Annotated in this window: 47 protein-coding genes (1 of these 47 running past the window's edge); 19 read left to right on the top strand and 28 right to left on the bottom strand. The window is 44.9% G+C overall.

The window, feature by feature from the left end:
- Together QUB26_RS03980 and hpxZ are read left to right on the top strand one after the other, a co-directional pair.
- A protein-coding gene (locus tag QUB26_RS03980) for a peptidylprolyl isomerase (RefSeq protein ID WP_333024554.1) crosses the window boundary here: on the top strand, window positions 1–227 show its 3' portion. The gene continues 193 nt to the left of window position 1, outside the view; the window shows 227 of its 420 coding nt (coding positions 194–420); its start codon lies beyond the left edge, outside the window; the stop codon is at window positions 225–227.
- A 245-nt stretch (window positions 228–472) separates the two neighbouring features.
- On the top strand, window positions 473–859 hold the full coding sequence (gene hpxZ / locus QUB26_RS03975) for an oxalurate catabolism protein HpxZ (RefSeq protein ID WP_333238906.1): 387 nt from the start codon (window positions 473–475) through the stop codon (window positions 857–859).
- Window positions 860–1,137: 278 nt separating this feature from the next.
- Here hpxZ and QUB26_RS03970 read toward each other — a convergent pair whose 3' ends face one another.
- The 6 genes from QUB26_RS03970 to QUB26_RS03945 form a co-directional block, all read right to left on the bottom strand.
- Window positions 1,138–2,262, bottom strand: coding sequence for a THUMP domain-containing protein (locus QUB26_RS03970; protein WP_333238904.1), 1,125 nt, complete (start codon window positions 2,260–2,262; stop codon window positions 1,138–1,140).
- 296 nt (window positions 2,263–2,558) lie between these two features.
- Window positions 2,559–3,905 carry a TldD/PmbA family protein gene (locus tag QUB26_RS03965; protein WP_333238902.1) on the bottom strand — a complete coding sequence of 449 codons (1,347 nt, stop codon included), beginning with the start codon at window positions 3,903–3,905 and terminating at the stop codon, window positions 2,559–2,561.
- Window positions 3,906–3,964: 59 nt separating this feature from the next.
- Window positions 3,965–4,216: a DUF4926 domain-containing protein gene (locus QUB26_RS03960; protein WP_333144873.1), complete on the bottom strand. Its 252-nt coding sequence runs from the start codon at window positions 4,214–4,216 to the stop codon at window positions 3,965–3,967.
- A gap of 181 nt (window positions 4,217–4,397) precedes the next feature.
- The gene (locus QUB26_RS03955; protein ID WP_333238900.1) at window positions 4,398–5,885 is read right to left on the bottom strand and encodes a TldD/PmbA family protein; all 1,488 of its coding nucleotides are present in this window, start codon (window positions 5,883–5,885) and stop codon (window positions 4,398–4,400) included.
- Between the two features lie 285 nt (window positions 5,886–6,170).
- Complete coding sequence (locus QUB26_RS03950) at window positions 6,171–7,475, bottom strand: aspartate aminotransferase family protein (RefSeq protein WP_333316868.1); 1,305 nt, start codon at window positions 7,473–7,475, stop codon at window positions 6,171–6,173.
- Between the two features lie 223 nt (window positions 7,476–7,698).
- Complete coding sequence (locus QUB26_RS03945; protein ID WP_333316866.1) at window positions 7,699–8,736, bottom strand: adenosine deaminase; 1,038 nt, start codon at window positions 8,734–8,736, stop codon at window positions 7,699–7,701.
- Between the two features lie 400 nt (window positions 8,737–9,136).
- Between QUB26_RS03945 and QUB26_RS03940 the strand changes: the two genes are divergently transcribed.
- From QUB26_RS03940 to QUB26_RS03905, 8 genes are all read left to right on the top strand, one after another.
- Complete coding sequence (locus QUB26_RS03940; protein WP_333316864.1) at window positions 9,137–10,477, top strand: adenylosuccinate synthase; 1,341 nt, start codon at window positions 9,137–9,139, stop codon at window positions 10,475–10,477.
- 69 nt (window positions 10,478–10,546) lie between these two features.
- A complete protein-coding gene (locus tag QUB26_RS03935) occupies window positions 10,547–11,443 on the top strand; it encodes an ATP-binding protein (protein WP_333316862.1) in 897 nt (298 codons plus the stop codon).
- The gene (locus QUB26_RS03930) at window positions 11,436–11,660 is read left to right on the top strand and encodes a hypothetical protein (RefSeq protein WP_333316860.1); all 225 of its coding nucleotides are present in this window, start codon (window positions 11,436–11,438) and stop codon (window positions 11,658–11,660) included. The genes QUB26_RS03935 and QUB26_RS03930 overlap by 8 nt, the downstream gene beginning before the upstream one ends.
- An 8-nt stretch (window positions 11,661–11,668) precedes the next feature.
- Window positions 11,669–11,875: a hypothetical protein gene (locus QUB26_RS03925; RefSeq protein WP_333316859.1), complete on the top strand. Its 207-nt coding sequence runs from the start codon at window positions 11,669–11,671 to the stop codon at window positions 11,873–11,875.
- On the top strand, window positions 11,875–12,240 hold the full coding sequence (locus tag QUB26_RS03920; protein ID WP_333316857.1) for a hypothetical protein: 366 nt from the start codon (window positions 11,875–11,877) through the stop codon (window positions 12,238–12,240). The genes QUB26_RS03925 and QUB26_RS03920 overlap by 1 nt, the downstream gene beginning before the upstream one ends.
- A 64-nt stretch (window positions 12,241–12,304) precedes the next feature.
- A complete protein-coding gene (locus tag QUB26_RS03915) occupies window positions 12,305–12,913 on the top strand; it encodes a 50S ribosomal protein L25/general stress protein Ctc (RefSeq protein ID WP_333316856.1) in 609 nt (202 codons plus the stop codon).
- 575 nt (window positions 12,914–13,488) lie between these two features.
- Window positions 13,489–16,203 (top strand): tetratricopeptide repeat protein, encoded by a 2,715-nt coding sequence (locus tag QUB26_RS03910; protein ID WP_333316854.1) that lies wholly within the window; start codon window positions 13,489–13,491, stop codon window positions 16,201–16,203.
- 95 nt (window positions 16,204–16,298) lie between these two features.
- Window positions 16,299–17,297, top strand: coding sequence for a DUF1698 domain-containing protein (locus QUB26_RS03905; protein WP_333316852.1), 999 nt, complete (start codon window positions 16,299–16,301; stop codon window positions 17,295–17,297).
- A 63-nt stretch (window positions 17,298–17,360) separates the two neighbouring features.
- Here QUB26_RS03905 and QUB26_RS03900 read toward each other — a convergent pair whose 3' ends face one another.
- The 4 genes from QUB26_RS03900 to QUB26_RS03885 all read right to left on the bottom strand — a co-directional run bounded on the left by QUB26_RS03900 (window position 17,361) and on the right by QUB26_RS03885 (window position 21,873).
- Complete coding sequence (locus QUB26_RS03900) at window positions 17,361–18,512, bottom strand: glycosyltransferase family 4 protein (RefSeq protein ID WP_333316850.1); 1,152 nt, start codon at window positions 18,510–18,512, stop codon at window positions 17,361–17,363.
- A 91-nt stretch (window positions 18,513–18,603) separates the two neighbouring features.
- Window positions 18,604–19,857: a glycosyltransferase gene (locus QUB26_RS03895; RefSeq protein WP_333316848.1), complete on the bottom strand. Its 1,254-nt coding sequence runs from the start codon at window positions 19,855–19,857 to the stop codon at window positions 18,604–18,606.
- Window positions 19,858–19,924: 67 nt separating this feature from the next.
- A complete protein-coding gene (locus QUB26_RS03890; RefSeq protein WP_333316846.1) occupies window positions 19,925–21,181 on the bottom strand; it encodes a glycosyltransferase family 4 protein in 1,257 nt (418 codons plus the stop codon).
- 56 nt (window positions 21,182–21,237) lie between these two features.
- On the bottom strand, window positions 21,238–21,873 hold the full coding sequence (locus tag QUB26_RS03885) for a class I SAM-dependent methyltransferase (protein WP_333316844.1): 636 nt from the start codon (window positions 21,871–21,873) through the stop codon (window positions 21,238–21,240).
- 365 nt (window positions 21,874–22,238) lie between these two features.
- Between QUB26_RS03885 and QUB26_RS03880 the strand changes: the two genes are divergently transcribed.
- Entirely contained in the window at window positions 22,239–28,298 is a 6,060-nt protein-coding gene (locus tag QUB26_RS03880) for an FkbM family methyltransferase (RefSeq protein WP_333316842.1), read from the top strand.
- Window positions 28,299–28,341: 43 nt separating this feature from the next.
- On the opposite strand, the gene QUB26_RS03875 is transcribed toward QUB26_RS03880, so the two are convergent.
- The 10 genes from QUB26_RS03875 to nadD form a co-directional block, all read right to left on the bottom strand.
- Window positions 28,342–29,106: a CmcI family methyltransferase gene (locus QUB26_RS03875; protein WP_333316840.1), complete on the bottom strand. Its 765-nt coding sequence runs from the start codon at window positions 29,104–29,106 to the stop codon at window positions 28,342–28,344.
- Window positions 29,107–29,109: 3 nt separating this feature from the next.
- Window positions 29,110–30,270, bottom strand: coding sequence for a methyltransferase domain-containing protein (locus QUB26_RS03870; protein WP_333316838.1), 1,161 nt, complete (start codon window positions 30,268–30,270; stop codon window positions 29,110–29,112).
- A gap of 75 nt (window positions 30,271–30,345) precedes the next feature.
- A complete protein-coding gene (locus tag QUB26_RS03865) occupies window positions 30,346–31,272 on the bottom strand; it encodes an NAD(P)-dependent oxidoreductase (protein WP_333316836.1) in 927 nt (308 codons plus the stop codon).
- Window positions 31,269–31,802, bottom strand: coding sequence for a dTDP-4-dehydrorhamnose 3,5-epimerase (gene rfbC, locus QUB26_RS03860; RefSeq protein WP_333316834.1), 534 nt, complete (start codon window positions 31,800–31,802; stop codon window positions 31,269–31,271). The genes QUB26_RS03865 and rfbC overlap by 4 nt, the downstream gene beginning before the upstream one ends.
- The gene (locus QUB26_RS03855) at window positions 31,799–33,034 is read right to left on the bottom strand and encodes a class I SAM-dependent methyltransferase (RefSeq protein WP_333316832.1); all 1,236 of its coding nucleotides are present in this window, start codon (window positions 33,032–33,034) and stop codon (window positions 31,799–31,801) included. Before QUB26_RS03855 ends, rfbC begins: the two co-directional genes overlap by 4 nt.
- Window positions 33,035–33,101: 67 nt before the next feature.
- Entirely contained in the window at window positions 33,102–34,100 is a 999-nt protein-coding gene (locus tag QUB26_RS03850) for a GDP-mannose 4,6-dehydratase (RefSeq protein WP_333316830.1), read from the bottom strand.
- On the bottom strand, window positions 34,097–34,873 hold the full coding sequence (gene rfbF / locus QUB26_RS03845; protein WP_333316828.1) for a glucose-1-phosphate cytidylyltransferase: 777 nt from the start codon (window positions 34,871–34,873) through the stop codon (window positions 34,097–34,099). The genes QUB26_RS03850 and rfbF overlap by 4 nt, the downstream gene beginning before the upstream one ends.
- An 89-nt stretch (window positions 34,874–34,962) precedes the next feature.
- Window positions 34,963–35,922: a GDP-mannose 4,6-dehydratase gene (locus QUB26_RS03840; protein WP_333316913.1), complete on the bottom strand. Its 960-nt coding sequence runs from the start codon at window positions 35,920–35,922 to the stop codon at window positions 34,963–34,965.
- Between the two features lie 430 nt (window positions 35,923–36,352).
- Window positions 36,353–37,372 (bottom strand): type I glyceraldehyde-3-phosphate dehydrogenase, encoded by a 1,020-nt coding sequence (locus QUB26_RS03835; protein WP_333212976.1) that lies wholly within the window; start codon window positions 37,370–37,372, stop codon window positions 36,353–36,355.
- A 559-nt stretch (window positions 37,373–37,931) separates the two neighbouring features.
- The gene (gene nadD, locus QUB26_RS03830) at window positions 37,932–38,648 is read right to left on the bottom strand and encodes a nicotinate (nicotinamide) nucleotide adenylyltransferase (RefSeq protein ID WP_333316826.1); all 717 of its coding nucleotides are present in this window, start codon (window positions 38,646–38,648) and stop codon (window positions 37,932–37,934) included.
- A 629-nt stretch (window positions 38,649–39,277) separates the two neighbouring features.
- Between nadD and murC the strand changes: the two genes are divergently transcribed.
- The 4 genes from murC (at window position 39,278) to QUB26_RS03810 (ending at window position 43,363) form a co-directional block, all read left to right on the top strand.
- Window positions 39,278–40,834 carry a UDP-N-acetylmuramate--L-alanine ligase gene (gene murC / locus QUB26_RS03825; protein ID WP_333316824.1) on the top strand — a complete coding sequence of 519 codons (1,557 nt, stop codon included), beginning with the start codon at window positions 39,278–39,280 and terminating at the stop codon, window positions 40,832–40,834.
- 150 nt (window positions 40,835–40,984) lie between these two features.
- Window positions 40,985–41,941: a UDP-N-acetylmuramate dehydrogenase gene (gene murB / locus QUB26_RS03820; RefSeq protein ID WP_333316822.1), complete on the top strand. Its 957-nt coding sequence runs from the start codon at window positions 40,985–40,987 to the stop codon at window positions 41,939–41,941.
- 412 nt (window positions 41,942–42,353) lie between these two features.
- Window positions 42,354–42,704, top strand: coding sequence for a YbaB/EbfC family nucleoid-associated protein (locus QUB26_RS03815; RefSeq protein WP_015178392.1), 351 nt, complete (start codon window positions 42,354–42,356; stop codon window positions 42,702–42,704).
- 167 nt (window positions 42,705–42,871) lie between these two features.
- Window positions 42,872–43,363 (top strand): low molecular weight protein-tyrosine-phosphatase, encoded by a 492-nt coding sequence (locus QUB26_RS03810; protein WP_333057146.1) that lies wholly within the window; start codon window positions 42,872–42,874, stop codon window positions 43,361–43,363.
- Between the two features lie 10 nt (window positions 43,364–43,373).
- Here the strand turns inward: QUB26_RS03810 and QUB26_RS03805 are convergent, their stop codons facing one another.
- On the bottom strand, window positions 43,374–44,114 hold the full coding sequence (locus QUB26_RS03805; RefSeq protein WP_333316820.1) for a response regulator transcription factor: 741 nt from the start codon (window positions 44,112–44,114) through the stop codon (window positions 43,374–43,376).
- Between the two features lie 63 nt (window positions 44,115–44,177).
- Window positions 44,178–45,770, bottom strand: a complete 1,593-nt coding sequence (locus QUB26_RS03800) for a glucose-6-phosphate isomerase (RefSeq protein WP_333316818.1) — start codon at window positions 45,768–45,770, stop codon at window positions 44,178–44,180.
- A gap of 463 nt (window positions 45,771–46,233) precedes the next feature.
- Between QUB26_RS03800 and dusB the strand changes: the two genes are divergently transcribed.
- Window positions 46,234–47,244, top strand: coding sequence for a tRNA dihydrouridine synthase DusB (gene dusB, locus QUB26_RS03795; protein WP_242724764.1), 1,011 nt, complete (start codon window positions 46,234–46,236; stop codon window positions 47,242–47,244).
- Between the two features lie 235 nt (window positions 47,245–47,479).
- Entirely contained in the window at window positions 47,480–48,400 is a 921-nt protein-coding gene (argF, locus tag QUB26_RS03790) for an ornithine carbamoyltransferase (RefSeq protein WP_333052921.1), read from the top strand.
- 275 nt (window positions 48,401–48,675) lie between these two features.
- Here argF and QUB26_RS03785 read toward each other — a convergent pair whose 3' ends face one another.
- The 5 genes from QUB26_RS03785 to QUB26_RS03765 all read right to left on the bottom strand — a co-directional run bounded on the left by QUB26_RS03785 (window position 48,676) and on the right by QUB26_RS03765 (window position 53,460).
- On the bottom strand, window positions 48,676–49,257 hold the full coding sequence (locus tag QUB26_RS03785; protein WP_333239793.1) for a Uma2 family endonuclease: 582 nt from the start codon (window positions 49,255–49,257) through the stop codon (window positions 48,676–48,678).
- A 185-nt stretch (window positions 49,258–49,442) separates the two neighbouring features.
- A complete protein-coding gene (locus QUB26_RS03780; protein WP_333316816.1) occupies window positions 49,443–50,942 on the bottom strand; it encodes a family 10 glycosylhydrolase in 1,500 nt (499 codons plus the stop codon).
- Window positions 50,943–51,163: 221 nt separating this feature from the next.
- Entirely contained in the window at window positions 51,164–51,313 is a 150-nt protein-coding gene (locus QUB26_RS03775; protein WP_445299586.1) for an alpha-E domain-containing protein, read from the bottom strand.
- Between the two features lie 4 nt (window positions 51,314–51,317).
- Window positions 51,318–52,100, bottom strand: coding sequence for a hypothetical protein (locus tag QUB26_RS03770; RefSeq protein WP_333316814.1), 783 nt, complete (start codon window positions 52,098–52,100; stop codon window positions 51,318–51,320).
- Window positions 52,093–53,460, bottom strand: coding sequence for an AAA family ATPase (locus QUB26_RS03765; RefSeq protein ID WP_333052917.1), 1,368 nt, complete (start codon window positions 53,458–53,460; stop codon window positions 52,093–52,095). The genes QUB26_RS03770 and QUB26_RS03765 overlap by 8 nt, the downstream gene beginning before the upstream one ends.
- A 222-nt stretch (window positions 53,461–53,682) precedes the next feature.
- On the opposite strand from QUB26_RS03765, the gene QUB26_RS03760 reads away from it, so the two are divergent.
- Together QUB26_RS03760 and QUB26_RS03755 are read left to right on the top strand one after the other, a co-directional pair.
- A complete protein-coding gene (locus QUB26_RS03760) occupies window positions 53,683–55,692 on the top strand; it encodes an Eco57I restriction-modification methylase domain-containing protein (protein ID WP_333316812.1) in 2,010 nt (669 codons plus the stop codon).
- Window positions 55,693–56,008: 316 nt separating this feature from the next.
- Window positions 56,009–57,373, top strand: a complete 1,365-nt coding sequence (locus QUB26_RS03755; protein ID WP_333316810.1) for an MFS transporter — start codon at window positions 56,009–56,011, stop codon at window positions 57,371–57,373.
- Between the two features lie 92 nt (window positions 57,374–57,465).
- Here QUB26_RS03755 and QUB26_RS03750 read toward each other — a convergent pair.
- On the bottom strand, window positions 57,466–57,671 hold a 206-nt coding region (locus QUB26_RS03750), incomplete at its 5' end, for a hypothetical protein (protein ID WP_333293015.1).

Raw genomic sequence — 57,671 nt, 5'->3', positions numbered from 1 at the left:
CCGGCTACAAAATCAAGTGCGAAATCAACTCCAACAAACATTTGGCAGGAACTTTATCGATGGCTCACGCAGGCCGCGATACGGGTGGCAGCCAATTCTTTATTTGCCATTCTCCCCAGTCTCATCTAGATGGAGTTCACACAACTTTTGGCAAAACTGAGGATATGTCTGTCGTCAATGCTATCCGCCAAGGTGACAAGATTATCTCGCTGAAAATTGAGCATTAATTTCCAGTAATTAGTTGTGTTTGCAATAAGGACTTTATTCCTTAGTGCAAACACAACTTGTGAAAGTTAAGAGTTTTAAAATCTACAATTTATGACCAATAATTTCTTGATGGTACAAGCCCCCGGATTTATCTGTGGAATCAATCCAAAATCCAAAATCCTTGCATCCTCAAGCCCCCGGATTTATCCGTGGTGTCAATCTAAAATCTAAAATCTAAAATCTAAAATCTAAAATCTAAAATCGAATGACTGTTATCAATGATTCTGCTGTGGTGGCTGAGTTAACTGAACTATATTTAAAATACGAAAAAGCTCTTTGTACGAATGATATTGAAACTCTCGATAATTTGTTCTGGGATGCGCCGGAAGTCGTGCGGTTTGGGGTGACGGAGAACCTGTACGGGAGCGATGAGGTGAGGGCTTTTCGCAAAGGGCGATCGCCTGTAAATGTCGATCGAGAAATGTTCAACCTCAAAGTCGTGACTTTCGATGCAGACACGGCGGCTGTGACGCTGGAATTTCGCCGTGTAATGGATGGAGTGGTGCGACTGGGGCGGCAGAGTCAGATGTGGCGGAAGTTTCCTCAAGGGTGGAAGATTGTTTCCGCTCACGTTTCTTTGTTGCCGGTGTAGATGTTATGTCATTTCCGTTGAATTTCCCGTAATGAAATTCTGTCGATCGGGCTGGGCGGGTTTATAGATATTATGGATGTGAATTACAGATTGTTTGTGAAACCCGCCACTACAACTATTGTGGTTAATTTACCTGACAGGATATTCCAGGTAAGAAAACAATATATTCAAATGTAAAATTACTATTTTAATTTGATTATTGTTGAGCCATGTAATTCGGCATATATTCTTTTTTTCCTTTACTATTAGTACCTCTTCTTTTTGGTCACTCCCCTTCCCTAATACAGCTCATATTTGAGCAAAGTACACGGAATCGATCCATTAAAAACCGGAATACGCCGCGATGTCCTGAGTCCCACCTTTTTACCCAACTCTTTATTTCCTGTCAAAATAAACGCATTCCAACCTTTAAAACGATTCTTGAAAATATCCCCCAACATCTTGTACAAATCTCCTAATTCGCTAGCATCTCCCAGGCGCTCTCCGTAGGGAGGATTGCAAATCAGAACGCCTCTGTCTGCGGGTGCTTCCAACTGAGATAATTCGGTTTGAGCAAACTGAATCTTACCGGAAATACCGGCTTGCTGCGCGTTCGTGCGAGCTTGAGTTAACATATCGGAATCGCGATCGCACCCTGCAATCACCTCTTTCAGTTCCGGTAACTCACTATTTTCAGCTTCGGCCCACAATTTATCCCACAAAGGTTCGTCAAAATCGCGCCAACTCATAAATCCAAACTTTTCTCTAAACAATCCCGGTGCAATATTCAAGCCCTTTAAAGTCGCTTCCAAAGGCAAAGTTCCAGAACCGCACATCGGGTCTAAAAACGGCAAATCTGGCGTCCATTCTGCCATCTCCAACAAAGCCGCCGCTAGGGTTTCTTTGAGGGGAGCAAGCCCCATCGCCGGTCGATATCCCCGGCGGTGCAAACTGCCGCCAGAACTGTCTAAACTTAAAATAGCTCTATCTTGATGAATGTGAAGGTTAATTTGCAAATCGGGATGCTCTACATCGACATTAGAACGCTTGTTAAATTGAAGGCGCTGTTGGTCGGCGATCGCATTTTTGACCTGCAAAGCTGTAAAGTGAGTGTGGTTCAACTTTTCGTTGCCGCCGGTGCAGTTTACTGCTAAAGTATTTTCGGGATATAAGTATTCGTCCCAGGGGATTTTCTGCACTTCGCGGTAGAGCATATCCGAGTTGTAACACCGGAATTCGGCGATCGGCATTAGCACTCGAAAAATTGTTCTAGACCAAAGATTGACGCGGTACAATAAAGCGCGATCGCCCGCAAAGTAAACCCCAGTAAAATCTGGCTGGACATCCTGGGCCCCCAAACGTTCTAATTCTTGGGCGGCAATACTTTCTAAACCGCGCGCAACTGTAGCAAAATATTGATTCATTGAGAATTGGTAATTGGGAATTGGTTTTTATCGATCGCCCTAAATTATATCAAATCCGGTACCATCGGAATTGTAAAATCGAGTCAACAGTCAACAATCACGGAAGTTGCAACCGAAATTGCTCTAATTCATCTGCGTTAATCTGTGTTTATCTGCCCTCATCTGCGGTTTAAAAAAGAGAATGTATTAACCGCAGATGACAATGGATGGACGCGGATTTACGCAGATAAAGAGAAGAGAGATATGAATAATTCAGACTCCTCCGGGTGGGTTTCCGCACACCTCACCGCTGCAACTCACAAACTGTCAGTAATACTCGTGAAATTAAAAGCTTTCACGCGCACTCCGGGCACGACACTACCGCCGTAACGCTTCACCGCACTAACTGCATCCACATCGCGCAACATATCAGGTAAAACTTGATTGAAACGCAGGTTTTTAATCGGGTAAGCAATTTTGCCATCCTCAATCCAAAAAGTACCGTCGCGAGTCATTCCCGTTACTTCCAATGTTTTCGGATTGACGTAGCGCACGTACCAAGCTCGACTGACAAAAATTCCTCGCTCGGTTTGAGCAATTAAATCTGCTAAACTTTGGTCGGAACCTGTCATTACGATCGGGTAATAAGCACCTTTTGCCTCTTTGCCTTTTTGTGCGGCCCAGTAGCGGGAATAAGACAAACTTTGAGGCACGCCATCTTTGATGATTTCCAAATAGTTATTGCTCAATCCGTCGCCGAAAAAAGTATTCGATCGCAGCAAAGGATGAGCCGGATCGCGCTGCACTTGCACTAACGGGCTAAAAAGTTGTTCTCCCGCGCGGTTTCCCGCTGGTTTTCCCTCTGCATCGGCGATCGACATAAACGATCGCCCCTCATCCGCCGCCCTCGCATCCAGCCCCCAAATCACCCACGGTAGCAAGCCCGCAAAAGCAGCGCCGTCAAAGATTACCGGATAAACGCCCGGAGTGATGGGGCGCGGGTTGCGGGATGCGATCGCCCGATCGAGCACTTGTTCTGCTAATTGGGCGATCGGCAATTCGTTGATACTCCAAGCAGTGCTCTGAGCCCAACTAGAACCGTCTTCAATGCGAGCAGTAAAGCTGAAATCCGCCTCTGTAGACTGGTTACAGGCGCGGAGTCCGGTTGACGAGGCGATCGCGTACAGCGACGCCTCAGTGCTCAAAGTGCCCGAACCATGAGCGCCCCCCTGGGAGGATCTGGCGCACGCTTGCTGCACCATTTCGGCCCGCGCTAGAGGCGATACAGTTGCCGTTGCTGCGTCGAATGCGGGCGATCGCAAATCGTAGGTTTGAGGCGGCAGCAGCGGCATCCATTCGGGGTCTGCCGGCGCAATTCTGGCCAATTCTTCCGATCGCTTGACTGCGGAGGCGATCGCATCTTCATCAAATTCTGTAACAGCAGCAGAGGCGCTTTTGTTACCGAAATAGCTAGTAATGCTCAGGCTAAATACAGTTTTGCTGATATTTTGGCTGATTTGATTTTCCGAGAATCTCGAAAGAGATTCCTCGCCAGTAGAGAGACTTACAAATACTTCCTCTGCTTTGGATAGTTTGACTGCTTTTTCTAGTAAAGATAAGGCTTGGTCTTCACTTAAATTTGCGGGCGATGTTGTTACGAGCATAAGCTAAAGTCGCGAAAGATTTGTTGTATTTAAAAATAGGTTTAGCCGCAATAATACGGTTAACTCGCCTGTACTAAAGAGCGTACTGCTAACACTTCATCTGCTCGCAGAGGTTCCACATCTGAAGGAGAAACAGCCACAACTAAAATCGATTCTCCTAAAGCATTAAATATTTCTAGAACGCAGCCATCATCTTCGCCTTCCCTTGGATGAGGTACGCGATCGACTAGCATGGCTACATCACCTTTTTTTAGCTGATATAGCGGCATATCCCGACACAATGCTACACGCTGGTAAAGTTCAAGTTTCACGTCGAGACTCCTTTTTGGGTTTGAGAGTAAGCTGTCGGGCATCTAAGTTGTCAGTCCGGGACGCAATTGTCATAATTAGTAAGGTGCGTCGCTGCGATATTTTAGATTTTTTTGAGGATTTTTGATGGCGACGCACCCTACAGCTCCTTTATAATTCTCACTTTAAAAACCTACAATCTCATTAAGAATTTCCCCCTATTTGAATATCCCTCACTCGCACCGGCACACAAGCATGAGTCATCTGAGCAACCTGCATCGGCTCGCCCTTTCCGCACATATTAGTACCGCACTGAACCAGCTCCGAAGCTGGCCCGATCGCATCTATTTGATTCCAGAAATCAGTAGTCATCGCCTGATAAGTTACATCCTTCAACATACCGACAACTTTACCTTTTTCCACCTTCCAAAAAGCATCGCCGCCGAATTGAAAATTGCGCCGCTGCTGGTCAATCGAATAACTACCTATACCGTCGATTAAAATCCCGTCTTCCGTATCCGCAATCATCTCTGCCAAAGTAGCAGTATGGCTGCCGCCATCCGGGCCCGGCTCCAATCCCAAATTGGGAATTCTCACCATCGGCACGCTCGACCAACTGTCAGCGTAAGCAGAACCGTTGCTGCTACCCCGTCCGAGGCGATAAGCCGTCTCTCTGTCAGTGAGATAATCAACTAAAATTCCATCTTTGACAACGTACCAATCTTGTGATTTTACGCCCTCATCATCGTAACCCATTGTACCGCGGCCACCCGGTTGAGTGCGATCGCACTTAAAATTCACCCAAGGTGCAGCGTATTGCAGTTTATTTAACTTATCAGTAGTAGCAAAGCTAGTGCCAGCAAAATTAGATTCGTAACCGTAAACCCGGTCTAATTCAGTTGGATGTCCTACCGATTCGTGGATTGTCAAAAACAAATTTGTCGGCTTAAGAATCAGGGATTTGCAAATACCAGCAGGGATTTTGGGAGCGCGCACTTTCTCAATAGCTTCGGCGGCAACTCTTTCGACTTGACTCAACAAATCATCGGGATTAATATGTTCGTAACCGATATTCAGCGGCGGGCGATCGTAACTGCGACTTTGGGCATCGCCGCCCGCAATTGCCGTACAGTCAAAACCCGGATAGCTGCGGTAGATTGTTTGTTCGATTAGCGAGCCTTCTGTGGAAGCAAAAACCTTGTCTTCGCGGCTGGACTGCAAAAAAGAAGAAGCTTTTTTGATGCCTTGTGCGCCGTGTGCTAGCAGTTGCTCGTTGATAGTTAGCAGCAGTTCAGCTTTCTCACCAACGGGTACAGAAAAAGGGTCAATGGCGATGGGAGTAATGTAGGTATCAACATATTTTTCGACAGGCACTAACCGCACCGGTTCCTTCTGAGTTAAGCGACTGCCTTTAGCGATTTCTACAGCCAAAGCGACTATTCTGGCAACCTCTGCCGGTGTTTTGCTGTGACTGGCGGCAAACCCCCAAGCGCCGTCTAGAAGGACTCGCACGCCAAAACCGGAACTTACATTATCTGACAGTTGACTTAAAGATCGATCGCGCGCGTAAAGATTCTGCCTTCGGTAACTGCAAAAACGCACATCACCGTACTCGCAACCTGTTTTCCGAATCAAATCTACAGCCAAATTTGCTAACTCGTTAGCAGAGATTTTTGCAGTTAATTGCACCATAGTTATTCGTCATTCGTCGTTAGTTGTCAATTATTATAGCGCTTTTCAATTTTTTGAACCCTTTTCAATAAGCTTTCTCTGGGCGGGCAGGATGCCCACCCCCTACTCCCCACAATAAATTCACTCTTTGTGGAACAGGCATCTTGCCTGTTCTTAAAAATAGTACAAAGAGTGAGTTTAATCGCGGGCAGGATACCCAACCCCTACTCCCCACAATAAATTCACTCTTTGTGGAACAGGCATCTTGCCTGTTAAGAGAGAATGGTGCAAAATCTCCTTTTAATCCTACTCCATCTCCAGCAAAACCCCAGTTAAAATTTCCACAATGCGATCGATATGTTCCTTCTCAATAATCAGCGGTGGCGACAAAGCAATAATATCACCCGTAGTCCGAATCAGCAACCCTTTTTCATAGCACTGCAAGAAACAATCAAACGCCCGTTTCCCCGGCTTCCCAGCAATAGATTCCAACTCAATACCTGCCACCAGCCCCAGATTACGGACATCAATTACGTGCCGCACCCCCTTCAAAGAATGCACCGCATCTTCCCAGTAACCGGCCATCTTATCGGCCCGTTCAAATAACCTTTCTTCCTCATAAATATCCAGCGTCGCCAAAGCAGCCGCACAAGCCACAGGATGACCCGAATAAGTATAACCGTGAAAAAGCTCGATCGCATTTTCAGGAGCATTCATAAAAGCATCATAAATGCCTTGTTTCACAAACACCGCCCCCATCGGCACCGTACCGTTAGTTATCCCTTTTGCCGCCGTCACAATATCGGGAACCACCCCAAAATATTCCGTAGCAAAACTAGAGCCGAGGCGCCCGAATCCGGTAATTACCTCATCAAAAATCAGCAGAATTCCGTATTTGTCACAAATCGCCCGCAGCCTCTCCAAATAACCTTTCGGGGGAATCAAAACACCTGTAGAACCAGCCACCGGTTCCACAATTACCGCTGCAATATTCGACGCATCGTGCAAAGCGACAATCCCCTCCAATTCATCCGCCAAATGCGCTCCCCATTCCGGTTGTTTGCGGCTGAAAGCATTGTGTTCGAGATTGTGAGTGTGAGGCAAATGATCGACTCCCGTCAGCAAACTGCCAAAAAACTTGCGGTTTGTACCGATACCGCCGACAGAAATTCCCCCAAAACCAACGCCGTGATAGCCGCGTTCCCTACCGATTAATCGTTGGCGAGTTCCTTCACCTTTCACCCGGTGATAAGCAATCGCAATTTTCAAAGCAGTCTCCACAGATTCCGAACCCGAATTAGTAAAGAAAACGCGATCGAAATTGCCCGGAATCATCTTTACCAAACGTTCCGCTAATTCAAAAGCACCCGGATGTCCCATCTGAAAAGCCGGGGAGTAATCCAAACGCAAAACCTGCTGTTTAACTGCTTCGGCAATTGTCTCGCGGGCGTGCCCTGCATTCACGCACCACAGCCCCGCAGTACCATCTAAAATTGAGCGGTTATCATCGCTTGTAAAGTGCATATCTTTTGCCGAAACCAATATTCGCGGATTCGCTTTAAACTGTCGGTTGGCAGTGAAGGGCATCCAGTAAGCGTCCATATTTGTCATGTTTTTTTATCCTTTTATTGATGCTTCTGCTTCCCAAATATAACTCAATACGGTTCCGATCAAACGGCGGTTGAAACCGCGTCTATACAAACAAAACCCGCCTCCGCGGGTTGAAGATCGGAGGGCGGTTGAAATTACCTTATTTTCTTCAGTCCGCGGAGGCGGACTTCCTTTGTGTAGACACGGTTTCAACCGCCGTCTCATCTTAATTCACGATCGCATCTTAATTCACGATCGCACCGACAGACTCATGCTGCAACAAACCGGTCAGCATTTTCACAGGCCGCTCCCCGTAGGGCCAGGCGAAAGCATGGCGGAAAGCAGCTTCTTGACACGCTTGCAATTGCCGAAAATCAATGATATCCAAAGTTAACAAATTCTCGTACTCGAAAGGCAATCGCACGTTGTGCAATCCCGCGTTGTCGGTGCAAATGGCAATATCGACACCAGCTTCAAAACATCGATCGAACACAACCTTCAATTCGCGCATATCTTGCAACGTCCCCGTTTTGAGATAGGTAGTCGGGCAAACTTCCAAGCATTGACCCCTGCGCGCGACTTCTGGCAGCAGTTCGGGATATTTTAACGGAATTTGAATCCCGTGGCCGATACGCATCAGATAGGGCAAAAGTTCGGGATAACAGCCAGAGGTTGTTTCGTAGAGGTGGCCGGTAGTTTTGATGCCGATCGACCTCGCATACTGGTACAATCCGACAAACTCCTCCAAACGCTCGCCAATACAATCATCGCCGCCAGCTATATCGATCGCACAAACATATTCTCCCATCCCGGCCGCCAAATCTACGATCGCCCGATTCACCTCATAGGGTAAACGCGAGTGCATACACAAAATTTGGCTAGTAACAATCGGACAATCGCTAATTTGACTTGCCTTGCCCACAACCTGTACAATTTCTGCCATCAAATCAATGCGTTCTGACTGATCCAAATGTTCTGGAGTCCGCAAATAAGGCGTATAGCGCAACTCCAAATAAGCCATATTTTCAAAGACGTAAGCGCCCCGCATCAACCGATAGATGAAATAAGGCAACGTCTCAACAGTTTGAACGCTTTCTACCAGCGTGTGCAGTTCCAAATACTCATTGAGAGTATTGCGCGGACGAGTGTAAAACTCCTCAAACTCCGAGTATTTCGGAAATCGATTAACCATCTCAGCATTGTGGCGATCGAAATACCGCCACAGCACCCTAGGAACGACAGAACCACCCAGATGGCGGTGCAACTCAGCGTGTAAAGTCATGCGATTTTAGATTTTAGATTTTAGATTTTAGATTGAAAGAATTGAAGGATTGAAGAATTGAAGGATTGAAGAATTGAAGGATTGAAGAATTTGTAATTTAGTCCTATACGCATCAGTGGTCAGAAACCGGGTTTTCCCAAATACTAGCCAACAACCTCCAGCCGGTAAACTCTTCCACATTTAAGCTGCACATGGGATTCCCCTAAAAACTCGTCAAATCCTCACCCATTCTTCCCCTCTCCTACTCTCCCTTCCCAAGTCCCCCGATAGGGCTGGAAGTTGGTTTTTGAGAGCAATACAGCCTCAAGTCTCTCAATTGTAACAAAAATTTATTTGACATTTAGGGCGCATTCGTACATAATCGGAGATTGTGTCAACCTGAACAGAACGCGAGAAACCCTTGGCTAACGTAGTTGTAATCGGCGCCCAGTGGGGCGATGAAGGAAAAGGCAAAATTACCGATTTGCTCAGCAAATCCGCAGATATCGTTGTCCGCTACCAAGGGGGCGTCAACGCGGGTCACACCGTGGTAGTTAACGGTCAGACTTTCAAGCTGCACTTAATTCCGTCCGGGATTCTCTACCCTGATAAAGAGTGTATTATCGGCTGCGGCACGGTCATCGACCCCAAAGTTTTAATTGCAGAGTTAGATCAGCTAGAGGCACTGAATATTTCAACAACCTCGCTGATGATTTCGGAGACGGCTCACGTCACGATGCCCTATCATCGATTAATTGATGTAGCATCGGAAACCCAGCGGGGAAATTATAAAATTGGGACGACGGGACGCGGCATTGGCCCTACTTACGCCGACAAGTCGGAACGCACTGGCATTCGGATGCTCGATTTAATGGACTTGGACGGGTTGCAAGAACAATTGGAATGGACGATTAATTGTAAAAATGTCCTTCTCGAAAAACTCTACAATTTGCCGCCTTTAAATCCGCAAGACGTAATTGATGAATATCGAGTTTATGCGGAACGTTTGCGGCCGCACGTAGTAGATAGTTCCCTGAAGATTTATGAGGGAATTCACAAGCGGAAAAATATTCTGTTTGAAGGCGCGCAAGGCACTTTATTAGACTTAGACCACGGTACTTATCCTTACGTTACTTCGAGCAATCCAATCGCTGGTGGGGCTTGTGTGGGAACCGGAGTCGGCCCGACAGCGATCGATCGCGTAATTGGCGTAGCAAAAGCTTATACAACCCGCGTCGGAGAAGGCCCATTCCCTACTGAAATGGTAGATGGCATTGGCGCAATTTTGGGCGAGAGAGGTGCAGAATTCGGCACGACAACCGGCCGCAAACGCCGCTGCGGTTGGTTCGATGCGGTAATCGGCCGCTACGCAGTCCGCATCAACGGTCTTGACTGTCTGGCAATTACCAAACTAGATGTTTTGGATGAATTAGAAGAAATAAAAGTTTGCGTTGCTTACGAAATTGACGGCGAAAAATGTGTTGATTTCCCGAAAAGTTCCCGAATCTTTGCTCGGTGCACACCTATTTACGAAACCCTTCCCGGTTGGAAGCAGTCTACGGAAGAGTGCCGGAATTTGGAAGATTTGCCGCCGCAAGCATTGGATTATCTAAAGTTTTTGGCAGACTTGATGGAAGTGCCGATCGCGATCGTTTCTCTCGGTGCGAGCCGCGACCAAACTATCATTGTAGAAGACCCCATTCACGGCCCGAAACGCGCTTTGCTCTCTGCTGACGGTACGCCTGTAGTAGCACAATCGTGAGACTTTAAGCTAAAATGTAATGATGAGAAAGCTTAATCAGTACAGTTTGAAACTTTTGGCGGTGTCGGCATGACCAATTTAGTTAAAGGCGACAGCGGATTAGTACAACTGACCCACGGCGATATCAAACGCATTATTGCCCACCAAAAGTTGTTCGGATTAGATGAATTGCAGAAATATTTGTTTCGTTTCTGCAAGACGATTCTAACGGCTGATGACTCTCTGCTCAAGCAGTTTAGCATTTACAATCTCGTACCGTCTGTTCTGCTCTACGGGCCGCCTAATACTGGTAAAACTACACTCTGTTACTTACTTTTCGACCAAATCAAGCAAGAAGTTACTAATGAAATCAACTTCTATACTGTTGACGTTGGGAGAATGCTCGACCCCGCTTTAGGGCAGTCTTCACGAAATCTAGAGCAAATATTTCAAGATTTGCGTAAAATTTCTTCAGAGGGTTCATCAGTGTTTCTATTATTGGATGAACTAGATGCTTTTTGCATGAGTCGCAGTCGCGCACAGGAACACGATGCTGTTCGCAGAGCTATGACAACTTTAATGCTACAACTTGACAATCTTCAACCGTCAATAAGTCAGCGTTTTTTAGTATTTGGCATTACTAATGTGCCTAATCTAGTGGATACAGCAGTAGTGCGTAGATTTTCTTTAAAACAAACTGTCGATCCCAGTTTATCGCGGGATGAATTCAAATCCTATCTTGACTATTTGAATAAGCCAATTAAACATAATACTAAACAAGAAGATTTGCCAAAGTTGTACGGCATCTACCAGCGCCGCGCCTTTACGGCAGGCGATATCAAAGCTTTGTATAAAGTGTTACTAATTGATGTAATATGCGGCGCTCAAGATATCTCAATATCTGAGAGGCTTGTGGAGCTTTTTGAACAGGGATTTTCGACGCGCCAACACTTAGATAAAACATACAAGGAGTTATTAGATGCCTAAGAAAGACTTTGAAACTGATGAAGATAGGATGATTTATAATCTCGTAGTCCATAGAGATATGATTAAGTGGGTAATCGAACAAATGGCTAAAGAAGGTATTCCCTGCGAAAGAACAAAAGGAAACAGTTCAAAAGGTGATATTTTGATAATTAAGCCTGAAGACGCTTCACGAGTAAAAGACATAATTCGGCAGATTCAAAGTAAATATAATGGTTAGAGAGTCCCATGCCACACATTGAAATTAAGACAAAAAAGAATATTTATCCAGGTGAAGCTCAGAAAATTATCGACAAACAAACTGTTGTTGGAGTTATTACTACAGGAACCATTTCTCCTGATGCAAAAAAGCGGTTTGACGAAGCAGGGATAGCTTGGGCTGAGAAGGTCCCAGAAACTGAATTTAGGGAATCTGAAGCTAAGGAGGAAGGATAATGTTAGACATCGGCTTTATTTCAAAGGATGGTAGTTTAACCAACAGTGTAGAACTGACGGAAGATTTTTACTTGTGGTTGGCAAAGTCAGAGTTTTCCAAAATCGGCAAATCAGTAAGAAGAAAAATACAGATAGATGGGGAAGAGGATATGTTATCTGTCGTGCCGTTAAGTAAAGGTAATAGTAAGAAGTTAAAAGAATTTTTTGGCGATGAGATTGTCCGCGAAAGCGCTGCTGTCATCACTAAACTAGGAGATAGCCCTTCCAAAGAAGAGTATCAAGCAGGAACCTACCGTTTGAGGAAATTGCACGAACTGCTGAAGTGCGTGGAAAATGAAAATTATCAATACCTTCAGCGAATTTAATTGAGCGCGATCACAATATCACAATTCTGGTAAAATGTAAAAACAATCAACAGAAAGTCAGAAAATGGAACTCGCAGTAGAATGTCAAAAGCGGGCAGAAGGCAGCAAACCTAACGCCCTCCGCCGCTCTGGATTGATTCCCGCCGTCCTCTACGGTCACAAAGGATCTGAATCCATTTCCCTTACCATCAAAGCCAAAACAGTTGAACACCTGCTCAAAAAGCACGTAGTCAACAATGCCCTAATTGACCTCAGCATTCCCGACCTCTCTTGGAGCGGAAAAACCTTGCTGCGGGAAGTTCAAGTTCATCCTTGGAAGGGCTATCCTTACCACCTGAGCTTTTTCTCCGTGGCAACTCAAGACAGCCTGGAAGTTGGAGTGTCGCTGAATTTTGTCGGCGAAGCTGTCGGCGTCAAATTAGAAGGCGGCATCTTGGATACCGTGCTGACGCAACTAGCAGTTAAGTGCAAACCTGACAGCATTCCTGAATCCATAGAAGTAGATATTTCTAATTTAAAGGTTGGGGATGCGCTGCACATTCACGAATTAGTTTTGCCTGCAGGAGTGGAAGCTCTCGGGGAACCCGATCAGGTGGTTGTTAGCGTGCTGGGAATTCAAGCAGGTTCTGAAGCCGAAGACGCAGAAGAAGACGCAGAGGCAGCAGCAGAGTGATTAGTAATTGCTAATAGTTGTTAACTAATTAATTGTTGAAAAAAAAGGGCGATCGCTTTCTCCCAAAAGGGCGATCGTTTTTTGTTAAAAAGGGTCTTCTCCTTTTGGTTCGATCGCACATCTTGCACCATTGTCAATTAGCCTTTTATGAACAGGCTTTTCGGCCTGTTCCACAAAGAGTGAATGACTTTCTTGTGGGGAGTAGGGGTTGGGCTTCTAGCCCGCCGCTAAAAAGCCTATAGAAAAGGGTGCAATCTCCCTGGCCCCGTCCACAAGCAAGCATCCCACAAGCAAGCACCCGCAGTGTTTACTTTCCTTTACAACACGGGCGATCGACTCTTTAGCTACAAGAGTCCCAACGAGCGCGCAAATGGGCCAGAAACCGTACTGATTCTTAGATATTTAGCCGTAAAATCAAAAAATTAGCCGAGAATCCCGGTTCCTCGCCAGCACCGGGAGTCAAAAAAATTAAGAATTGGGGGAACAAGTCCGGTACTGTTAGTGTCAAACGCGAGTATAATTGTGAAACGTTTTGACTACCCTATTTAATTCCTGCCTCTGGAGCCGCCGCCCATATGCCATCAACAGTGAATACAGAATCAACAGCGGTTCAATTTAACCAACAGGGAGAAATATACTTATCCCAAGGAAAAATAGAAGAAGCTATCGCATCCTGCGAGCAAGCTTTGAAGATTCACCCCAATTTTGCACCAGCTTACAAGACTTTGGGCAACGCGCTGCAAGCTCAAGGCAGGATGGAAGAGGCGCGGCACTGGTACGCTAAAGCGATTGAAATAGAACCGAATTTTGCGGAAGTATATGCGAATTTGGGCAGCCTGGGCGCGCTGCAGCAAAAATGGCAGGAGGCGATCGGATTTTATCAAAAGGCGATCGCGATTAAGCCGAATTTCGCGGGAGTGTACCGGAATTTAGCAAAAGTATTTGGACAAATTAACAAACCGGAAGAAGCCCAGCAGTGCTGGTATCAAGCATTTAGTTTGGAACCGGAAAAAGTAGCGCCGGGGGAACACTTGAATATGGGCGACGCTTTTTTTCGGCAGGAAAAATTCCCCGAAGCGATCGCCTGTTACGATCGCGCCATAAAATTAAATCCTAATGTGGCGACAGCTTACCAAAATTTGGGCGAAGCGCTCAAAAAACAAGGCAAGTTAGAGGAAGCGACAGCATATTATCGCAAAGCTATTGAACTGAACGCAGCTAATGCGAGAAATGGCAGCGAGGGAGAGCAAACTTTGGCGGGTGCAACTGCGACAAACGGTGCAGTTAAGCAGCAGCCCGCAGCTACCCCAGTGCAGCAGGCAGTTAAGCCGCCAGTGCAGCAGGCAGTTAAGCCGCCAGTGCAGCAGGCAGTTAATTCTACAATTAATATAGAAGATCCAGAAGCATACAAAATACTGGCAGAAGGCTATTTTGCTCAGGGCAAATTGGAACAGGCGATCGCAGCTTGTAAGAAGGCACTGCAAATTAAGCCGGAAGCGCCTCTATACAAAATGCTGGGCAACGCCCTACAAGCTGGTGGCAAAATTGATGAAGCTAAAAGTTGCTATGTCAAAGCAATAGAAATTAACCCAAATTTTGCCGAAGCTTATGCTAATTACGGCAGCATTTGCGCGCAGCAAGAACAGTGGCAGCAAGCGGTTTCTGCTTACGAAAAGGCGATCGCCCTGAAACCTGATTTTGCCGGTGCTTTCCGCAATTTTGCGAAACTGTTGACGCAGTTAGGCAAGCCGGAGGCGGCTGCTGAGGCTTGGTATCGAGCATTTGCGATCGACCCAAAGTCGGGCACCGCTGAGGAACACGAGAATTTAGCCAAAACTTTGATCGAGCAAGGTAAGGTAGATAAGGGAATTGAGTGTTACCGGCGCGCGGTTGAGTTGAACCCAAATGCTGGCGCAGCTTATCACGAATTGGGCGAAATTCTTAAGGGTCAAGAACAGTGGGAAGCGGCGGTAGATGCTTACAGCAATGCTATTAGAAACAATCCTGATCTTTCTTGGTCGCACAACAATTTAGCTGAGTCGCTGGTTAAGTTGGAACGGTGGGAGGAATCTGTAAATGCTTACCGCAAGGCGATCGAATTAAATCCAGATTTTAGCTGGTCTCACAACAATTTAGCAGATGTGTTGCTGAAGTTGGAACGGTGGGAAGAAGCTGTAGAGTCTTACCGGAAAGCAACAGAGTTAAATCCTGATTTCAGTTGGTCGCACAACTATTTAGCAGACGCGCTGATTAAGCTGGGAAGGTGGGATGAGGCAATTTCGGCTTACCAAAGGTCGCTCGAACTCAATCCCGACCATTTTTGGGCGCACAACAATCTAGCTGAAGCGCTGGTGAATTTGGAACGCTGGGATGAGGCGGTTGTTGCGTATCGGCGCGCTAACGAAATCAATCCGAATTTCTTCTGGTCTGAGAGCAAGTTGGGCGACGTGTTGCTAGAAATGGAAAGGTGGGAGGAAGCGATCGATGTTTACCGGCGCGCGGCCGAGTTGAATCCCGATTTTCCGTGGACTTATTACAACATGGCAACGGCTTTTGAGAAGCTGGAACGGTGGGATGAGTCGATCGCCGCTTACCGTCGCGCTGCGGAGATTCAGGCGGATTTGCCGTGGCTTTCGCAAAAGTTGGCTGATGCTTTGAGGATGCGATCGCAGTGGGATTTGAAGGAGGCGATGCGTTTGTACCGGCGGGCGATTCAGGAGAATCGTGATGACGTGCAGTTGTATCACAAGGCGCTGGAGATTGCGCCGAATGATGCTGACCTTTATGTTGAGTTGGCTGATGCTTTGGTGCGGCACAGTTGGCCGGATGGGGCGATCGTCTTTTATCAGATGGCGTTGCAAGTAAATCCCGAATGCGGTGAGGCGCACTTGCAGTTGGGGTTGCTTTTCGCGCAAAAGAATGATATGGAGCGGGCGATCGCTTGTTACCGCCACGCTATTGAGGTTCAACCAAATGAGTATAAACCTTACCAATTGTTAGGCGATGCTTTGAGTGCAAAAGGTCAGCGGGAGGAAGCGATGAACTGTTACCGCCGCGCGATCGAGTTAAAACCTGACGATCCGTATATCCACAACAATTTAGGGGATATGTTGCGCCATCAAGGAGATGTCGAAGGAGCGATCGCTTGTTACCGCCGCGCCATAGAACTTAAGCCTGATTTCTCTTGGTTCCACTATAATTTGGGTGAAGTTTTGACTAAGAAAGGGCAAATTGATGAAGCGAGTTCTTGTTACCGTCACGCCTTAGAGTTAGAACCCAAGATTTTCTAATTTTCCGTGCAATTGAGCCTGTATTTGGTAATTTAATACAGGCTAATAGAACCTACTTGCCTTAAAATAATATGAACAAGATTAGAGGAACTACCATGAACCCTGAAGCAACTAAACGCTTGGAAGAATCCATCCAAAAGACTTTATCCACTCATGCGAAAAACGACAAAAGTTATCTCTGGATGGCCTATTGGGTAATCTTTGAGCGCGAAGCTGATCCTGATGGATTAGAAGGTTGGTTAAATGAACTAAAGTTAGGTTTGAGCCGAGCCACTGTTATAAAAAAGATGTTTGAGGCCCATGAATTTCAGCAGCGCCTTCCAGAGGAAGAGAGGGGCAGCGAATTAATGACAAGCTTCACAATGCCCAATAGGGAAATGGTGAAAGAATTTCTTCCCCCTGTAGATGATTTTCAAGTAGTTCCCCTGAGTATAGATGAATTGAAAGAACAAGTAGCAAGTAAACATTGGTTTCATCAGATCGATCTGGGGAACGGAATAATAACACCTGGACAGGATGATAGCGCGGAGAAACTACTTAGGATAAAAATGCCTGAAAAGCTAGATGGAATGACTGTGCTTGACATAGGTACTTGGAATGGTTTTTTCTCATTTGAAGCAGAGCGTCGGGGTGCTAGTCGCGTTCTCGCAACGGATTCCTATGCGTGGCATAGCTGGGATGGGAAATCGGGATTCGATCTAGCACGGAGAGCTCTCAATTCAAAAGTACAAGCTCTGGAAATAGATATACTCGATATTTCTCCAGATAAAATTGGGACTTTTGACTTAGTTCTGTGCCTGGGCGTACTTTACCATATGCGTCACCCCCTACTCTCTTTAGAGAAAGTTTTTAGCGTCACTGGAAATCAACTGATATTGGAAACAACGGTTGAACTCTTTTCAGAAGACAGACCGGCTATGGTGTTTTATCCCGGTACAGAATTTGCTAACGATCCAACTAATTGGTGTGGGGCAAATCCAGCAGCCGTGATAGCCATGCTGAAAGTTGCCGGATTTAGCAAAGTCGAATTAGTGAGCTTAGTAGATTTCCCTATTCCGCAAACGGGGCGAGCAACTTTTCATGCCTGGAGATAGTTTCACTTTAGGAAAGAAACTCTTAAAAACCATGTTTCCTTCCTAAGTGCGAGGGTGCGGAACTTAAAATTTTGCTCTATCTAATTCTTGTTGAGCAAGCAGTGCTGCTTGCTTCCAAGCTTGAGCTTGCGATTCAAACAACTTTTTCTCTTCTATTGTCCTCATAATATATTCCAGGCGATGTCTAATTTTTTGACCAATAACCTCTGGATTGAATAAAGACCTAATCTCCTTAGCTGCTCTCGCTCCTACTTGCTGTGCTTGCGGGTAATTTTCAAAAACATACTGCATGAGCGAAGCTGTATGATCGATATCCGGCTCAGCCCAGATACTACCTTTTGGGTAAAGTCCATAAGCTTCAGTCGTTGCCACTAAATCGTATTTCACCAAAAAACTATTGCCGACATTCATAAAATCGGTATTGGATGAATAAGCCGTAGCTATGACTGGCTTGCCGTAATACATTGCTTCCGCCATAGTCAAACCAAAACCCTCAGCCCTATGTAGCGATACATAGCAGTTACAATTATCTACTAAGCCATGAACCTCTTCCTTGCTCAAATGCCCTTCGATAAGTTGAATAGAGGACCAGTCTTCTGTCATTGCTTTTAATTGATCGTACTGATTTTGATAATAATGATGAGGTCGAAACTTAATAATCAGTAAAACATCTTCATTAGACTTCCCAAAAGCTTTTTTAAACGCCTCAATAGTAGCAAAAGGATTTTTTCGCTCAAAACCGCTACCCATGTCGAACATGAACAGAAAAATAAATTTGTCTTTGGGTAATCCTAAAGCTTCTCGGTCCAACTCATTGGGCGGTAAATCAATGCTAGGCGGTAATTTGACAACGGGAAGAGGCGAGACATCGGAAATCGTTTCAGCAGTGTAATTACTGTAAGTCCACACCTCATCAAATCGATTAAAAGCTCCCATAAAAATATCAGGAAATACCGGAAGTTCCCAAATCCAAAAACCAATATTGTAGCGATTATTAAAATATTCCGCATCGATAGAATTCAACAAGGATTCGTGCGGGTTGGTATGGACGATATTAATGGGATAAGAAGGCTCGCTGGAAAAATTGGTGTATGTAGAATCTAAGTTGCGTTGCGAATCTTCTTTCAGATCCTTGATTGTAAAAGGAATATTAGCTGCTTCTATCGCTCTGATAGTCCCTCGCACACCCCCGCCCAAACCAAACTCGCCACTCACATGACCGATAATATTAACTCCAAACTTAAAATTTGTGTTATTGAACATGATTGAACTCCTAATAACAAAGATCTACAGTACATTAAACTTTTTAAGTCTTAGCAAGCCTGTGGTGTTGCGCTAGTTCAGATTGAATTTGCTGTGTTGTCTGCTGCCAAACTTGGGTTTGGGAGTGTGCCAAAGCCGTCTCTTGCTGCATCTGATGGATGCGAGTGGACCAGTTTGTAGATTGGTTCATCCTGTTTCTAATGATTTCCAACCGATTTTTGATTTTGATGCCTTGAAGTTGAGGACTCAGTAAAGACTTGATTTCTTGAGCTGCTCTTCCTCCTACTTGTTGTGCTTCCTGGGGATTCTCAAAAACATACTGCATTAAGGATGCTGCATGATCGATATGGGGATCTGCCCAGTAATTACCTTTAAAGTAAGGCCCATAATCTTCTGTCAGCGTCACTATGTCATATTTTACTGGAAAACTATTGCCGACATTCATAAATTCCATATTGGATGAGTAGCCAGTGGCGATTACGGGTTTGCCGTAGTACATCGCTTCCGCCATTGTCAAACCAAACCCTTCGGCCCGGTGCAGGGAAACATAGCAGTCGCAATTGGCAACTAAAGCATGAAGTTCTTCTCTCTTTAAATGCCCATCTATAAAATGAACTGGCCAGCCTGCTGCTTGCGCTTTGAGTTGGTCTCGCTCTTTGGGGAAAAAGCTGCCATTAGAAAACTTGAGTACCAGTAAGACATCTTCATTCGATTGAGCAAAAGCTCGCTTAAATGCCTCCAAAGTAGCAAAGGGATTTTTGCGACCTATGGTACTGTGGAAGTCAAACATGAACAAAAAGATAAATTTGTCTTGGGGTAATCCTAATGCTTCTCTATCAAATGACGGTTCGGGAAATTCAAGGCTGGACATCATCTTAATCACAGGGACGGGGGATACGGGCGCGATAGCTTCAGCGCAGTAATTGCTATAAGTCCATATCTCGTCAAATAAAGAAAAAGCGTACAGCCACCCAGGAGGAAATATCGGCAGTTCCCAAGCCCAGAAGCCAATATTGTATCGACCTTTAAAGCATTCGCGATCGACCATGTTGAAAACAACGGGTTCTGGCAGAGTGTGAATCAGGTTAATGGGATAGGGATTTTGCTCGGAAAAACTTGTGTAGCTGTTATCTAAATTTCGATGCCAATCTACCTTAATATCCTTGAGTGCATAGGGAACGCCAGCAGCTTCGATCGCTCTGAGAGTGGCCCTCGAACCTTCTCCCAGACCATATTCACCGCTCAGGTGCCCGATAAAATTGATGCCGAAATTAGAATCTATTGTTTGATTTAACATTGTTCGTTTTTTACTTAAGAAATATCTCGAATAAATGCTTGAAAATTCAGCGCTATTATCGTTGAAATTAAGAGTATTTTGCTAACTCTTTCTGTACCTGTAATGCTGTCTGCCTCCAAGCTTGGGCTTGACGAGCCAATAAATCTCTTTCTGTCTGAAGTTCATGGAACCGATTTGACAACTGGGTATGATTTAGATGTGCCCTGATAAATTCAAGGCGATTTTTTATTTTTATACCTACAGCTTGAGGGTTTAATAAAGCTCTGATTTCCTTGGCTGCTATTTTTCCTGTTTTCTGAGCTTCCTGATAATTCTCAAATACAGACTGCATGAGAGACGCAGCATGATCGATATCTGGTTCCGCCCACACACTGCCTTTGGGGTAAGCCCCATAATCTTCTGTTGTTGTCACCAGCTCGTATTTTACCGGAAAACTATTGCCAACATTCATAAATTCCATATTAGATGAATACGCTGTGGCGATTACTGGTTTGCCATAGTACATAGCTTCAGACATTGTTAAACCGAAGCCCTCAGCCCTATGCAAAGACACATAACAGTCACAACTATTAACCAAAGCATGAATCTCTTCTTTTTGCAAATGTCCGTCTATAAACTGAAGAGATGACCAACCCTCAGCCAAATCCATTAGTTCCTGTCGCCGTTGCGGAAAAAGATGAGCATTGGCAAACTTGAGAACGAGTAAAACATCTGGATTAGATTTACCAAAAGCTCGTTTAAATGCCTCGACGGTGGCAAAGGGATTTTTCCGTTCAAAGGAACTGCCAAAGTCAAACATGAATAGAAAAATAAATTTATCTTTGGGTAAGTTGAGGTTCTCTCTTGTTAATAATGGTTGCGGGAAGGCAATGCTAACAGGAATTTTCAGCACAGGAACCTGGGAGACAGTCGCAAATGCTTCTGCACAAAAGTTACTGGTAGTCCAGATTTCATCAAATAAATCAAAGGCCCACTGCCATTCAGAGGGAAATACGGGCAGTTCCCATAGCCAGACACCTATATTGTATTTGCCTTTGAAATATTCAGAACCAATGCCGGGAAAGTACCCGGCTAAAATCTGCTCAACCCAATTGGGGTTGGTTTGGATAATGTTGATTGGATATGGATTGTCGTCGGAAAATTTTTTGTAGCTGGTATCGGAGTTGGGTAGCCAATCTATTTTTAGATCCTTAACTGCAAAGGGAATTCTGGCTGCTTCTAGGGCTCTGAGATTTCCTCTAGCCGCTTCCGCTAGCCCAAAATCTCCGGTTATATGACCGGCTAAATTTACACCCAAAGAATTATTTAGTTGATGATTTAACATTCGTCTTGGTTTTGGCTGAGTAGAAATGTCTGAATATGATTGAAAAACGATTTAATCTATGAAGCCTTTTGAATGAGCAGCCCCAAGGATGTTGTGACATATTGTTCCAACTGAAGCTTTAAGTGTATCCCCGACCAGGGCGGTACATCTATGTGACGATCGAATGGCCCGCTTCCAGTGTTGTAGTTGAGGACTATTTCGTGTCCTTGGCTTGTCAAATCTGCTGCGAGTCTGTCGATGTCCTGCCGTCGAAACAGTACAGTCTGTTGGTGATCGATCGTCGCGTCATTAGACAAAACGTTGAATTCGGTGGTGTGTACTGCTATTCCCCCCGGACGCAGGCACTTAAGGCTGTTTTTGACGAATTGCAGCCCGAGTTCGATCGAGCCGAGGTGCTCGAAAGCGCAAGACGAATAGACAAAATCGAAGCCGACCAAATCCGCATCTATCTTGTTCATATCTGCCACGCGGTAACTCACCTTGGATGCGAAGCGTTCGGGGGGGCAGATGCCGCGATCGTTAAGCGCCTCAAGCGTTGCTGCATATTCACCGCTACTGGCCCATCCTTGCTTTGTCGCTTCGTCTATATCTAGGTCTGTGGCGACTATATCGCAGCCGCGAGCGGCCATTACTGCTACTAACGGTTCCTTGCCAACGCCGAAACCCAGTCCGCGCCTACCCGGTGACATCATGCCCGTCTCGGACAGACACTGGAGGATGTAGGCGTACTCCCACAGTTTTCGATGGAAGATGGGCTCGTGTGGAAGACGAGTTTGCTCACACCAATAGTAGAATGCATCCGATCGACACTGGGCCTCGGTGGCCATTTGCGAGACTGGATTGGTTAAGTTTGGCTCACTGTTGATGACTGTTGGCAGGCGCTTGCGACCCGCATTATGGGACTTCAAATTAGATATGGGAATCACAGTTTAGTATTTAGCGCCCTGCGACGTGCTGGTACAGCTACTCATTGTACAATGGAGCGAGTGTTGCCGGGTGGAACGCTGTTGAGTTTAAACTCTCTTCTTGATAAACTAACAAAAAAAGTAATCGATTTATGAGCGCAGAGTCGGCTGTAACTGAATTAGAGAAAGGCGATCAACTTCTAAAGTCAGGGAATCTGGAGGAGGCGATCGCCGCCTACCACCGTGCCATTGAGCAAAATCCTGACCACTCTTGGTCTCACCACAATTTAGGGGAAGCTCTGACAAAACTCGGTCAATATGAGGAGGCGATCGCCTCTTACCGTCGCGCCATAGAACTCAACCCAGATTTCTCTTGGTCTTATCATCACTTAGGGGATGCTTTAGATCGACAGGAACAGTGGGAGGAAGCGGTTGTTGCTTTCCGCAGGGCCATTGAACTCAATGCCGAACATTTCGGGACTTACTGTGGGTTAGGGCATAGTTTAGCAAAACTGGGTCAGCTAGATGAGGCGATCGTCGCTTATCGCCGTGCCAGCGAGCTTAACCCAGAGACCGATTGGATTCAGTATAAGCTGGGGGAATTGCTGCAACAGCGAACTCAGTTGGATTTGGAAGGGGCGATCTCTTCTTATCGCCGCGCCTTACAGCTAAATCCAAATGACGTGGAAGCTTGTCGCAATCTCCTAGAGCTTCAACCTCATAACAGCGATAACTTAGAAGAGAGTCAAGCTGTCCGAATTAATCCCCAACAGTTAACATTAATTTCAGGACAGCTTCTTCAAACCGACAGTAGCTGGCAGTTAGTCAGTAGAGAAGGAAACCAGGGGCAAGTGTCTTATGGTCCTTATATTACTTTACCCGATGGCTTATATCGAGTTATAATTGACTGTGAATTCCCCCATTTAACTTCAGAACAAAAACGAGAAAATTCTGAAATTATTGGATTCAAACTTGATGTAGCGATGGATAAAAGCTTGGTGGTGTATCAGGAAAATATTTATACCAACCAGCAGAAACCAGAGTTTTTTATAGACCTCGTAAATGTTAAAGATTTAGAAGTTCGCTTTTGGGCGATGGGTAAATTATTTGCTGTGAATTTCATAGAATTTACTTTAGTTTATCAGCCGGGGAAAGATCCCAAGGCGGTTGACTATTATTTAAAACTAGGCAATAGTATTAAAAAAACTAATATTGTCAGGGCAATATATTCCTTCCAGCAGGCTTTAAAAATCACAAAAGAAAGTGTTACAGCCTCAAAAAACCAAGAAAACCTTGAAATCTGTCTGCAACCTGTGGTAAGGCAACCCCGTATATATGACTGTTTTCCTTTTTTTAATGAAATAGATATTTTGAAAATTAGAATAGAGGAATTAAAGGATGTAGTAGATAAATTTATTTTGGTTGAAGCGACGAAAACTCATAGTGGACAACCAAAGCCTTTATACTATAAAGAGTTTATCCATGAGTTTGCTGAGTATCAAGATAAAATTATCCACTACATTGTGGATGATATGCCAGAAGTCCAAAACAACGATCGATGGCCTCTTGAAAATTACCAGAGGGACTGCATTGGCTTGGCTTTGATAGAACTTGAATGTCAAGACGAAGATATTATTTTAGTGAGTGATGCTGACGAGATCCCCAGAAAAGATAAAATTAATGAGGCAATACAATTGCTCTCAAATAACGATTTTGTAATTTTTACCCATTATTTATATGCCCACAACTTAGAGAATTTACAAAGCGAGTGGTGGTGTGGAACAGTCGCTTGTAAATATAAAAATTTAAAGCAAAGAACGGCTACCCAAGTCAGACGTTCAGATGCCGGCAATTGGGCTAGCGACAGCAAGGCTGGGTACATTAATGAGTCTCGCAATTTTGCATACCCCTACATAGCTAAAGGTGGTTGGTCATTTACCTGGTTTGGAACTCCCCTATCAAATAGTTACAAACTACAAAGTTTTGCTCATGCCGAAGTAGACGATTCTGATGCAAGGGGATTAGAAAAATTGAAGTATGATATTTGTAGACCTACGGGGGAGATGGAATCATCAGGTGAGTTTTATTTCGATGTCAGAGACATAGAGGGGAAAGACGTGCCTGAATTTTTAAGAAACAACATCCTCAAGTATCGGCATTTTCTTCAGCCTAGACAGACAGCACTGATGGCTAAAATAGGGGGAGATTTACAACAAGTTGATTATCAAGTCAATATTTTTAAGAATGAAACCATAAAAGTAAAAGATCAACTAGACAAAGTAATTCAAAATCTGCTAAAAGTTTGTGAAAGTTTGGCAGAAAGGGGTAATCTGGAAGAGCCGATCGCACAATGGCGACAGCTAGTAGAGCTTGCTCCAGAATTCTCCAGCAAGAAATGTTTTTTAAGCAACTTAGAGGCGCTGGAAAAATTCAGAATTAACCCAGAAGATTATACTTTAATTTCAGGACAGCTTGTTCAAACACATACTGGTCAACAGCTAGTTAGCCCGACAGGGAATTACGGGCAAATTTGCTATGGGCCTTATATCACCTTGCCGCCGGGTTTATATCGAGTTAAGTTATACCTGGAAAACTCAGACGATGGCGAGAACCAAAAAGGTAGCAATTCTGAAAACGTTTGGTTTAAGTTTGATGTGGCAGTGAATAAAGCTCTGGTAATCTACGAAGAGAAGATTTACAATCGTCATCAAACCGAACATGAATTTTTTATAGATGTTAACGTTCAAAATTTAGAAATTCGTTTCTGGGCTACAGGTGTATTCTTTGCCGTAAATTTTATAGAAATGGATTTAATTTATCAAACAGATTTACATAAAGATATTGAAGCTTATCAACCAAAACCAGCAATCAGAAAAGTCGAAAAAGTCGAAGTTAAAGATGCTGACACTAACTATGGTCAATTTATTTATGCTGAGTGGAATCACCCCTTAGAACTAAGTCGAAATTGGGCAACATATTCTTTATATCAACTCAAAACAGAAAGATGGGGTCAATATATCCTACCAGGAACGATTGCCATAGACATTGGCGCTCACTCTGGGGATACTACATTACCAATGGCTCTTCTTACTGGTTCCACTGGGATGGTTCTGGCTTTTGAACCAAATCCTTACGTTTATGAAATCCTCAAATTCAACCAGTACCTTAACAGAAATTCCCTAAACATAGAAGTTGTAGATCTAGCCATTATGGAACAAGAGGGTACATACGAATTTACCTATAGTGATTCGCAGTGTTGTAATGGTGGCTATTATGACTTAGAGGAGTGGAAGGCCATCAATCCTAATGTTAATGTGATTCCTGTTAAGGGGGTTAATTTAGCGGAGTTCTTACAGGCTAGGTTTGGTCAAGAGTATGACAGCATACTAAAGAGACTGAGTTTTATTAAAATCGATTGTGAAGGTTATGACAAGGAAGTTATTAAAACTCTCAAGCCGATTATTGATATTGCCAAACCAGCTTTGTTTGTAGAATGGTTTATAAATTTTAATCAAGAACAAAGTGATGATTTATTCCAGAGTATTCACGCTCTCGGCTATTCTTGTTATCATCCAATAACTTTAGAGTTGCACGAAGGAGATGTTAATAAAAAAATCCCCGATCTCTTATGTCTGCCAAATCAGTTATTGGAAACACAAAGCCCAAGCAACTTTAACTTTAATGAGTGGCGGCGGTTATCTGACTTGGGAGAGGAGTCTCCCCACGATTTTTTTTTAAGTAGCTTAAAAGGAATCAGTTCTTTCTGCATTACTCCCGAGCAGTTAACTCTGATTTCCGGTCAACTAATAGATGGGTCTCAAGGTAAGCAGCTAGTCAGTAATGCGGGGAATCAGGGGCAGATTTCTTATGGCCCTTACATTAGTGTGCCGGACGGGTTGTATCGAGTTAAAATCGCATCTGATTATCCCGACTCAAGTTTAAATCCAGTTGAAAACAGTCAAGCTGTCTGGTTCAAGTTTGATGTGGCTATAGATCATGCTTATGTTGTGTACGAAGCAGAAGTTAAGGGCGGTCAAAAACAATTCGAGTTTTTCATAGATTTCCTAGAAGTCAAGGATCTAGAAATTCGGTTTTGGGCTAAGGGCGTACCCTTTGCAGTAAACTTCATAGAACTTACCTTAATCTATCAACCTAGCGAAGATCGAGCTGCAGCCGACTACTATTTTGAGCTAGGAAAAGCATTTCATAGAAAACGACAACAGTTTAGATTGCTAGCCGCATGGCAGAAAGCGTTAGAATTAAGTCCCGAAGGTTATTTAGAAAAGCTACCCTGGATTTTGCAAAAAGCATCAGAGATTCCACCAAGTCCGATGGGGTATTTCAATTTTGGAATGTTTCTAGCACGACAAAACCAACTAGAGCCAGCTCTAATCTGTTATCAAAAAGCTTTAGAAATAATAAATAGCCCTCCGTCTGGTACTTACTCAGAACTAGGAATCCTCCTGCTCCAAAAAGGTTGTTTGTCTGAAGTTATTGAGTGTTTATGCCAGGTTTTAAATTGTACTCCAAGCTGCATTAAATACTTTCAAAATTTTAGTATTTTGTTATTGGAAAAAGGCTCGATCAAGGAATCAGTGGCTTTTCTTAAATATATACAGCCACTAAAAAAACAGGCGAAAATTTACGAAGATATCTGGAAGGGATTAAATCAATTAGAATCCCTTAACGAGAATAATCCTGATTTCCAAGATCGAATCGATCCTGAAGCTGTGGCTGACTACTGGAGAAAAACTTGTCAGTACAAAGTAATAGACCTAGATGCCTTGACGGATGCAGACAGGCAATACCTAGAAAATATAGGACTGTCCTTAGAGTGTATAGAATTCAACAAACAAGATAGTTTTGCCTTGGAGCAAGCATTGATCGAGAGTTTTAGCGATGCTCCAACAGACCTGTGCGGTCAAAACCTCCTACATCCTTGGTCTTATCAGCAAAGTTTAGTAGAAACAGGTTATGTTTATTCGGTGTGTCCTTTCAGTGGTAAAGTTTTGAGGTCAAACCAATCATTTGTCATTAATCTCACAGAACACGGCAAACAGAGGGGACACGATCTGCAAGGTTTTATTTATCGCTTTGTGGGAGAGGAATTGTATTACTTAGTTACTGGAGGTCAACATGGTGGAAAGTATTTTATTTATTTACCAAAGTTTGATTTAATTATTAACTTCGATCGCAGCCTCAGTCAATTTTCTATTCCTGTAGAAAGTATCAATAAACTTAAAAGTTACATGGTAAGTTATTGGCAGCAAGTTCTACAATATATATCAACAGAAGCTAAACAAGTAGTCGATGTTATCGGTTTAGGCTTCAATATAGGACATTATTTGTGGCAAGACTTAGCAGGTATTCATGTTCTCGTAGAGAATGAAATCCAGCATAAACTCGATCGAATCCTGATCGGCCCTGGGGATTACTTCAGTTCTCGGCAAGTTTTCCCCGAAATTCCTGCTGACAAGTTCGTTGAAGTTGCAGATGTTCGGGATGTTTTTAAAACGGTATTGGATAATAATTATGTTGCTTTCAGGGCAAATGGTATATCGATCGACGATCGATTAGCAAAGAGAGTATCCGATGCTTCCCTCAAAAGATGTTCTCAAGATTTTTTGACACAAGTGAAACAAGCTAAGACACATTTTCCACTTCTAAGCTTCCAAATTCGTGCCGGTAGTAGGATCTGGCGAGGTCAAGCAGAAGGAATAGCAAATATCATCAAAAGCTTGTATTTGGATTTTCCTACTTTGGGAGTCTTGTTTGATGGCTGGTCTCTTATGGGAACCGAAGATGCGGACAGTCCGAGTTGGTCGATGATTGAAATCGAAAAAGCCATAATGGCAGAAATACTTCTTCTTATCCCTCCTACTATCAATACATACAGTGCGATCGGTGCTACAACTTACGAAACCGTTGTTTGGAATCAAGCGATAGATTTAAGTATCATCACAATCGGAGCCGGAATTACGTACACGTCCTGGATAGCTAACAAACCAGGTGTGATACACGGACACAGTGTTTTATTAGACACACATGGGTCTCCAGTAACGACTTCACAAGTAAGACAAAACATAGTACCGCAAATATTGATTCCTAATGAATTTGTTGTCGATCGCCCAAACTTCGATTATGAATGCGATTGGAAAGGAATTTACAGTGAAGTGATTAAAATAATAGAAAATTTGAAAAGGGATAGATAATAACGATCAGCATCATTTCTATCCCTGTTTACCCGCAGTTTCCTCACAGTCTCCGCAACCAAGCCCCCGGCCAGTGAGTCACATTCTCCGTCAAATCGCTCTCGCTAAACGGCCATTTAGGTTGCTCCAATACAAACTCTGGATGTTTTTCTGCAAACTCAGCCGCCGCCGCAGTAGGATGATCCCACTTCCACTCAGGATTACCCCGTGGCACATCATCCAAATCCTTCATAATCCCATCGGTGGCAATTATATAGGAGCCTGGTGTCACAAAACTGCAATAAGCCTCTAACTCGTCAGCCACGTGCTGTTTTGTGTGACACGAGTCAAGAATTACCAAGACAGTCTCCCCTGGATTTACCAGTTTTTTCACCTGATCTACAATACTGGTATCTGTAGAACTACCTTCCACTAAAGTAATGAACGATGACAGTTCGTGTTCCTCTATCGCCTTGCGATTGTGGGGGCGAATTTCAATGTCAACTCCTACAACCCTACCCTTGCCCATTGCTTTAAACAGGCTAGCGTAATAAATCAGCGAGCCGCCGTGAGCCACCCCGGTTTCAATAATTACATCGGGTTTAACCTGATAGATAACTTCCTGAATACGAATCAAATCTTCAGGAAGTTGCAGCAAAGGGCGACCCAGCCAACTAAATGTATAAGAATATTTCTGATTCCATCCAACTTTAACCCACTCAAGCGATATCAGTTCAAAAGCCTCTTTTGTATAAAGGCCTAATACCTGCTTCTGGTTATCAATCTCACAAGTGAGTGTTTTTTCAGTCGTATCAATTATCAATTTCATAAATTACTCCACTAATAGGTCAATGTTTAAGTTGGATGCCTTTAATAAGACTAAATTTTCTTGATGATAATTCGGGTTCATCAAGATAGCAGTTGTAATTCCTCGATCGGCTATATCTTGATAGCTGACAATAGGATGAGCAGCCCCAGGAATATATTTACCTTGTTTATTCGGGTTCAGGTCAATAATGCAATCAATCCATTTACGATCGGGATCGATCAGATTAGCAAAAGTTACACCTTTAGCTCCAGCCCCCCAAAGAGCTACTTTTCCTTGGTTAGCTAATTTTTGAATCTTAATTTCCCACTTGTTAATCAGTTCACGTTCTGATGTCGCAAACTGGTTAGCTAAAATTGAAATGAATCCGGGCTTTTTCGTAACCGCCGGTTTTTGGGCAGCAATCGTAGCTTCTAACCATAGATATTGCCCTTCAAATATATGCTCTACGCTCTCAACCTGAAAACCAGATACTTCAAAAGCCGTCGCTAGAGACTCTGGTGTAAAGTAGGAACAATGTTCGTAGAAAAAATCCCATATTACTTGATTGCGGAGTATCCACTCAACGCAAGGTGTTTCAAAGAAAACGCGAGCGTTGGGAGAATGAACTAAAGCTTGTCGGACAGAAAAGAGTAAGCTCAAAGGATCGGGAATGTGTTCGATCACATGACGACAAACAACCACATCAGCATGAATATTAGCACACTCTGAGTCATAGTAACGCTTCTCAAACTTCAGGCGACCGTCAAAAACAGTTTCTGCCCCGACATAACTTGGATCAAACCCATAACCGGTATTTCCCCATTCCTCAGATTCTACTAGCTTCCTTAAAAATGAACCTTTGCCGCAGCCCACTTCCACAACCGAGCAATTTTGAACATTTTTATCATAGATTAGAGAGCGGGCAAGTTCGGAAATATAACTCTCAAAAGAAGGGGAATAAGTCTGGGTATTATCATACTCCTTGCCATAGCTTAGCTTGGAACCATCAAAATCCTGATTAAAAATAAATCCACAGTCTTCACAAACTGCTAAAGTTAGATTGCCGCGATTTATTTCTATAGCAGATATTCGATCTGCCATCACTAAGTTTTGGTGAACGGGTACGCTACCTCGAACCAAAAATGGGGCTATTAAGCTAGAACTGCAAACAGGGCATTTTTGCATACTTTAATATCTATTTACAGGTAAAGATTTATATTTTTTCGTATCTTTTAGCATTATTTTCAATAATTTCACTAATTACTCAATTTTTAATTTTGTATAATTTGAATTTTCCCACCAGATTATAGCTTGCCTTAATCCCATTTCCAAATTTAATTTCGGCTGCCAACCCACCTCATTAGACAAACGAGTCACATCAGCCACTAACAAAGGCGCTTCTTTCGCGGCAGACGGAATAGCACCTAACTGCACTAAATCCGATCGCCCGATTAGATCCGCTATTTTATAAACAACATCTTTAATCGCGATCGGCTGTCCAGATCCAATATTAACAGCTCCTGTCACCTCACTCTCCAAAAGAGCCACAAAAGCATCAGCAACATCCTGTACATACAGAAAATCCCGGATTTGATTACCGTGAGAGCAGCGAGCAGGCTCTCCTTTTAAGAGAGAAAAAATCACTGAAGAAACCAGCCGATTTGGGTACTCGTAAGCACCGTAGGGAAAGAAAATACGTCCCCAAGCAATGCTGAGACTTGTCGTCTCCGAATAGCAATTTACCATCTCCTGCAAAGCTTTTTTACAAATACCGTAGGGAGTATCTGGATTTCTCGGCGTTATAAATTCCGAGCAATAACCATACTTCCAATCATACTCGGCGCAGGTTCCACCCATCACTACTCGATCGCCCCCTTGCTCTCGAAATTGCCTCAACAATTCCAAACTTGCCTGCACCCACAAAAAATTGTCCTCAGACTTCCAGTATTCTCCAGGTACAGTATAGCACCAGGCAAAATGCAGCAAATGTGTTGGTTTTACTTGACAAACTAACTCCCTAATGGATGTATAGTCTAACAAATTTGCCTGATGCCAAGTACAATCCGAATTGACAGTCGGCAAAGTCTTAGAAGCGACAGCATGAACCTCAAACCCGCGTTCCACCAGCGTCTTGAGCGAGTGTCTGCCAACAAAACCCCCCGCACCCGTAACCAGGACTTTTTTCATTGCACAAAATCCGGGAATTTTCGATCTTTTTCCGAAATTACGCGTTGAGATATCTCCGGCCAATCAATACTAAAAATCCTATCATCCCACCGCACTCCCCTTGCTAATTCTGAGTAATAAAACTCCGACATCTGGTAAAAAACTTCCGTATTGTCTGCCAAAGTTTGACAGCCGTGAGCCATACCTTCAGGTATATATATCATCTTGCGATTTTCCGAGTTTAGCTCTACTGCAAACCACTCTTTAAAAGTAGGAGAAGTGGGACGCAAATCGATAATTACATCATAAATTCCCCCTTTGATACATCTAACCAACTTCGCTTCCTCGTGAGGCTTAGCCTGGTAGTGCATTCCCCGCAAAGTCCCTTTCTTCAAGTTAAAAGAAATATTGCACTGCACTAGGTTAGGATTCAAACCATGTTCTGCAAAGTCCTTTTGACACCAACTGCGGGCAAAAAATCCTCTCTCATCTGCTATGGGTTCTACCTCAATAACATAAGCTCCTTTAAGCTTGGTTTCAGTAAATTTCACGAGATTACCTCCACTTGAGGAATAAGTACGACAAACTTACCTCCCCACTCGCGAATATAATCCATCTGACTTACTATCTCATCCTTGATGTTCCAAGGCAAGATAGCCAAATAATCCGGTTTAGTCTCCCGAATTTTGTCGGGATGATATATCGGAATCTGAGTTCCCGGCAAAAACAAGCCCTGCTTGTGCGGGCTTAAATCTACCGTATAATCAATCAAATCCGTGCGGATACCGCAATAATTCAGCAGGGTGTTAGCCTTCGCCGGCGCCCCGTAACCCGCAATTGATTTTCCCTGATTTTTGGCATCTATTAGGAACCTGAGCATTTGGCGCTTCGTAGACTTAACCTGTTCGCCAAATCCTACATAAATTTCAATCTGATTTAGTCCTGCTTGCACTTCCTCAGATTTCAATTGGGAAATGCGATCATCGCCAACTGCTATACTATCAAAACCCTCATGCCTCCCGTAAATCCGCAGAGAACCCCCGTGCGTCGGCAATTCCTCCACATCAAACAAAGTTAAACCGTGACTTGCAAAAACTTTCTCAACCGTCAACAGCGAAAAATAAGAGAAATGCTCGTGGTAAATCGTGTCAAACAGATTGTCTTGAATTAGTTGCAATACATGAGGGAACTCCATTGTCAAGACGCCGTTTGGTTTCAGGACAATTTTCATCCCCGCCACAAAATCATTCAAGTCAGGCACATGGGCCAACACATTATTTCCCAGCAACAAATCAGCCTGTTTGCCTTGTGAAACCAACTCTTTAGCCGTTTGAACGCCAAAAAACTTGACTAAAGTGGGAATCCCTTTTTCCTCAGCCACCTTAGCTACATTTGCAGCAGGTTCAATCCCCAATACGGGCATTCCTTTCTGCTGAAAATACTGGAGTAAATAGCCATCATTGCTAGCGAGTTCAATTACCTGACTGGTTTCGTCAAATCCAAAGCGTTCCACCATCAAATCAGTGTATTTCTGAGCATGACGCAACCAAGAGTCTGAATAGGAAGAAAAATAAGCATAATCGCTAAAGATGCTATCCGGGGATTCAAACTCTTCTAACTGCACTAAAAAACAATTGCTGCAGACATAAGTATGAAGCGGATAGAATTTCTCTGCACAATTCAGATGCTCTTGAGATAGAAAAGCATTCGCCAGCGGCGACATCCCCAGATTTACAAAAGTATGCTCCAATGGGTGACTACAAAAACGACATTTTGATGGCACAGAATTAGACCCCTTGACTATCCAATAAGAGAAAGAAAATTAAAACCCCAGTCACAGAAATCCTCCATCACACGCTGATGACACAGGTGTTTTCCTCCATCAAGAAGTTTTCATACCATTCAATTGTTTCTTTCAACCCTTCTTCTAGAGGATACTTAGACTCCCAACCGAGCATTTTTCGCGCCTTATCTGCCGAGAGGTACTGATGTTTGATTTCATTCTTGGCCCGATTCAATATGACAGGCTCTAAATGAGTCTTGTCCATCAATTCCAAAACCTTATCTACCATGCCCCGCACTGAAATCTGCAATTCGTTGCTGAAATTAAATGCCTCTCCCAAAATTTCTTTCCTGTCCATTTGTTCAGCCAAATGGAGATAAGCTAAAACCCCATCTTTCGCATAGAAATAGTCCCGGATAAAAGTGCCATCACTGCGAATGACTACCGGCTTGTCTCGTAATGCTGATCGAATAGTAGATGGAACGATGCGATTAAAATTTAAGTCTCCCCCGCCGTAAAAGTTGCCGCAGCGAGTAATGCACACGGGCAAACCATAACTGACGTAGTAAGCCCGACTGATTAAATCAGCACAGCTTTTAGAAACATCGTAAGGGTGTTCTCCTTGCAGCGGAGTTGTTTCGCTGTAAGGTAACACTAGCTGGTCTCCATAGGCTTTATCGCTGGATGCTATGACAATTCGGCTCACACCTCCAACGCGACGACAAGCTTCTAGAATATTCCAAGTACCTTTAATATTCGTTTCAAAAGTTGCCAACGGCTCTCTATTTGCAACTCCCACAATTGTCTGAGCTGCTAAATGAAACACCGTATCTACTTCATACTCATTAATCGCTCGTTCTACCGTTGACAAATCTTCCACACAACCGCGAACGATATTAATTTGCCGATACCACTCTCCAGCATAAAGTCGGGATTGGGGCACCAAGTCACGGACTAATCCTGTTACCAAGGCTCCTCTTTCCAGCAACTCAGCCACTAACCAGTTGCCCAAAAGGCCAGTGCAACCTGTCACCAATACCGATCGATCGCGCCAAAATTCACTCATTCCCACACCCTCCAAGGAGCCTCTCCATTATCCCAAAGTTCGTTCAAATATTTATACTCGCGGTAAGTATCCATCGCAAAAAAGAAACCTTCGTGGCGGTACGCCATCAATTGTCCTTCCGCCGCTAACCGCTCTAGTGGCTCTCGCTCCAAAAAACAATCATCCCCGCTCAAATCCTCAAATATGCTGCGGTGAAGTATCAAAAATCCCGCACTAGCCCAGCCATCTATTTGAGGTTTTTCGGTGAATTCCAGAACTTTGCCTTGGCTGTCCACATCTAAAATACCATATCGGGATATCGGACGAACTGTACTAACAGTTGCCAGCTTACCATGAGCCTTATGAAAATCCACCAAAGCTCCAATATCGATATCAGCAACTCCATCACCGTATGTCACCATAAAGGTATCATCAGTAATGTATTTCTCCACACGTTTTACCCGCCCCCCAGTCATAGTGTCCGATCCAGTTTCCGCCAGTGTCACCTTAAAATCTTGTTCTTTATGATCCTCGTGATAAGTAATGCAATTCTGGCGGCCCAAACAAATAGTAAAATCATTATTCATCGCTTCATAATTCAGGAAATACTCCTTAATCATGTTGCCGCGATAGCCCAAACATACAATAAAGTCCCGGAAACCGTAATGGGCATAGGTCTTCATAATGTGCCAGAGAATCGGACGCCCGCCCACATCAACTAAGGGCTTAGGACGAAATTCTGTTTCTTCTCGGAGACGTGTCCCCAAACCGCCGGCTAATATAACTACTTGCATTGTTTCACATCTTGAAAAGGGTACACAACCGCTGATAATTCACAACAGGTATTTATTGCAACAAAGAGGTATATTTTCTGAAAAAATCCTCAAACTTTACCCATTTTCGCTTCCACCATCATCCGCACCACATCAGGCATCTTATACTTCGCCTCCCACCCTAACTTTTGCTTCGCCTTACCCGGATTTCCCCTCCCTACAGCAATCTCCGTCGGTCTGTAAAGACTCGCATCCGTTACTAAATGTTCCCGCCAATCCAAACCTGCAGCAACAAACGCTGTTTTCACAAATTCTTCCAAAGGATAACTTACACCCGTTGCAATTACATAATCGTCCGGTTCTTCTTGCTGCAACATCAAATACATCGCCTCCACATATTCCGGCGCCCAACCCCAGTCCCGCTGCACGGAAATATTTCCCAAATGCAGTTTTTCGGAACTGCCCGCAGCAATTCGGCACACAACGGATACAATTTTTTGGGTAACAAACCTCTCCGGCCGCAGCGACGACTCGTGATTGAACAAAATACCAGAACACGCAAACAAATTGTACGCTTCTCGATAATTCGCTACTTCCCAAAATGCCGTTGCTTTCGCCACCGCGTAAGGACTTCTGGGGCGAAAAGGCGTATTTTCATCCGCTGCACTGCCTCCGGTATCCCCAAAACATTCGCTGGAACTGGCGTTGTAAAGTTTGATTTTTCCGCCTGTAAACCGAATTGCTTCTAAGAGATTCAATGTGCCTGTGGCAATGCTTTCGAGGGTTTCTACGGGCTGTTCAAAAGACAGACCGACGGAACTTTGACCGGCTAGATTGTACACTTCGTCGGGCTGAATTTTCGCTAGTACCTGCAAGACGCTGCGAAAATCGTTGAGAGACATGGATTCTAGTTTTACTCTGTCTCGGATGCCCAAACGGGCCAGGTTTCCGAAACTAGAAATTTGGGCGTCCCTGGAGGTGCCGCAAACTTCATAACCTCGATCGAGCAACAGTTTAGCTAAATAAGCTCCATCTTGACCTGATATACCGCTAATCAACGCTTTTTTCATACCACATTTTGCTTCCAAAATTACACCGTAGCTGTTGCTATTTTTCCAGTTGTTTAAGCTGTTCGACATTCAAACTCCACTATTTGTGGGCCAGACCCCATACTGCAAGGGGTTGAGGCAATAAATTTAAATGACTAACAGCTTAACTTTTATAGTCGGAATTTTTATTATTTTTAATATTGGGGACTTTCCGATAGCTTACCAGACGAAGTTTAAGCGTTTACTACAAACAAATTTCAGGACTTACGCCTGGAGGCTAAAGAAACCGGGTTTTTCACCTATATTAAGGGTTTCAACCAAATATTTGGTTGAAAAAACCCGGTTTCTGGCCACTGTGCGATCGCTAGTCAGCTAGAAATCGACTCAAAAGTACAAAATATTAGCCTTTTTTACCTTCTGCCGAATGACTAAAGCCTTCTGCCTTCGGGTACTAGGCTTCCCAACGTTCGGCGACCAATTCAGCCAAGTCAACCACCCGCTGACTGTAGCCCCACTCATTGTCGTACCAAGCCAAAACCTTCACCATGTCGCCATCCATCACCAGCGTTAAGCTGGAATCCAGAATCGAAGAAGCATCACTTCCGCGATAGTCGCATGAAACTAAAGGCAAATCGTTGTACTCCAAAATCCCTTTCATGGAGCCTTCGGCAGCTTCTTTGAACACTTGATTTACTTGCTCGGTAAAAGTCTTTTTCTCTACCTGAGCCACAAAATCAACTACCGACACATTAGGAGTCGGCACGCGCATGGCAATACCGTTTAACTTGCCCTTCAATTCTGGAATCACCAAAGCCACAGCTTGTGCTGCTCCGGTAGAAGTCGGCACAATATTCATTGCTGCCGCCCGGGCCCGCCGCAAATCGCGGTGGCTGGCATCCAGCAAGCGCTGGTCCCCAGTATAGCTGTGGGTAGTGGTCATCATGCCTTTGACGATGCCAAAATTTTCGTGAAGCACTTTCAGTACAGGAGCCAGACAGTTGGTAGTACAGCTAGCATTGCTGATGACTGTGTAGTCACTGTGCTTGTAGTTGTGGTGGTTGACTCCCATCACATAAGTGCCAACTTCAGAACCCTTGCCGGGAGCGGTAATTAGCACTTTTTTAGCGCCGGCAGTGATATGCTTCGATGCACCAGCTTGGTCAACGAAGACACCGGTCGATTCAATAATCAGATCAATACCCCAATCTTTCCAAGGCAAGTTTAGCGGGTTGCGATCGCTCACGCATTTAACTGTCTTCCCATTTAGGGTAATGGAATTTTCATCCGCACTGATGTCCACATTCTTCAACGTTCCCATCATGGAATCGTATCTGAGCAAGTGAGCATTACTTCTGGGATCGGAAGTGTCATTAATAGCTACCAACTCTAGCTGGCTGTTTTCTCTGCCCAGCCAGCAGCGCGCAAAACTGCGCCCGATACGTCCAAAACCATTGATCGCGACTCTAATCACCTTGTACCTCCTAACGATGGCAGCCCCTAGCTCAGGCTTAAATTTTTCCAAAATTTAAGAATTGACTTTTGACATTCTCACCGGGCTAAAGCCACGGTGATTCCCAAACCTCACGATTTGAGTTTCTGCTTCATCGCAACTGCCTCCACCCACAAGGAGTTTTCTGGTCTTATGTTCGCTCCACAGACTAACCCCGCTAGCCCAGCGGTTTTTATGCGTCGAATACCTAAAAGGAATTCTTATCTGTTGTTTTGATTCCAGGGATGTTTACCATTGCCCTATCCTCTTTTCCCGGTCTACCGATTTGTCTGCGCCGCCAGTTGTACTGGACTTCGCTCGTTAGGCTGTCTGAATCCATCGTCGCGGGTGGGTCATTGACCAAACTATAGTTTAATATAAAGCGGTCTTAAAACGACGGGGTTTCCGCCCACCTTTCTGATGACACCAGATCATATCGCAAAGCTCGATCCTTTCTAACTTTTTGTGTTTATCAAAAAACCTGAACTTTTCTAGAAGGCTGAAATTGCAAGGCAGAAGGCATTAGGCTTTCTGCCGCTGGTTACTGGTAAAGCTGATGGGCTGCAATATAAGTCCCGACAACTTCCGGGACTAAGTAGCGGAGGTCGATTTTTTCGGCGCAGCAGCGGCGGATGTGGCTCGACGAAATCTCGATCGCACGCATGGACAGCACTTCCCAGCGAATTTCCACGTCCACAAGAGCCATTTGTTCGGCAACTCGTCGGCCCACAGCAGTCGCCTGAACCTGCATCCTGTCTCCCCCGGAATCGAGGGGTTTTCCACCCGGATAATCTCCCCACTCGGACAGTCCCCCCATCTCCCCGCTTTCTGCTGTCACTCGATCTCCGTGACTCGGACGCGGGGCCACCAACCAGTCGCACAACCGGGCAATTTCGGCGCACCGGTGCCATTTGGGAAGAGTAAGGAGTGCGTCACTACCAATAATCCAGTACCAGCGATGATCGCCGGGATACAATTTTTGCAAATACAGCAGGGTGTCGATCGCAAAAGAACTGCCTCTGGGATTGGCCGACCGTGGCGAAATTAGGAAGTCAGGGCGATCGGCGATCGCCAAAGCAAGCATTTCCCGCCGCTGCTCAAAACTTGCCAAATCCGGGCGCCACTTGTGAGGAGGAGAGCGATCGGGTACCCAAATGACTCGATCGAGAGCAAATTGACTCGCAGCCGTCTCGGCTACCAACACGTGACCCCAGTGAACCGGGTCAAAAGTCCCCCCCAAAATCGCTATTTTCGCCATATTTCCCCAAAATCAGGATTAGTAGAGACATCGCGCCAATTTTATGTTTATACACTTTTAACCGTAAGCTCTATCGCTTTTCGACTTATTCGGCTAACTGCATAACTTGGTATATATACAATTAAGTGAGAATACAGACTATCTATAGTTGCTGTAGTTGAGTTGCGATCGTGTCAATCCCTAACTTTCAAGAAAAAATGACCGTAGGAGTAGATAAATGACTACAAAATGAGCGAAATTTTGTTGTTCGTGGTAGTGTTTGTAAATCCTTATGGGTTTTACCCTCAATCTTGGTAGAAAGGTTGTGGGGCTTTTGCTGCCGTATCCCAGCACAGCAGGCGGATAGAAATAGAAAGAATGCAGGAGTATGCAACCACCCAAAATTAGTCTATTGGCCCCGACCCCAGACCCCGTTTTCTGTTACCTGCAATTTTCGAGCTGTGACTGTTCCGGAAAACTACTCGGTACTAAGTCATATAGGATACAAGACAAACATCTCTACAAGTCCCTCAAATCTAGGGACACGCAGAGAATTTTGTACAAAATCTCTAGCGAACTGTATCCTGAAAAAACAATTCTTGATATGATATCGCGTGTTATTGGCGTGGTGTGGTGTGTGAGGAGCAAAGATGCCGAGTTCTGTTGATTTTAGCGGTAGACCATTTCATTTCATCGGCATTGGTGGGATTGGGATGTCAGCCCTTGCCTACATTCTAGCTAAACGCAAGTTGCCTGTGTACGGCTCCGACATTAAATCGAGTCACATAACCGAGCGCTTGCAAGGAATGGGAGCTCATATTTTTTGGAGTCAAGACGCCAGCAATTTTGAATTATTTGAAACGGCCCTTAACGGTAGCAGTCCCGACTGCGGGCAACAGGAAAGGGCAGTATCCTCGATAGTCGCTGGTACGGTAGGGACTTCTGTCGCGACAGCCAAAGCTGTCCAATTGAATGGCAACGGTTCAAGCGCCCAAGCAATTCCGGGATTGCCTCAAGTAGTATGTTCGACGGCTATTCACCCAGCCAATGCCGAATATCGAGCTGCTTTAGATTTGGGCTGTCCGATTTTTCATCGATCGGATGTGTTGGCAGCGTTAATTCAAGATTACCAAAGCATAGCCGTAGCCGGGACTCACGGCAAAACTACTACTAGCAGCTTAATCGGCTTCATGCTGATGGCTGCGGGTCTAGACCCGACGATCGTAGTAGGAGGCGAGGTAAATGCTTGGGAAGGCAATGCCCGTTTGGGGGAAGGCCCCTACTTAGTGGCAGAGGCTGATGAATCCGACGGTTCTCTCGTTAAGCTGGTAGCCAAAATTGGCATAGTGACGAATGTGGAACTGGATCATCCAGACCATTACGATACCCTTGACCAGGTAATAGACACATTTAAGGTGTTTGCCCAAAACTGTCAAACCTTGGTGGGCTGCATTGACGACCAAATCGTCAAAGACTGCCTTCAGCCTCATGTCAGTTATAGCTTGCAGCCAGACAGCGGTGCTGACTACACGGCTTCGGGCGTGGAGTACGGAGCAGAAAGCACCAAGGCACGGATTTGGGAGCGAGGAACTTTCCTAGGGGAAATGGAGTTGAAGTTGCTGGGCACACACAATCTCAGCAATGCACTCGCTGCGGTAGCAGTGGGCCGATTGTTGGGGTTAGAGTTTTCGGCGATTGCCAAAGCGATTGCTGGTTTTGAAGGAGCTCGCCGCCGTTTTGAGGTGCGGGGTTTTCACAATGACATCCTGTTTGTGGACGACTACGCCCACCATCCTAGCGAAATTCGTGTCACCTTGGCGGCGGCTCGCTTGCGGATCGAAGGTAGCGAAAAAAATCCCAAATCCCGAAGAGTGGTTGCAATTTTTCAACCCCACCGTTACAGCCGGACTCTGACATTTTTGCCAGAATTTGCTCAATCTTTTGGGGATGCTGATTTGGTTGTGGCTTGCGATATTTATAGTGCTGGGGAACCAAATTTAGGAGAAATTAGCGGGCAGCAAGTTGCTGATTTGATTGCTAAAGAAGGCCGAGAGGTTGAGTTTGCGCCTTCCCTAGAGTCAGTCACTAAGTTTTTAACCCAAAATCTGCAACCGGGGGATTTGGCTCTGTTTTTGGGTGCTGGTAATCTGAATCAGATTATTCCAGAGGTTATGGCTTTTTATCAACAAGCCGATCGCCCCGATTAGCTCGCGAACAGAGTAGAGTCGATCGACATTATGGCGTTGCACGTTGTGTCGAAACTTCTGTCGGACGGCTCGCTCAAAGGGGCGACATAAGTTAGCTAAATGGATTTTCAACCACGTCTTCGAGCGAAGGTATTTTTAAGGATTTTCAAGATGGTGACTATCTCGAATGACTCCTCTGTTAAGGACTATCGGCGAGTGTATTCTCCTATTTCTTTGCGGGGAACTGATTGCAAGATTAACTCCCAAGTTTCGCTGGCGGGCCTGACTTCGTTCCGAGTCGGTGGCCCGGCCGAGTGGTACGTTGCTCCCCGCAGTATGGAGGCTTTGCAAGCGAGTTTTGCCTGGGCACACGATGAAGGGGTGCCGGTGACTCTGCTGGGTGCGGGTTCTAATTTGTTGGTGAGCGATCGGGGTTTGTCCGGTTTGGTCGTCGGCACTCGCTACCTCAAACAGGTGAATTTTAACCCAGAAACAGGTCAAGTTACAGCGGGGGCGGGGGAGTCAATTCCTCGCCTTGCTTGGTTGGCGGCTAAACGGGGCTGGAAAGGTCTAGAATGGGCAGTCGGCATACCGGGTACGGTGGGAGGGGCTGTGGTGATGAATGCAGGCGCTCACAGAGGCTGTACTGCTGATATTCTAGTCAATGCTCGCGTCCTATCCCCTGGTGGCAAGGTGGAAATTCTGACTCCCCAAGAGTTGGAGTACCGCTACCGGACTTCGGTGCTGCAAGGGGGCGATCGGCTAGTAACAGAAGCGACTTTTCAGTTACAGCCGGGATTCGACCGATCGCAAGTAATGGCAGAAACTAATGACCATTTCAGCCAGCGACGGACAACTCAACCTTACCACTTACCGAGCTGTGGCTCAGTCTTCCGTAACCCTGGCCCCAAGACGGCAGGTTGGTTCATCGAACAAGCGGGACTGAAGGGATATCAGATCGGCGGTGCACAAGTAGCTCAGCGCCATGCTAATTTTATTCTTAACTGCGGGTCGGCAACGGCCAATGATATTTTTCAAGTGATCCGCCACGTTCAACAGCAAGTCGAACAGCGGTGGTCGCTGTTGTTGGAGCCAGAAGTTAGAATACTGGGAGAGTTTCCCTTCTAAGGCATCATTGAAGTAATACGGAAACGGCAGACTGCCAGCCCACACACCATCACAAAGTAGTTGTCAAGAACCTCAGCCCTGACGGCATGAGGCTTGAAAGAGAAATCTAACAAGCCATCTTGACCCGCCTAAGTCTTAACTGACTACGTTTTTTGAGTCACGACACCGGGCGAATGCGAAGCTAGTTCCCTGCTCTGTCGCTAGTAGTTAAACAGTTCTAAGGTCACTGGAACAGTGCTCCTAGCCTAACAAGCTCAGAAAACATTGGCAAAGCTAACTTTACCCCAGAAATGGGAGATTGAGGACAACCATATCCTCACGGGGGGGCAACCACCCCCCTACCCCGCAAGGGGATTAAAATTAAATGTAAAGCCGTCCTGTAAGGACGGGGTTTCAGACCAGAGGAATTTTGATGACAAAATCAGGACAAGGATTTGGCTTCGGCCTGGGCAAAATGAAAGAACTGACTGAAGCTTTCAAAAAAGCTCAGCAGGTTCAAGAAGGAGCTAAAAAGCTCCAAGAAGAGTTGGATGTCATGGAAATTGAGGGAACTGCCGGCGGTGGCTTGGTCAAGGTTTTTCTCAGCGGCAACCAAGAACCCCGCCGCGTGGAAATCTCACCGGATGCCCTCGGTGAAGGTGCTGAGGTGGTTTCTGAACTCGTCACGGTGGCGATGCAGGATGCTTACGCTAAGTCTACGATGACGATGCGGGAGAAAATGGAAGAACTCACCGGGGGACTAAATCTCCCCGGTTTCGGTTAGTCATTAGTCATCAGTCATTAGTTGTTAGCTATCTGTGTTTAAAAACAAATCTATAGCTAATGACTGATTGATTTCTCTGAAGCACAAAACGTTGGGAAAAAGGGGAAAGTAAAAATTTTCTTTCTTCCCTTCCCATTAAAAATTACCAATTACTAATTATCAATTAAATGTCTTATAAATTATTGTTTGTATGCCTCGGAAATATCTGCCGATCGCCCTCAGCAGAAAATATTATGAATCACTTAATTGAACAAGCTGGTTTGAGCGATCGCATCACCTGCGATTCGGCTGGAACTGCTAGCTATCACATTGGCAGCCCCCCTGACAGGCGGATGGCATTGGCGGCGAAGAAGCGAGACATTGAATTGCTAGGCGAAGCCCGCCAATTTACCAGGAAAGATTTTGAAAATTTTGATTTGATTCTGGCTATGGATCGGGACAATTATCGCAATATTCTTGCCTTGGATGCGGCTGGAAAGTATAAAGATAAAGTGCGACTGATGTGCGATTTTTGCCAGAAATACGACCTTAAAGAAGTGCCAGATCCTTACTACGGTGGCCCGGAGGGATTCGATCGAGTAATTGATTTGCTGCACGATGCTGCCGAGGGTTTGTTGGAGTACGTTATCAATCAGGAAAAATTAACAATTACCAATTAACAGTTACCAATTACCAATTACCGACTAAATGGTGTTCCATCGCAAAGCGAACGAGTTCTGCACGGTTGTTGCTGTCAGTTTTTCTGAACAAGCTGCTGACGTGCTTTTCGACAGTTCGAGGGCTGAGGTGGAGTGTGGAGCCTATTTGAATATTAGAAAGACCTTCTGTCAGCAAATCTAGCACTTGTCGCTCTCGCTGAGTCAAAGTCGGAGCATTTTGGCTGGGAGATGCCCGTGAAGCGGAGCTATCTCGTAGGGAATCGCCTGTGTTTGACTTTTGAGTTAAAAAATCTGCTTCTGGCTTGTCATTGGCTCTGCTGCGTGCCTCTGTTGGCATTGGTTCGGGTTCCGGGGAACGAGAGGGGGCCTGAGCGATTAGAGCGTAGCGATCGAGCAAAGAGCGAATAACCGCCCCCAATTCCTGGAGTTCAAAAGGCTTAGCCAGATAATTGTCGCACCCCATCTGATAGCCGCGAATCCGTTCCTGCGTGCTCGTGCGTTCCGTCAAAAAAATCACCGGCAGCAAGCGGAAAGCGGGACGAGTCCGAACTCGCCGCACGAATTCGTAGCCATCCATCTGGGGCATTGTAATGTCGGTAACAATTAAGTGGGGCTGAAATTCATCTACCAAGCCTAAAGCTTCTTTGCCGTTCTCAGCAGCGATTACAGAGTATCCGGTAATTTCTAGATAATCGGTAATTGACAAGCGAGTCGCGAAATCGTCGTCAGCAACCAGAATCGTTAATGGCATGGGGGAATTAAAAATTAAACATTAAAAGTGAAATTAGTCACTTTTAATGTTTAATTCTACTGTTTAATTCTCTTGATAGCTTGCAGTTAAAGTAGCGGGTTGCCCTAATTTGCCCTCCAAAGCTACGCCGCGCCCGTTGGCGGCCAAATGCCGCAGAGTTTTGTAAATTGTCTCGATTTGCTCTGGCGTTCCTGCTTTTTTGGCTAGTTCTGCTACAGACAAAGGTTTTTGGGCGTTTTTGAGCACTTGCAGTACCCGTTGCTGCAAGTCCAATACAGCAGCGGCCGCTTTTTTGCCGGCTTCGACGCCCGGTTGGTGATAGGCATTGACATTCACCAAGGAACCGTAAAAACCTACGGCTCTTTCGTAGAGGGCGATTAATGCTCCTACTGTCCTAGGGTTGACTTGGGGAATGGTGACAGTAATGGAATCTCGGTGATTTTCGTACAAGGCTTGTCGAGTTCCCTGCAACAAACCAGACAAATAATCTCCCGAAGTGACGCCGGTTTCTACTTCTGGGGAAATGCCTTGCCTGTCTTGCAAAACTTCGATAAATGTTAGGAAGAAATTCGGCACGCCGTCTCGCAGTTGCTGGACGTAGGCGTGTTGGTCGGTGCTGCCTTTGTTGCCGTAAACTGCGATTCCTTGATGAACTGTGTTGCCGTCTAAATCTTCCTGTTTGCCGATCGATTCCATGACTAATTGCTGCAAGTAGCGGCTGAACAATAGCAGTGAATCTTTATACGGCAAAACTACCATATCTTTCTCGCCACGTCCGTTGCCAGCAAAATACCAGGACATTGCTAACAAGGCGGCGGGATTATTTTTGATTTCGGTGGTTCTGGTAGCTTCGTCCATGACTTTCGCGCCGTCGAGCATCGCCCGAATGTCGATGCCTTGCAAAGCTGCTGGCAAAAGTCCGACTGCTGACAATTCGGAAGTGCGTCCTCCCACCCAATCTGCCATTGGAAAAGTGGTAATCCAGCCTTCGGATTTGGCTAATTTGTCTAGTTGGCTGTCAACTCCGGTGATGGCAATTGCTTGTTTGGCAAAATCCAATTTTTCGGCGGCGAAGGCTTTTTGAACTTCGATCATCCCGTTGCGGGGTTCGGGGGTGCCGCCGGATTTGGAGATAGTAATTACTAGGGTGCTGGCGAGTTTGTCTTTGATTTTGTTAAGGATGCGATCGATCCCAGCCGGATCTGTGTTGTCGATAAAATGTATTGCTAGGGGCGGAATGTCTGGGGATAAAGCTTCGGAGACAAATTGGGGGCCGAGGGCCGAACCGCCAATGCCGATCGAAATTATGTCGGTAAATTGCGGAGCAAAGGGCGGTTTAATATCGCGGTTTTGAACTTTCTTGACAAATGCTTCGACTTGTGCTATGCCTTCGACTATTTCTTGTTTTAATTCTGGAGTTGGAGCTAAATCAGGGTTTCGCAGCCAGTAGTGGCCCACCATGCGGTTTTCGTCGGGATTGGCGATCGCACCTGCTTCTAAAGCTGCCATGTCTTTGAAAGCTTTGTCAAATTTGGGTTTCAGTGCGGCTGCGAAAGCGTCGTCGAATCCCATGCGGCTGATATCGAGGTAAAGTCCCAATCCCTCGTGATAGTAAAGCCAGTCTTGATAGCGTTGCCAGAGTGCTGCGGCGTCCATAGGAATTCTCTACAATTTTTTTAATGTTCGATCGGCGTCGTCAGGAATCAACCAATTGTAGTTTAAAACGATCTGATGTACGGCTTTTGCATAATCCCAATAAATTTAAGCATTAATCGTCTGAAGGCAGCCGGAACAGAAGGCAGTCAGAGCATTCGGCAGAATTAAACAATAAAAATATGACTTGGGCAACAGTCTTAGTAGGTAGATCCCTCATTAATGGTCACACCCCATAGATAGATCGAAGCGCCACAGAGATTTAACTGTAGTCGGCGTTGGCGTTTGGGCCATGGTTTCACAATATTCAAATTCGGGCGATCGGGTTCTGTAAAATAGGCATTGCGGTCAGGTTAAATATACTTTTAGCTGTCACTCAATAATCGGCTAAAAATATAGTTAACAACGGTCAACTATCTGAAGTGTAGTATAATATACAGATATTAGAATTAAAGTGCGATCGACTATGCTTGCTCTATCTCCCGAATTAAAAGAAAGGTTAGCAACTCCGCTCAAAATCGGCGATTTTGAAGTTAAAAGTCGCGTCCTGCAATCGCCATTATCCGGCGTTACCGATTTGGTATTTCGCCGCCTGGTGCGCCGCTACGCGCCGGATTCGATGATGTACACGGAAATGGTAAACGCTACGGGTTTGCACTACGTGAAGCAATTACCGAGAATTATGGAAGTTGACCCGAACGAGCGCCCGATTAGCATTCAATTGTTTGACTGCCGGCCGGATTTCTTGGCAGAAGCGGCCCAGAAAGCAGTGGCAGAAGGAGCGGATACTGTTGATATTAATATGGGGTGTCCGGTTAACAAAATTACTAAAAACGGCGGTGGTTCTTCCCTGCTGCGAGATCCGGAAACAGCCGAGGCAATTGTGCGGGCTGTTGTGGAAGCGGTAGATGTTCCTGTCACGGTTAAAACTAGGATTGGTTGGACTGACAAAGAAATTAATATTTTGGAATTTGCCAAGCGGATGGAAGATGCGGGAGCAAAAATGATTACCGTGCACGGCCGCACTCGATCGCAAGGTTACACCGGCCCGGCAAAATGGGAGTGGATTCGCCGCGTGAAAGAAGTTTTATCGATTCCAGTTATTGCTAACGGGGATATTTTTTCAGTAGAAGCAGCAATGCGATGTCTGGAAGAAACCGGTGCAGATGGAGTGATGTGTTCGCGGGGAACTTTGGGCTATCCTTTTTTGGTGGGAGAAGTTGATTATTTCTTGAAAACTGGTGTGGAAAAGATAGCTCCGACACCAATTGAACGTCTCGAATGTGCTAAGGAACATTTGCGGGCTTTGTGGGAATATAAAGGTGAAAGCGGTGTTTGCCAAGCGCGCAAGCACTTAACCTGGTATGCTAAGGGTTTCCCCGGCGCTGGGGAATTGCGGGGCGTGTTGGCTGTGGTAGAAACGGTTGAACAAGGTTGCGATTCGATCGATCGCGCGATCGAGCAATTGCCCGCATAAACCTTACCCGCAGAGGTCAGTCGATTTTAGATTTTAGATTTTAGATTTTAGATTTACTTGCAGCATTGAATGTGGGAGCTTGAACTTTAGTCTAAAATTTTAATATCGACCCTCATGAGTGTACGTGGCACGGTATCCGTTTTTGGGCGGAGTCAACTAGGGATTACAGAAACAAAACCAGCCTCTGCGGGCTAAGATTTAAGACAAAGTTAAAAATTTGTGTGTGGGGGAAAGCATGGATTCCTTAAAAGGGCGAGATTTATTAAGTCTGGCAGATTTAAGCATTGACGAATTAAATTATTTGCTGGATCTAGCAGCCAGTTTAAAATCGGGAATGGTCAAGCTGAAACGCAATAAAGTTCTCGGCTTGTTATTTTCCAAAGCTTCAACGCGAACGCGGGTAAGTTTTACGGTAGCAATGTATAAATTGGGAGGGCAAGTGATTGACCTTAATCCCAACGTTACACAAGTCAGCCGCGGCGAACCTTTGGTAGATACAGCCAGGGTTTTAGACAGATATTTAGACATTTTGGCGATTCGGACATTCGAGCAAAAGGATTTAGCAACTTTTGCCAACTATGCGAAAATTCCTGTGATTAATGCGCTGACAGATGACGAACACCCATGTCAAGTGCTGGCGGATTTAATGACAGTAAAAGAGTGTTTTGGCAAGCTAGAAGGATTGACCCTGACTTATTTGGGCGATGGCAATAATATGGCTAATTCGCTGATGTTGGGCTGTGCAATGACGGGAATGAATGTAAGAATTGCTTGCCCTCAAGATTTCGGACCCAATGCTGAGATAGTGGAAAAAGCTAAGAATATTGCTCAGGGAAAAACCGAAGTTACGGTGACGACGGACGCAGAAGCTGCTGTGAAGAATGCTCAAGTGATTTATACTGATGTTTGGGCGAGTATGGGACAGGAAGAGGAAGCAAAAATCAGGATTCCTTTGTTTGAACCATATCAGGTAAACGAACAATTGCTGAAGTTAGCAGATAAGAATGCAATTGTATTGCACTGTTTGCCCGCACACCGGGATGAAGAGATTACCGATGCAGTGATAGAAGGCAGTCAATCGCGCGTTTGGGATCAGGCAGAAAATCGGATGCACGCTCAGCAAGCTTTGCTCGCAAGCATTCTGGAAAGCGATTAGGTTTGTAGTAACGACTTCAGTCCTTAAAGATGTTGTCAGTAAATATGTCGCCATTTCGCCAGTCCGCCAGGGGTTTAAACCCCTGGCTCAAAGCTTAAGTCGGTTAAAACCGACTGCGATTATTAGATTTATTGTATCGATTTGTTAGGCAAATAAAATTGCCGATGAATTCAAAATAGTTGGCGGTTTTACAAACAGATTAAATACTTGCCTCTCTCTCTGCGCCCTCTGCGCCCTCTGCGGTTAATAAAAATTATTAATTTCGCAGCGCGCACCTATGGCATAATTGGTGGCAACATTGCCTGAATGGCGATATTAAAAGTAGGAAATTGCAACGGAGAAACGATCGCGCTTTCTCCCAGAATAACCTCGCTTTGATACCCATCTTCCGCAGGTTCTCGAAAAACGTGCAGTTGTCTTTCGCCCACATTTAGCACCCAATAATCGCCAATTCCCGATCGCGCATAAATTTTAGCTTTAATTTCGCGATCGAAAGTTAAGCTGCTGTCTGCCACTTCGATAATTAGATATACCTCTGAGGGCGTCGGATGGTGAGTCGCATAGTCAAAAGGATCGATTCTGACTACGGCAATATCTGGTTCGGGTTCAGAATTGTCATCAAGGGCGATCGGATCTTGCATACGTACCCAGGCAAGATTTCTAAAAAGGTATTGCAGCAAGCTATCTGTACGCCCTAAAGCGGAGGTGTGAGCAGTTCCTTTTGCACTCATTTTGATGATATTTCCTGAAAGTAATTCGACTCGTTCCTCTGGGTGAAAAAATCCCATCTCTCCCAGCTTGTGATACTCTTTAACTGTCCATTTACGGAGCGTGAAAGCAGCTTCTGTTGTTAGCATATCTCGATTGATAAATTTATAATTTGATGTGGAATGATTTTATTTTAGCTTATGATATTAACTGGTTCCCAGGCTCTGCCTGGAAACCGATATCTAGAGGCTCTGCCTCGCAAGCTTTTATGGAAATTGGAGGCACAGCCTCCGGATCTGCGTTACCAGGCAGAGCCTGGTAACGAGTAAAGCAGTTAAGATGCTCCGAGATTGATTTTTGTTACGTCACCGGCGACAACATTAACTGTTTGTTGAATTTGACTACCGTCAACTTTCAACTGATAAGTTCCCGGAGAAAGCTCGATCGCCCCAAACCATCCTTTACCATCGGCGCGCAGTTGACGCACCGCGCCAATATCATCGATCGACTGCAATGTCAAGCTCGCACTGTCGCAAGTTTGAGCGCACCGCTGCAAATTTCCGGCGATCGCACCTGTAGTCGGCCGCGACTTCCAAGGCATATCGGGAACGGCTGCGGTTGTCGCCCACACAGGCTGAGTTTCATAGGTTTTGCCCGTCGCAGCATCAACGTATTGACTCGGCTGCGACAGCGCGGTATAGAACAAATCGTTGCTTTGGGGAACGTATTTCCAAGGCTGGCGGGGCAAATCTCCGCTGCCGCCCGATCGCAGTTCCACATTCGTGTACACGTTGCTGCTAGCGTAGGAATACAGCACCGTACCCGCTAGGTTATTCCCTTTCGCAGAAGGCCCTTCGGCGCGACGAATCTGGCCTAGAGTGTCTTCGATGTAGTTGAGGTAATTGCCGGGGCCGATCGCAATTTGGCGGTTGTACTGGTGGTCTTTGGCGTACTCGATCCAGTTGTCGTAAGCGAGTTTTTGCTGCCGTTTGTACTCGCGCTGGTAAGTCATCGGCATCGCCATGTCTACGATCCCTTCTTCGAGCCAAGCGCGCCAATCTTGCAATACTTCTTTGTAAGGCTGCGTTTGATACCACCCTGCCTCGTTTGCTGGGCCGTCTCCCCAGGCGATCGTGGCGGCAGTAATTTTAACACGCGGTTTAATCGCGAGGCTTTCTACATAAAGCTTCCGCACTAAATTTGTCACCTGATCGCGCCGCCACTGCATCCACGCGGGATCGGTGGGTGCGGGTTTGCCCGATCGACCTGTTTGCTGATTGAAACGGGCGATCGCAGTGGGATTGTAGCCCCAAGTCGGCCCGCCGTAGCGCACATAATCCAACTGTACGCCGTCCACATCGTAGCGCTTCAGCAAGTCCAAATAGACGGAAACAGTATAATCTACGGCGTCTGGATGGCCGGGATCGAGATAGCCTTGGGCTTCCCCACCGTAAGTCAGCATTGCCCAATTGTCGCTGCCGGGGGCAGAAGGCCCGTGTTGTTGCCAAACGTGACCGGCGGGAATTTTGGTGCCCGAAACCACCGGCAGCGTCACCATCCAAGCGTGTACTTCAATGCCTGCGGCGTGGGCTTTGTCAATCAAATCTTGCAGGGGATCGAAACCTGCAGGAACGTTGGGATCGAGGGTGCGGGGTTCGATCGCACTCGTGTAAAAAGCATCGCCACGGCGGCGGACTTGGGCGACGATCGCGTTGGCATTAGCCCGCTGCGCGTCTGCGATCAATTTTGTGACTTCTTGAGGCGTTTTGAAGCCGGGGTTGAAGGCGTCCACCCAGAAGGCGCGAAATTCGGCGGTTTGGGTTTGCGGGGGCATAGTTGCGTTAGCGAAGCCCTCGAAGAGGATCGCGCGGTTTGGGAACCAGTTTGATAACCAACCAGGAGTCAGCAGAAAACTAATTGTTAAGCCAATCAGGAACAAGCTTGACAAAAAGAATGTTTTGGTATTTCGCATCAGAAATGTGTGAGAGAGCGTTTAACAGTCCTTTACGGACTTTTGGTTTGAGCGTCCGCTTGACATTTTCGCACAATGGTAAATTAAGTGGGCCGATCGGTAAATAGTTGAGTAATATCGCTGGGAGAGTCGAGAATGAGATTAAAATTGACCTTGGCAAAATGGGCGATATTTTCCGATCTTTCAATATAGCGGTTGAGCCCGTAAACTGAATCCGCTACACCACTTAACATAGTTTTACAGGCTAAATACGGTTTTAATGATTTTCATTTTGGCTGTATCAATGCCGCATTCCAGTTTGGAAATTGGACTGAGGGTTTTCCACTTGCCTTTATTCGCGTTGAAAATAGCATCTGCTGTTTTTTCGGCATCAATATTTTCAAAGCCTCCTATTTTATTAGTTGATAAGTAATTGAGGCGATCGAAAATTTCATCTCTTGATGCACGTTTGACACTAACCGCTTCAGGAGGTGGCGGTGGTGGTGGTGGTGGCGAGATAGAAAACACTTTAGTAATACAATCTAATCTCGCCTTACTCAAACCACATGGTAGCTTAGTCAGAGGGATAAAATCTGACCATTGCTCCCGGTTAGAAGCTAAAATTTTATTAGCAGCTTCAACTGGTTTTACATTCTTCCACTTCTGTTCTTTAACTAAGTATTCAAGTGCAGCTATAATAGTATCTTTTGATGCTGTACTCAGATTGACTGTGGGATTTGCTTCTCGCGCTAGAATCTTCGCTTGTTCAATATTTGATGGTTTTGGGTCAATGACAATACACCATACTAAATCTAATTTGGCTTGTTGAGCTACAGCATAGACAAAGTGATTGCTCACAACTTGATACTGATAGTCGCCTGTTTCTTTAACGATAATCGGAATCCAATTGCGATTACCTGCTTGTAAGACGGCTTCGGCGGCTCCAGCAATGATAAACTCTGACTCAGAGCAGGGTTCTGCTGACTCAATTTTAGATAACTTCAAGTGCATTAACTTACCGATGTTCTCAGAATTACTCATACAAAAAATACTCCTTCGCTAATTTTAAGTAATATTCAGCGGCTTTTTTGTGTTGAAAAACCGCTGGTTTTCGAGAAAAAGCTGCAGTAGAAACAACTTCATATTCTGGAATACAGAATATAGTTGGGTCAATCACCGTTTTTGTAGATTTAGGCCAATAATAGGGTAACAAATTAGTATCTATAAGATAATTATCTCCTTTCTTAACTGTAAGAATTGCTTTAATTTCTGCATTGGCTCTTTTGAGTGAAGCCTCTGTTTCTTTATGTTTATTGAAAAATATCGGCAAGGCAATAGGGCCACCGTCCTTCCTAAGCTTCTTAACTTCAGGTAAGAATACTTTAATCACTTTAGCAGCATTTTTTAAAGATGAAAAGTTATTGTGTTCTGTTGGCATGAGGATTACATCAGAAGCTATTACACAGCTTTTACTAAAAAAAGTCCAGTTCGTAGGTGCATCAATTAAGATGTAATCATAATTACGAACAAAAATATCAAGTAAATCTCGTAGCCTTGCTGAACTTTTCTCAATTTTTGCTTCATACTCATAAGTCATGAACTTAGATAACCCTGAATCAGATGGGATTACATCAAACATCTTAACTAATTGACCAGCTTTATTCTTTAGATAAAATGGTTGAATAGTTTCTTTAACATTCAATGATTCATCAACCAGACAATCCGATAATTTGACTTTTCCCTCCTGTAAGCCTAATGAATCTGTTAAATCTCCTTGTTGTGGATCGAAGTCAACAACAAGCACTTTTTTCTGCTGTAGTCGAAGAATCGCAGCCAAGTTGATTGTCGTTGTAGTTTTTCCCACGCCTCCCTTATCATTATAGATGCAAATTGTTAAAGCTTGGGGTGGATTTTCCAGCAATTTCTTAAGTCTAGTAATAATCTCAATGATATTATCTTTGGTTATCCTCATGCAGTCAGTAGCAGGCAATACGATTTTACCATGTTTACGGAATAGCTGGATATCTGTTGAGTTAGTGATCATACCCCATTGAGATGTTTGGCACTTAGGATCAAGAAGATAACGTGTTATCTGTTCTTTAGTTTTTTTGTACGTGGGAGTACCTTCTGCTAAGTTATTGATTGACTTTCCTGATACTCTCCCTTTAACTTCAATGATTAAGTATGGGTTAATCTTAGAAACTGAAAATTTATCCTCATCGTGATTCTTGCGAGCAGCAAAATCAGCCTGACCCTTCCCTGTTTTAAACTGTTGTACCCACTCATCAGATGTGAATCCAAGTGCATTTAGAAGGCGTTTGACAAATCGATCTTCGACTTCTGGCTCTTCTGCATTCTCTGAAATACTATCTAAAACTTCATTCCAGTTGATAGTTGTCATGATTTAGGCCTAGATACTTAAGTAAAATCATAACGCTTGGTTTCAGTTTGTGTCATCGTTAGCTACCTCCCGATCTAGCTATATGAACAGTCAACATACTTTTGGATAAGTTATATATTTTCTAGTGCGCTTGACATTTTCGCACATCGGTGCAATTTTAGGCGAAAATACACTGAACTCGCGATCCTCTTCGAGGGCTTCGCTAACGCACTTTTTGAACAAATGATAGTACCGCACTTTCAAACCCTAGCCCTTCCGGGTAACAGCTACTCAACAGCAAGCAATTTACTCGATCGAGTAGATAGCTGGCGCCAAGAAGCAACCCGAAAGTTGCAGCAAAGCCAGAGAGGAGAAAAAGGACAATTTTTAACACCTTCCTCAGTCGCAAGTTTGATGGCGGGAATGTTTGAATTTAACTGTCCCGATATATCGCTTTTAGATGCCGGGGCTGGTATTGGTTCACTGTTGGCAGCCGTTGTTTGCGAACTTTGTCAGCGCCCAAACAAACCGCACAGCCTGCACGTTACAGCTTATGAAATTGACATTATTTTGATTGAATACCTCAAGCAAACCTTAGAATTGTGCAGTATTGAATGTCAGCGTTTTGGGATATCTTTTACCTGTGAGGTTCGCGAAATAGATTTTATTCAAGACAGCGCCGATATGTTGCAGCCCAATCTATTTACACAACCAGTAAAACGGGAATTTACCCATGCAATTATCAATCCTCCCTATGCCAAGATAGACGCTAAATCCCAAGCCCGAACCTTGCTGCGTTCTATAGGACTAGAAACCAGCAATCTCTACGCTGGCTTTACAGTTGCTGCTGCTCACCTGCTCAAACCAAACGGTGAATTAGTGTCGATTACTCCCCGCAGCTTTTGCAACGGTTTATACTTTCGAGATTTCCGCAAAGTATTCCTTCAAATGATGGCTTTACGCCAACTACACATCTTTGAATCCCGACAGTTGCCATTTCGCGATGATGCAGTGCTGCAAGAAACTATTATTGTGCGCGCCACCAAACAAATAGAACAGCCAAATACTGTACTAATTACCTCAAGCAGCAGCGCGGGCGATGACCTGATTTTATCTCACCAACTGCCCTATACCGCCCTAATTAATCCCAATGATTCCGAGCAATTTATTCGGATTTTACCGGATTCTGTCAGCCAGAAAGTAGTCGAGCAAATGGCTCAATTTACTTGCACCCTAGAGGAATTAGGCTTAACAGTTTCCACCGGAAAAGTTGTAGATTTTCGTGTTCGCTCTGACTTGCGGCTAAAACCTGAGAACGGTACAGTTCCGCTGATTTATCCCGCCCACTTCTCCACGGGCGGTGTTGAATATCCCACAGTCACGAGAAAGCATCAAGCTTTAGCTGTCACGGAAAAAACTGCTGCACTCCTCGTACCTAACGAACATTATGTTTTGAGCAAACGCTTCTCCTCAAAGGAAGAGAAAAAGCGAATTGTTGCAGTTGTCTGGGATGCAAGTAAAATTAATAGTTCTCGCGTGGGTTTTGAGAACCATTTGAATTACTTTCACCAACAGGGACGCGGATTAGACCTCACCCTGGCGCGGGGATTGGCCGTTTATCTAAATTCGAGTTTGGTAGATGCGTTTTTTCGATTGTTCAATGGACATACTCAAGTTAATGCTACGGATTTACGCACTTTGAAGTATCCTAATCGAGAGCAATTACTTTTACTTGGCGCTCAAATAAGAGAAATATTTCCTACACAGCGGGAGCTCGATAAACTTGTCGAGAGACAACTGCTGAAGGCGACAAATCCGTTAGAAAATAGCCCGATGACAATCAAGAACCGTATTGATGAATCTCTAGAAATACTTGCAGCCCTGGGTTTTCCCAAAGGTCAGCTTAACGAACGTTCCGCCTTAACCCTTCTGGCTTTGCTTGACCTCAAGCCAAAGGATGCTTGGGAATTGGCGAAATCTCCACTTCGGGGAATCACACCAATTATGGAATTTATGGAGGAGGAGTACAGTAAAAAATATACACCAAACACGCGGGAAACTGTGCGCTGCCAAACGGTGCATCAGTTTCTAGATGCAGGTTTAATTGTTGTTAATCCTGACAGTCCCGAACGTCCGGTGAATAGTCCAAAAACTGCATATCAGATAGAAGAAAGTGCTTTGGAACTGCTGCGAACTTATGACACTTCTGACTGGGACAAGAATGTTCGCGCTTACCTCGTTCATTTTAACTGAGATATTGCACCATTGTCAATTACTTGTTTAGGAACAGGCAAGATGCCTGTTCCACAAGAAATACACTCTTTGTGGAACAGGCATCTTGCCTGTTCTTGACAATGGTGCAAGATTTAAGTTTTAACGGAGAACATCTTTTGCAGGCTTATTCCAAAAATGAAAACATTTGTGAGTCAGAATGATGCTAAAATGCACTATTTATATGGCTGCCGCTGGCATCGGAATGGCATATACTGTGATGCCAGGGGTTGAATTGACCGGAATTGTCGATCGCACTCAGTAAATCAAATAAGTAACTAGGTAAAATATCTCTGCAATGGAAAAAAAGCATAACGCTGGATTGTGGGTATCAGTATTATACTTCGCTCAAGGTCTCCCTTACACCGTCGTTAATTTAATGTCGGTGATTTTTTTGAAAGGTATGGGAACCAGCAACGAATTGATCGGATTGACAAGTCTTTTGTCTTTTCCTTGGGTTTTAAAAGGTTTGTGGGGGCCAGTTGTTGATTTGTATTCCACCAAACGCAAATGGATTTTAACAACCGAAATCCTTTGTGCTTTTCTGTTTGCTTTCCTGGCTTTTGGTGTATTAACGCCGGCACCGATTATTATATCGCTTGTTATCTTTACCGCGATCGCCTTTGTGTCAGCTACTCACGACATCGCCATTGACGGATTTTATTTAAACACTCTAAATAAAGACCAGCAAGCCTTGTTTGTCGGGGTTCGCAACACGGCTTATAGAGGTGCTGTCATTGCCGGTAGCGGTTTATTGGTGTTCTTAGCGGGGAAACTGGCCGAACAGCATTTAGTCACTGGAAATACAGGCGACACAAAAACATATCAAAACATTCCACTGTCACTTTTCGGTTCGGATTTTAGCGTGTCGGCGCTTAACTACGGATGGGCGACAGCCTTTGGTATTTGTGCGATTATGTTTGTGCTGATATATCTTTTTCAGCGGTGGTATCTTCCCTATCCTAGAAATTACGATCTAGAATCCGGTGCACCCCAACAAACAACCAGCTTTGTCGAAGCATTCAAAACCTATTTTCAGCAAGATAAAATAGGTTGGATTGTGGCTTACGTCTTAATTTTTAGGTTAGGCGATGCCTTGACGTTTAAAATGGCTCCGCCATTTTTAATGGATAAAGTTGAGAAAGGAGGATTAGCAGTTTCTACGTCGGATATGGGCTTATTATCCGGTACTTTAGGGGTAATGTTTCTGTTAATAGGAGGGTTGCTGGGCGGCTATTTGATTGCAAAACAAGGATTGAAAAAATGGATGTGGCCGACGGCTATTCTGCAAAATTCGACTAACGTGCTGTATTGGCTGTTGGCAATCAATCAACCGGGGATTGAATGGGCTTATGCTGTAAATTCGATCGAGCAATTTACTTACGGACTTGGCGTAGCTGCCTATACAGTGTTCTTGATGCGGACTGTCCGCCCTGAATACGAAGCATCTCACTATGCAATTACAACGGCTTTTATGGCCGCAGGCGTGCTGATTCCGGGCGTTTTTAGCGGCTACTTGCAGGCAAGTCTCGGTTATCAAAATTATTTTTTGATGAGCGCGCTGGCTGTGATTCCCGGTATGATGACGATTTTCTTTCTGCCCCTAGAAGATGAGAAAAAATTAGCATCGATGCCCAGACCTGGACTGGACGATTTCGATTAAGATCAAGTGCGATCGCTATAACTATAAGATTCGGGCGGGTCGGGTAAACCCGCGTTGCACAATTTGAGGATGATTCTTGTGGGGAGTAGGGGTTAGCCGTCCCGCCTGCTGTGAAAATACACTGGACGGGCGGGACGCCCATCCCACAAAGCAATCAAAATCATCCCGCAATTATGCAACGCCCGCGTTGCACAACAATTTGAGAATGATTCTTGTGGGGTGTCCCGCCTGCTGTGAAAATACACTGGACGGGCGGGACGCCCATCCCACAAAGCAATCAAAATCATCCCGCAATTAT

It is taken from the genome of Microcoleus sp. B4-C1 (assembly GCF_036705285.1).
In the GTDB taxonomy this organism is placed as follows: Bacteria; Cyanobacteriota; Cyanobacteriia; order Cyanobacteriales; family Microcoleaceae; genus Microcoleus.
Note: the sequence above shows the minus strand (reverse complement) of the source record. Positions and strands in the feature narration are given on the sequence as shown.

Excerpts from the sequence above, each read along its gene's own strand:
- QUB26_RS03895 (WP_333316848.1), bottom strand. The coding sequence starts at position 19,857 with ATGTTAAATCAAACAATAGATTCTAATTTCGGCATCAATTTTATCGGG.
- QUB26_RS03770 (WP_333316814.1), bottom strand. The coding sequence starts at position 52,100 with ATGAGTAATTCTGAGAACATCGGTAAGTTAATGCACTTGAAGTTATCT.
- QUB26_RS03870 (WP_333316838.1), bottom strand. The coding sequence starts at position 30,270 with ATGCAAAAATGCCCTGTTTGCAGTTCTAGCTTAATAGCCCCATTTTTG.
- QUB26_RS03800 (WP_333316818.1), bottom strand. The coding sequence starts at position 45,770 with ATGGACGCCGCAGCACTCTGGCAACGCTATCAAGACTGGCTTTACTAT.
- QUB26_RS03930 (WP_333316860.1), top strand. The coding sequence starts at position 11,436 with ATGCCTAAGAAAGACTTTGAAACTGATGAAGATAGGATGATTTATAAT.
- QUB26_RS03780 (WP_333316816.1), bottom strand. The coding sequence starts at position 50,942 with ATGCCCCCGCAAACCCAAACCGCCGAATTTCGCGCCTTCTGGGTGGAC.
- QUB26_RS03890 (WP_333316846.1), bottom strand. The coding sequence starts at position 21,181 with ATGTTAAATCATCAACTAAATAATTCTTTGGGTGTAAATTTAGCCGGT.
- argF (WP_333052921.1), top strand. The coding sequence starts at position 47,480 with ATGGATTCCTTAAAAGGGCGAGATTTATTAAGTCTGGCAGATTTAAGC.
- QUB26_RS03920 (WP_333316857.1), top strand. The coding sequence starts at position 11,875 with ATGTTAGACATCGGCTTTATTTCAAAGGATGGTAGTTTAACCAACAGT.
- QUB26_RS03815 (WP_015178392.1), top strand. The coding sequence starts at position 42,354 with ATGACAAAATCAGGACAAGGATTTGGCTTCGGCCTGGGCAAAATGAAA.
- QUB26_RS03910 (WP_333316854.1), top strand. The coding sequence starts at position 13,489 with ATGCCATCAACAGTGAATACAGAATCAACAGCGGTTCAATTTAACCAA.
- QUB26_RS03925 (WP_333316859.1), top strand. The coding sequence starts at position 11,669 with ATGCCACACATTGAAATTAAGACAAAAAAGAATATTTATCCAGGTGAA.
- QUB26_RS03965 (WP_333238902.1), bottom strand. The coding sequence starts at position 3,905 with ATGCTCGTAACAACATCGCCCGCAAATTTAAGTGAAGACCAAGCCTTA.
- hpxZ (WP_333238906.1), top strand. The coding sequence starts at position 473 with ATGACTGTTATCAATGATTCTGCTGTGGTGGCTGAGTTAACTGAACTA.
- QUB26_RS03935 (WP_333316862.1), top strand. The coding sequence starts at position 10,547 with ATGACCAATTTAGTTAAAGGCGACAGCGGATTAGTACAACTGACCCAC.
- QUB26_RS03950 (WP_333316868.1), bottom strand. The coding sequence starts at position 7,475 with ATGACAAATATGGACGCTTACTGGATGCCCTTCACTGCCAACCGACAG.
- QUB26_RS03955 (WP_333238900.1), bottom strand. The coding sequence starts at position 5,885 with ATGGTGCAATTAACTGCAAAAATCTCTGCTAACGAGTTAGCAAATTTG.
- QUB26_RS03840 (WP_333316913.1), bottom strand. The coding sequence starts at position 35,922 with ATGAAAAAAGCGTTGATTAGCGGTATATCAGGTCAAGATGGAGCTTAT.
- QUB26_RS03765 (WP_333052917.1), bottom strand. The coding sequence starts at position 53,460 with ATGACAACTATCAACTGGAATGAAGTTTTAGATAGTATTTCAGAGAAT.
- QUB26_RS03880 (WP_333316842.1), top strand. The coding sequence starts at position 22,239 with ATGAGCGCAGAGTCGGCTGTAACTGAATTAGAGAAAGGCGATCAACTT.
- nadD (WP_333316826.1), bottom strand. The coding sequence starts at position 38,648 with ATGGCGAAAATAGCGATTTTGGGGGGGACTTTTGACCCGGTTCACTGG.
- murC (WP_333316824.1), top strand. The coding sequence starts at position 39,278 with ATGCCGAGTTCTGTTGATTTTAGCGGTAGACCATTTCATTTCATCGGC.
- QUB26_RS03785 (WP_333239793.1), bottom strand. The coding sequence starts at position 49,257 with ATGCTAACAACAGAAGCTGCTTTCACGCTCCGTAAATGGACAGTTAAA.
- QUB26_RS03805 (WP_333316820.1), bottom strand. The coding sequence starts at position 44,114 with ATGCCATTAACGATTCTGGTTGCTGACGACGATTTCGCGACTCGCTTG.
- QUB26_RS03885 (WP_333316844.1), bottom strand. The coding sequence starts at position 21,873 with ATGATGTCACCGGGTAGGCGCGGACTGGGTTTCGGCGTTGGCAAGGAA.
- QUB26_RS03905 (WP_333316852.1), top strand. The coding sequence starts at position 16,299 with ATGAACCCTGAAGCAACTAAACGCTTGGAAGAATCCATCCAAAAGACT.
- dusB (WP_242724764.1), top strand. The coding sequence starts at position 46,234 with ATGCTTGCTCTATCTCCCGAATTAAAAGAAAGGTTAGCAACTCCGCTC.
- QUB26_RS03775 (WP_445299586.1), bottom strand. The coding sequence starts at position 51,313 with ATGTTAAGTGGTGTAGCGGATTCAGTTTACGGGCTCAACCGCTATATT.
- QUB26_RS03755 (WP_333316810.1), top strand. The coding sequence starts at position 56,009 with ATGGAAAAAAAGCATAACGCTGGATTGTGGGTATCAGTATTATACTTC.
- QUB26_RS03970 (WP_333238904.1), bottom strand. The coding sequence starts at position 2,262 with ATGAATCAATATTTTGCTACAGTTGCGCGCGGTTTAGAAAGTATTGCC.
- QUB26_RS03810 (WP_333057146.1), top strand. The coding sequence starts at position 42,872 with ATGTCTTATAAATTATTGTTTGTATGCCTCGGAAATATCTGCCGATCG.
- murB (WP_333316822.1), top strand. The coding sequence starts at position 40,985 with ATGGTGACTATCTCGAATGACTCCTCTGTTAAGGACTATCGGCGAGTG.
- rfbF (WP_333316828.1), bottom strand. The coding sequence starts at position 34,873 with ATGCAAGTAGTTATATTAGCCGGCGGTTTGGGGACACGTCTCCGAGAA.
- QUB26_RS03865 (WP_333316836.1), bottom strand. The coding sequence starts at position 31,272 with ATGAAAAAAGTCCTGGTTACGGGTGCGGGGGGTTTTGTTGGCAGACAC.
- QUB26_RS03945 (WP_333316866.1), bottom strand. The coding sequence starts at position 8,736 with ATGACTTTACACGCTGAGTTGCACCGCCATCTGGGTGGTTCTGTCGTT.
- QUB26_RS03850 (WP_333316830.1), bottom strand. The coding sequence starts at position 34,100 with ATGAGTGAATTTTGGCGCGATCGATCGGTATTGGTGACAGGTTGCACT.
- QUB26_RS03760 (WP_333316812.1), top strand. The coding sequence starts at position 53,683 with ATGATAGTACCGCACTTTCAAACCCTAGCCCTTCCGGGTAACAGCTAC.
- QUB26_RS03915 (WP_333316856.1), top strand. The coding sequence starts at position 12,305 with ATGGAACTCGCAGTAGAATGTCAAAAGCGGGCAGAAGGCAGCAAACCT.
- QUB26_RS03875 (WP_333316840.1), bottom strand. The coding sequence starts at position 29,106 with ATGAAATTGATAATTGATACGACTGAAAAAACACTCACTTGTGAGATT.